The organism is Polynucleobacter bastaniensis (assembly GCF_018882205.1).
Lineage (GTDB): Bacteria > Pseudomonadota > Gammaproteobacteria > Burkholderiales > Burkholderiaceae > Polynucleobacter > Polynucleobacter bastaniensis.
The window spans coordinates 57,672-112,840 of sequence record NZ_JACVOU010000002.1 but is presented as its reverse complement, the minus strand read 5'-3'; the positions used below and the strand labels follow the sequence as shown (position 1 = coordinate 112,840).

The window sequence follows — 55,169 nt, the reverse complement described above, 5'->3', positions numbered from 1 at the left end:
ATTTACCCAGCTCAACCAGAACGGGGTGCTCCTCACGGCAAGCAACACACCAAGAAGCCCAGACATTCAATATCCAAGGCTTGCCTTTCATACTCTCTGGTGAAAAGATTTTTTGAGGATCTGCCAGCTGAGGCAATTCAAAGGCGGGTGCCTGCTTACCAATTAGTGGGGAAGGTATTTCCTGTGGGTCACGATTTAAACCTACCGCTAAAAATCCAACCAAAATGACAAACAAAATCAGTGGGATTAAAAACTTGGCTTTCATGCTGCTGCCTTCTTCAACTTCATGCGATAGCGCTTATCGGACATCGCCAGCAAACCACCTAGAGCCATCAATACACAACCGCCCCAAATCCAGTCAACAAAAGGCTTGTAATACACTCGGACTGCCCAGGCTTTATCGTCCAGTTCTTCGCCCAATGAAACATAAATATCTCTAGTAAGACTCGCATCAATCGCCGCCTCAGTCATAGGCATCGTCGATGAAAAATAATTACGCTTTTCTGGGTACATCGTCGCTTCCAGATTCCCATTACGAGTCAATAAGAAAGTACCTTGCATCGCTTTATAGTTCGGACCAGGAACAGGTCTTACACCCTGAAGCTGAATGTCATAGCCGCCGACACTAACGCTTTCACCGGCAAGCATACGCACATCTTTTTCCTCTTGATAGGCTCCGACCATGGTGACGCCAATCGTAAAGACTGCGATCCCCAAATGCGCTACCTGCATACCAATAAATGAACGCGTTGGCTTGCCTGCTTTTGCTTGGCGAATAATTTGTAGTACGCCAGAAGTAATCACCCAGAAAGCCAATAAGAAACCAAGGCTACTGAGCCAAGTAAATTCACCCATCGCAAACGGAATTAAGGCTGCCGCAATCACTGCGACTAGGGCTGCAATCCATAAGCGCTTGATCACATCGAAGAGATTGGAGTTCTTCCAACTTGTCCAAGGCCCAATTCCCATCAGCACCAACAAAGGAATCATGATGGGCACGAAAACGCTATTGAAATATGGAGGCCCTACTGAGATCTTGCCTAAATGCAGAGCATCAATCAATAAAGGATAAAGAGTGCCCAAGAGTACCGATGCAGCAGACACCACCAAGAAAACGTTGCCAAGCAAGATAAAGGTTTCACGCGATGTTAAGCTGAACTTACCGCCAAGAGTGCTTTTGGGAGCCCGCCAAGCGTAAAGCGTTAAAGAAGAACCCACCACCAGCACCAAGAAAATCAAAATAAAGACACCACGTGTAGGGTCAGTTGCGAATGCATGCACTGAAGTTAGCACTCCAGAGCGAACCAAGAAGGTTCCCAAAAGCGATAGTGAGAAAGCGGTAATTGCTAACAATACTGTCCAACTCTTAAAGCCCCCGCGCTTTTCGGTGACCGCAAGCGAATGGAGCAAGGCCGTACCAACCAGCCAAGGGATGAATGATGCGTTCTCCACGGGATCCCAGAACCACCAGCCACCCCAACCGAGTTCGTAATAAGCCCACCAAGAACCCAGCGCAATACCAAGCGTGAGAAATACCCAAGCAGCCGTTGTCCAGGGACGCGACCAGCGTGCCCAAGCAGCATCTAAACGTCCAGATAACAAAGAGGCAATCGCGAAGGCAAATGCTACTGAGAAACCCACATATCCCATGTACAACATTGGCGGATGAAACACTAAGCCTGGATCTTGCAGGAGTGGATTAAGAGATCGTCCATCCTGAGCGGCTGGCAGCAGTCTCTCAAAAGGATTGGAGGTGGCGATCACAAATAACAGTAGCCCGGTAGTCACCAAGCCCAATACACCAATCACACGCGCCACCATAAATTCATCTAGCGCTTTCGAAAGCAGGGCTACTAAAAATGTCCAGGTCGATAGTAAGAAAACCCAGAGCAATAAGGAGCCTTCGTGACCACCCCATACCGCACCTAAGCGATAAATGACGGGCATTTGTGAATTGGAGTGCTCTGCTACATAAAGAACAGAAAAATCATTTGAGTAAAAGCTCCAGGCCAAAATTACAAATGCAATACCAAGCAATAGGAAAACAGTTTGTGCAGCCGGCCTTGCTAACATAATCCATTCGCGGCGACTTTGATGTGCACCGACCAATGGAAGCGTCCCCTGAATGATGGCAATACATAAGGCCAGTATGAGTGCGTAATGCCCAAATTCAGGAATCATTATTTATTTCCATTTTTTTGAGCCTGCTCTAAAGCATGCTTTGCCTCTGGAGGCATATAGTTCTCATCATGCTTAGCCAATACTTCACTCGCAACGAATTTTCCACTTGGATCAAGGCGACCTTGAATGACTGCGCCCTTACCCTCTTTAAACAAATCCGGAAGAATGCCAGTGTAGGCCACCGGAATATCTTTCACCATATCGGTAATCACAAAGTTCACCGTTAAACCGTCTCGCTTAACCGATCCATCCTTGACCATGCCACCAATACGGAAAACTTGACCCGCTGGCGACTTACCAGCAGCCACCTCACTCGGGGTGACATACAGCGCAATATTGCTGTTGAGGGCATTCAAAATTAATACTGCTGCGATGCTAATGGCAATCAGTGCACCAATAATAATGGCAGCTCGCTTGTGTCTTGGTTTCACTTGCCGCCCTTTTGATCAAACTGCTCCGCTAACACTTCACGTTGCAGTCTGCGTACGATGGTCTTGTGGCGCGCGCGAATAGCCAGGGGTTCTAATAAGAACACCAGAGCACAGGCACCAAAGCTGCACCATACATAGAGGGCATAACCACCCATGGCAAAAAATTCAGCCGAACTATTCCACATTACTGCTTCACCTCATTTAATTGCCTAACCCAATCAGTATGAGCCTCACGCTCCAAAATGATGGCACGCACACGCATTAACCCTACTGCAATTGAGTACATCCATAAGCATAAAGCCATTAACAACATCCCCCAAAGCATGGTCTGGGCCATGGCTGGTGCTTTAGTGAGCGAAACAGAAGCGCCTTGATGCAAGGTATTCCACCATTTCACTGAAAAATAAATAATAGGCACATTCACCACGCCTACCAAGGCCAGGATAGCGCCTGCTTTATCGGCACGGCGGACATTATCAATAGAGGCCTGCAGGGCGATAAAACCGAGATACAAGAAAAGTAGGATTAATTCCGAAGTTAAGCGTGCATCCCATACCCACCAAGCACCCCACATCGGCTTACCCCAAAATGCACCAGTCCACAGAGATAAGAAAGCCATCCAGGCTCCAATCGGAGCTAGGGCTTGAGCCATCATGGCTGATAGGCGAGTATTAAATATCAGACCTAATCCCGCCCATGCAGCCATCACCACATAGATGAACATGGACATCCAAGATACGGGTACGTGAACAAAAATAATGCGGTATCCCTGACCTTGCACTGCATCGACTGGCGCCACAAAGAAACTCACCCACAAGCCGGCAACTCCAAAAATAATGGTGAGCGCCCAAAACCAAGGAATCATTTTTCCAGCCAGCGGATAAAAAGCACTCGGACTCGAGAATTTGAACCAGTTTGTCACTTGACCAGAAGATAAATTATTTACATTACTCATTCGATAGCAATCTTTACAGCGCTCGCACTGACCCAAGGTACAAATGCTAATGCCAAAATCAATAAAGCGCCTAACAGTGAAAAATACCCCGTGATTTCGAGCCCTACACTGCTAGCGTATACGGCACCTGCCCCAAAAATTAACACCGGAATATAGAGCGGCAAGATCAACAAACTCATCAATACGCTACCACCCCTTACCCCAAGAGTGAGGGCCGCCCCAACTGAGCCCAGCAATGATAAAACAGGTGTTCCGAGCAATAAGGCTGCCATCAGCACCTTTAAAGACTGGGCATCTAAGTCAAACTGAATGCCGATCACCGGCGCTAATAAAACTAAGGGCAGTCCACACACCAGCCAATGGGCGACGATCTTGCCAAAGACTAAGGCGGTAAATGAATTCGGGGACAAGACCAGTTGCTCTAGGGTGCCGTCTGCGTAATCCGCTGCAAACATCCGCTGCAAACCCAGCAAGGTTGAGAGTAAAGCCGCAACCCAAATCACGCCAGGTGCAATCTTTCTTAGCAAGGCAGTATCAGCACCAATTCCCAATGGAAATAAGCTCGTCACAATGACAAAGAAGAACAAGGCAGTAAGGACCTCGCTCTTGCGACGCATTACTAGCAACAGATCGCGATGGACGATGGCGATAAAAGCGTTCATAGATCCAATACTCGTAGACCGGGAATAGCCAAGGGCTGATGACTTGTCAGTACGACCAAGCCATTGCCCTGAAGATGCTCAACGATCAGATCTTGTAACTCCCCCACGGCATGGCTGTCTAAGGCGTTAAAGGGTTCATCCAAAATCCAAACCTGCGCCCGTCGCGTTAGCATGCGCGCCATCAAAACACGTTTCTTCTGTCCGGCTGATAAATAATTGACAGGCAAATCTTCGCGCCCCTTCAGGCCAAATCGCCATAAGCTAGCAAACGCATCTTGCTCAGAGAGCGCAATGCCATCGATCGCCGCATACATACTCAAATTTTCAATCGCACTGAGGTCTTCTTTTAGTGCATCGCGGTGACCCAAAAATAATAGTTTGCTGTGATACTCCGATGCCTGTTCTTTAATGGGATGACCACACCAAAGCACCTCTCCAGACTCAGGAGAAGCCAAACCGGTGAGTAAGCGCAAGAGGCTTGTTTTACCAACGCCATTTTCGCCGCGAACATGGAGGCAATGCCCAGCAAATAACTGAAGATTAAGGCCTGAGAAAAGTTCCCTATCACCGCGCACACAAGTAATTTCCCGAGCCTCGAGGGCTGCGCTTACAGATGCTGGGAAGGAGGAAATGGTCGTTGTCATTGGAAGCAATGGCTTGAATCAAACCACCTCAGGCATTGTCTAAGACCCACTTGGGGCTGTCAAACTACCTAAAACAGGGTTTAAAGAATAAATTTCTTTTAATTCAAGCGCTTAGACAATTATATGCGGAATGAGGGGAAGCGCCCCTCACTTGAATCAGGATGCTATTCAGGCTTAATACCAGCACTTTTAATAATCTTGCCCCAGCGGACTGATTCCTTCTTCTGAAACGCTCCAAAAGCTTCGGGTGACATAGCGTAATACTTTGCCCCTTCTGACTCCAGCTTTTTCTGCACGGCTGGCTGTTGCATAATTTTTCCCACTTCCGCATTGAGCTTCTTCACAATTACAGGAGGAGTGCCCGCAGGGGCAAATAAGCCAATCCAATTTTTGACATCGAATCCAGGTAGCGTCTCACTCATACTCGGCAAATCTGGCATTGAAGGATCTCTAGTGGCGCCTGTTACCGCTAGGCCACGTAATTTATCGCTCTTTACATAAGGCAGAATGGTAGGCATCGTGGCGAACATTAATTGAGTTTGGCCGCCAATCAAATCCGTAATCGCCAATGCATTTCCTTTGTAAGGAATGTGGGTCATATCCACCTTTGCGGTGAGAATAAAAAGCTCTCCCGCCAAATGACTAGCGGTACCGATACCACCCGACCCGTAAGATACTTTTCCTGGGTTAGCTTTGATGTAGCTAATGAGCTCACTGACATTTTTTACCGGGACGCTAGGATTCACCGCCAACAAACCTTCGGCATCGAGCACAAAAGCTACTGGCACAAAATCCTTGAAGGGGTCATAGGGCATGCTCTTCACTAGGTAAGGATTTACTGCATGAGTACCAATACTACCCATGATCAAGGTGTAGCCATCTGGCGGTGATTTAGCCACAAAATCAGCCCCGATATTACCTCCACCACCCGTTTTGTTTTCTACTATCACTGGCTGCCCAAAAGCCTCGCTTAATCCCTGGGCAATGATTCGTGAAAACCCATCAGCGATACCACCGGTAGCAAATGGAGAGATGATTTTAATTTGATGATTTGGATAAGTAGCTACTTGAGCAATCGCAGCTTGAGTAAATAAACTTGAGCCCAAAATGAGAGCCAGGAAAAAATTTTGCATATTATTTTTCTGAAGATATTTAAGGAAGTGGTGCAACTGATAGGCCTTGCACCTGATATTGACGAATGAGATCAGCCACCAAACCAGATCTAATGAATTCTTCTACACAAGCATTCAAAAACTCAATCGACTCTAGGTGAGTTTTTTGTGTGGCAATCGCCTGCTGTATTCCAGTAAATTGGCCATCCAGAATTCTGGAGCCAGGAATATCTTGAGCAGCAGCAACTAGGCCAGTCTTCAAGCCTGCCAAAGCATCTAATTTCTGACTGACAAACAATTCATTACTGGCTTTCACACTATCAGCATGTACTAAGCTGGCATGCTTGAGATTACGCTGCAGCCACAGGTCGTATGCACTTTTGTAAAAAGATGCAATCCTCACTCCTGGCTGATCTACCTGTGACAACTCAGTAATAAGGGAGTTAGCGGGAACCAAATAGCAAGCCTCTAGCTCGACATAAGCAGGAGTAAAAGTGACCTTCTGAGCGCGCGCGGGGTCAGAGCCTAATAAGGAGATGCCACATCTGCCGCTGACCGCGGCCTCGACGACCTCGTCTTGCGTGTTGAAGCCCAGCAAGCTTATTTCGACACCTAAACTTTTTGCAATCGCTCGGCAGATATCAGGCGCAATCCCAGTAGGCTCGCCAGAAGACGACCGACCGGTAACCAATAAGAAGTTACCTAAATACACCGCAGCAGATAGAACGCCATTAGGCGCGAGTTGCATCCTGACTTCAGGTGAAACAGAATTCATAAAAATCCTATTGAACAGTGCATTCTATTAATTAGAACTGAACTGTCTGCCCTTCAGTCATGGGAATGATCTTAATTGCACTGCCCTTCATGGCCTCTTGAAATTCAGCCAAGGTACCCTTAGTCAATGGATTGGAGTTGTAATGCATTGGTATCACCATTTTTGGTTTTACCCAGGTACGTAAGGCATAAGCAGCATCATCTGGTGCCATAGTGAAATTACCACCAATAGGGATCATGACTAAATCTGGCTTGTAATGTTCGCCAATAAATTTCATATCACCAAAAAGTCCTGTATCACCCATGTGCCAAATTTTGAAGCCATTCTCAAGCTCAATGATGTAGGCCATCGCTTCACCCGCTGCGTGCGACTCCATCTTTTCAGTTGCCGGATTCTTCCATACCAGCAAGGAGGAGTGCTCAGCCTTCACTGCCGTCACCTTAATGCCAGGTAATGGTGTGACACGACCAGTTTTGTTAAAGCGATAACCAAGATCAGCTGGCAATACTCCCAGAGTAATTAATGGGGTCACCATATCTGCAGGTCCGTATAACTTAGTGTTATTCATTTTTGCAAGCGCGGGTGCATCGCCAATATGGTCGACGTGGGCATGCGTCACCAATAACAAATCAATTGGGCCGATAGCATTTAAATCGTTCTTATAAATGGCGGGGGTTTTAGGACCGCCAGTAATCCATGGGTCGATCAAGATGGCCTTGCCACCAGGACTTTTAATACGAAATCCAGCCTGTCCTAACCACAGAACTTCTGTTACGGGCTGTGCACTAGATTTACCAGGCGCTTGAGCTTGGGCAGATACTGGGGAAGCCAGTAAGAATGCAGCAGCAATCCCAGCTAAAAAAGAGTCCGACAAAATATATTTACGCATTACTGCCTCCAAGTTTTTATGACTTATCTAGTCAAACTATAGCGGAGAAAGTGGAATTGAGTTTTTGAAACGGAGTTTATATGGCACTGCATCAATTTATAGATATTGCATGTCTCCAATAAAAAACCCCGCCGTAGCGGGGTTCTCATAACTCAGCATTTCGTTTACGGGGTAATGACGATCGCGCCCGAAACTTTTCTGCCTTCTGCAGCTTTATGAGCTTCAACAGCCTGCTCGAGCTTAAACTTGGCGCCAATCTGCACTTTCACACGACCTTGTGCAATCGCATCAAATACTGCGCGAGCATTTTCTTGTAGCAACTCGGGAGTGGCGTTGTGCGGGAATACGGAGGGTCTAGTTAAGAAGAGGCAACCTTTCTTATTCAGAATCTCTGGCTGAATCTCAGGAGCAGGTCCAGAGGCGGCGCCAAATAAAGCCACCATGCCAAATGGTGCGGCACAATCAAGTGATCCCAAGAAAGTAGTCTTGGCAACCGAGTCATAAACCACATTCGCTTTACGACCGCCTGTTGCCTTCATAAACTCTTCGACCCAATTGGGTTTTGAGTAGTCCACTACAGCATCACAGCCTGCTTCTTTTGCTGCAGCAAACTTGGCTTCAGATCCTACGGTACCCACTACAAAGGCACCCAAAGATTTTGCCCATCCCGATAGAATTTGACCAACACCGCCGGCGGCAGCATGAACTAAGACGACATCCCCAGATTTCACCTTATAGGTTTTTTGAACTAAATATTGGGCAGTCATGGCCTTGAAAAACACAGCAGCAGCAGTTTCATCAGATACATTGTCTGGCACTGAAACCAACTTATCGACTGCAACATTGCGCGCACTGGCATAAGCACCAATACCAGCATTCATGTAGGCCACACGATCGCCTAGCTTGAATCGAGTAACACCTTCACCAAGCGCCTCAACCACACCCACTGCCTCATGACCCAAGCCAGTTGGTAATTCCAAAGGATAATAACCAGAGCGCTGGTACACATCAATAAAGTTAAAACCAATAGCAGTTTGACGAAGTTGCACTTCGCCTTTACCTGGAGCTGGAAGCTCTTTATCGATTAATTGAATCACATCGGCGTTGCCGAGTTCTGAAAGACTAACAATTCGAGCAGTTGTCACAAGTCACCTTATTATTTTTATAAAAAAATTATCTTACTGCAACAGAGGAAGAGACAGTCTCTTCCTCCTCAACGATAGCCCAGGTACTATCCCCAAGCTTTTTGACAGCCATCGAATAAGTCCAGGCATCCGGAATACCGCAACTCCATTGATCAGGTCCATTCTGAATCAATACATTTGTGCCAATGCGGCTATCAAAGTAGAGATGGTAGGTTTTTCCATGGAGGGGATTAAAACTAAATTTGGCACTATGAACCATTTCTGTGGCATCCAAACGAGCCTGAAGAGACCGCGCCTGCTTCATTAATACTTCAGCTTGCTCCATGATGCGATCGTACTCAAGCTTTGCGTTCTGGCGTGCGACATTGACTGCCTTGTCTTTTTCTTCCAAGACCTTAATCGGTGCAAATACAGGCGCACCCACTTCCATGGGATATTCAATGCCAGCGTGTCGCGCTGGATCAGTATCTTCAATTCTCATAACTTTTTAACCTGCTGATTTATATGGTTAAAGTGTGACACAAATTCACAAAATGCGTTTTTTCCAGCTATAAATAGGGCAAGACTCTTACAGGGAGTTTAAATCCCCTAAAAGGCCTTTGGCATGGAGCATGATTGCCTGCTGATCGGTATCGCTAATACGGGATAGGTTGGCAGTCATCAGCCGAGTACGCGGGCTTGCCTCAAATTGGGTGCGATGCTTAATGAGGAAGTTCCAATAGAGGGTAGTCATCGGGCAGGCGCCCTCCCCAAATCGAATATCAGGCTTGTATTGGCAGGAGCCGCAATAGTTACTCATTCTCTTAATATAGGCGCCACTGGCAATGTAAGGTTTGCTAGTAAAGCGGCCGCCACTGGCAAATAAGGCCATGCCCGCTGTATTGGGCAACTCCACCCACTCAATCGCATCAATATAGACGGCCAAATACCAATCACAAACCTCTTTTGGCAAGATTTCTGCGAGCAATGCAAAGTTGCCAGTCACCATCAAGCGTTGAATATGGTGGGCATATCCATACTCCAACGTTTGGCCTATCGCCTGCTGCATACACTTCATCTTGGTGTTGCCAGTCCAATACCAGGAAGGCAATGCATTTTGATGATCATAAAAATTATCTAAAGCCATTTGAGGCATATCAAGGTAGTACATGCCTCGTACGAATTCTCGCCAACCTAGGATTTGACGAATAAATCCCTCTACAGTAGCAAGATCTAAATCGTCTTTCTTCCATGCCTTGAGGACAGCAGCAATCACCTCTCTAGGATTGAGCAGCTTTAAGTTCATCGAGCTGGAGAGTAAGGAGTGCCAACCAAAAGGTGTATCCGTCCACATCGCATCTTCATGAATACCAAAAGTCACTAAGCGATGCTCCACAAAGCCTTTAAGTGCCTGCAAAGCTTGTGCGCGTGTGACTGGCCACTGAAAGTGTTCCAAAGATCCAGGATGTTCGGGGAAATTTTTCTCAACCAGCGCAATGACTTCTTGAGTAATGTCATCGGGCTCAAATAACTCCGGCGGCGGAATTAAGCCTGGTCCTTTTTTCGGAAACGGCTTGCGATTGTCTCGATCGAAATTCCACTGACCACCTTCCGGATTACCCTCTTTATCAACCAAGATATTGTGAGTCTTACGCATCAGTCGGTAGAAATACTCCAAACGCAATTCTTTCTTGCCAGCAACCCAATTCTCAAACTCATGGCGTGAGCAATAGAAATGGGGATCTTCTTGCATTTCTAATTCGATGCTTAATTCAGTTGTCAAATTCTCTATTTCGCACTTGAGTCGATACTCTCCCGGCTCAAGACATAGCAAGTGTGTAAATTTTTTCTTGGAAATCAACTCTCGTAGCGTATCGCCAATTGACTTTGGAGACTGCTGAATGTAGATCAGCGGTACACCCTGCTCTTCCAGTTGCCCAGCAAAATGCCGCATCGCCGATAAGAACAAAACGATTTTGGCCTTATGCGACCAAACATACTGAGCCTCATCGATAGACTCAATCATGACGACTTGCTCAGTCTTGGGATTCAGGTTTTTTAATATCGGGCTATCGATATCAAGTTGGTCACCCAGAATGAGAACAAGCTTTTTCAATTCAAATCTTTCAAAGAGATGCTCAATATTAGGAGAGGAGTTAGCGCTTATAAAAACTGAGAGTCACTTCACCCAGATTAATACCAAATTTGCTCATTTGCGCCTTATTAATCATTACCTTAGGTGTGACTAAGTACATCCAGTCATTAAATTGCACATGGTAGATGGAGTTATCCACGGGCAGCGCCAAGGTGTAAGCCCAGTTCAATGCATTACCAGCGGATTCTCCTAAAGCCTCGCCAATGACATCATCTGCAGTACCTATGTATTTGCCTGGAGCTGTTTCAACCAAAGTCCAAATGCGCTTTTGCTTTGTACCATCGGAGTACTCAAAGCTCTCATCCAAAATACCCGTCTTTTTACCATTCACAACTGACCACTTAGCAACCAATAAAACAGTAAAGCGTTTTTTAACTTCACCATTACGATCGGTAAAGATGCCATACGCATCAATCGTGCCGTTGAAGTACTCACTTAGATCAAGCTTGGGTGTTTCTTGTGCGTATTGATTGACTGAGGGTGAGGAGCAACCTGATAGGCCAAATACAATCAAACAAATTGCTAGATACTTTTTAACGAAATAGGTTTTAGACATTAACAGGCTCCAGTGATTAGTGGGGGTGGGCATCCGTTGCCCAATAATTCAGATCTCAGCTTAGGTACGCTCGTTTTGGAATCAAGCCAAATCCCAAAGAATGCCTTTGAAAAATCTGCCCCCGGAAATTGAGCAATTTTCTTACCGTCATAAAAAAAAGTAGTGCCTTGTTTTGGTGAGTAGACTCCAGTGAGCGTTTGTCCGGGCTCTATATTGGGCAAAACTGCAGCAAGCTCTTTTCCCCAAATAGCGGACTGCGCTTCAGGCACACCAATCTGCTTCATTTCATCAGCAGTACGGCTTGCGATGGTCGCCCCAGAAAATGATTTTTGATATTTAATATCCAAGGCAAATTCGGCAGAATCCTTGCCCGCAGGGCGATACAGAGTCGCGTCATAAACATGAAAACCCCAAAAGTTCAGGCGGCCAGTACCCTGAGGCTGCACTTGATTAATGACGCCCTCAATATGTGCCAAGCCCTTAGCCGATACAGTACTACTCAGCAGGGCTAAAGACAGCCATAGGGCGGTACTAGTTTGTAGAATTATTTTCATCATCGCCCCTTTATTTATGTTTACGAGTTACATTCACCAACCATAAAGCGGATGGTCCAAATAGACTTGAAATAGCATGTCGGTTCTTGGCAAAAAAACGGTAAGCCCAGGTCAACGTAGGGCGCAGGCTTGGTCGAGAAAACAACCAAGCTAACTTCGGTAAATTCGCTCTCGCATAGGCGGCCGAGAAAACCTCCACACCATTAATCAGTTCACCATCGTCATACTGAGCGTACATTGAATCTAAGGCCTGTTGGCAAGATATGCCAAGCTCATCAGCGTTGTAACGATTTGAGTTGACATCTACAAAGCTGAGTAAACCTGCTTGATTGCGGTCAGACAAAAACAAAATCTCCGCCTGACAAAGAGGACAAAGGCCATCGTAGAACATAGTGAGTTTCTTCATGGCTGTTACTTCTGCTTGTATTGCATCGAGCAATAGGCGCGGGTTACCAACTTGCTTCTTAAGGCGACATGCTTGGTTGCCCTACCAGTTACCCGCTGACGCCATAGATTAAATGAGCCCCTCTTGAGCTCTTTGCGCATCAGCGCAATCACTTGTGGCTCGGATAGTCCAAAATGTTGCTCAATCGCATCAAATGGCGTGCGATCTTCCCATGCCATCTCGATCACGCGCGAGAGATCAGCAGCAGAGAGTGCTTGAGTTATCTTGGTTCCCATCAAGCAAGTTTAAGACTTATTCAATAAACTAGCTGAGCCCGCTTTCACCCGACACTTGAGCCTCTTTATTTATGCCACTAGTTCCGCAACCCTTTCGTGCTTTGATTATTGGATCCTCTGGAAGCATTGGAGCGGCATTTATGGAGTTATTAGAAGCCTCCCCTAATTGTGAGCTTGTTTGCGGCCTAAATCGCAACTCGGCGCAGCCAATCAATTACCAAGATCTCGCTACGATTGAAGCTGCTGCTGCAAGTCTTATTCAGAGGGGTCCTTTTCAGCTCATCATCAATACGATTGGTGTACTACATTCTGAGCACTGGATGCCTGAAAAGAAATTGGATGATCTCAACGCCGAACAGTTACAGATATTGATGCAGACCAATGCCATTGGCCCTGGACTAACAATCAAGCATTTCTCCAAATTACTCGACCCAGCGGGATCCGTAATGGCAACCCTCTCCGCTAAAGTAGGTAGCATTGAGGACAATCGTTTGGGGGGCTGGTTTAGCTATCGCGCTTCTAAGGCGGCCCTGAATATGCTGATCAAAACAGCCTCCATTGAATTTGCCAGAACCAAACCCAATACGGCCTTAGTGGCCCTGCATCCGGGAACAGTAAACTCCCGTTTATCTAAGCCCTTTAAGGGCGAGCAGATAGGTAGACCTGCTTTAGATGCGGCAAGCGATATGCTTACGGTATTGCTCTCACTTCAAAAAACTGATTCAGGTAGTTTCCTGAGTTACTCCGGAGAAAAGTTACCTTGGTAACCCAATCATGATGATCAAACTTTTACCCCCATTACTTGCTGTAATAGCGACCCTCATTGGAGCTCAAGGTAGCGCTCTCGCCCAAACCGAGTTGGCCAGCGCAATGCAAGATGGTCAGCACGTCTTACTCATGCGGCATGCCGATGCACCAGGGTATGGAGACCCTAGAGGCTATCAATTAAATCAGTGTTCCACCCAACGCAATCTGGGTGAAGCAGGCAAGCGCCAGGCTCAGCTGACTGGCGAGTGGCTAGCCAAGCAGGGCATTAGCAAAGCGCAGGTCTATAGCAGTCCTTGGTGTCGTTGCTTTGATACGGCAATTCTTCTGAATAAGGGTGCCGTTACCAAAGAGGCAGCATTGGGTTCTTTTTTCGACGATATGAGTCAGGCCAAAAAACAAACTGATGATTTAGCCAAGCTAATTCAGGATGAGCGTATCAAATATCCTAAAGCGCCAATCATCATGGTGACCCACCATGTCAATATCCAATCCTTTACCGGCAAGGTTGTTAATTCAGGGGATATGGTTTTGGTAAAAGTAAATTCATCTGGTCAAGCTTTGTCCCATAAGCTCTACCCTAGCCCGTAGCTTGATGCATCAATCAATCCATCACTCGTCAATACATCACCACTTAAAGAACATTCATGTCTACTGAACTACCCCTCAATGTTTTAGGTCAACCCCTGGTTGCCTGCTCATTTGAACCGCTCACTGGATTTTTTAGAGATGGTTGCTGCAAAACCAATGAACAAGATCTTGGTAGTCACTTAGTCTGCGCGATTGTGAGCAATGACTTTCTGCAATTTAGCCTCAAACGTGGCAACGATCTCATTACCCCACGTCCTGAATATCAGTTCCCAGGACTGATTGCTGGAGATCAGTGGTGCCTTTGTTTGAACCGCTGGATTGAGGCTTTAGAAGCCAACTGTGCACCTAGGATTAAGTTAGAGAGCACGCACATCAAAGCTTTAGAGAAAGTCTCGCTAGAGGTACTAGAACAATATGCGGCAGTAGAGCAGTTATAAAACCCTATTGGGGTGAGAGCCAAAGTTTGCGGTAGATTTCTTTTGGATCATGGTCTTGAGTTTGCTTGGCTACATTAAAAGGTCTACCACCCCTAGGATCCGTTCCGCGCCCGGCAATATAAAGCCAATTTCCTTGATTGCTATAGACGTCATAATCAATTAGCTGAGACTCAAACCACGCTGCGCCTGCACGCCAATCACCTTTCATATCGTATATCCAATAACTAGCCACAATCTGGCGCATACGGTTCGAGAGATAACCACTCTGCTGCAACTCGCGCATACCTGCATCAACTAAAGCAGTGCCCGTGGTGCCCGTGCGCCATTGTTCAAAGCTGGGTACATAAGATGGTTTTACGGGTACCTCAGTTAAACCACTGGCGCGATACAACTTCTGACCATACTTGAAATGAATAAAACGGAAGTAGTCACGCCAAAGTAATTCAAACCAAAGCCAATAGGTCCCATCATTGGCGCCAAAGTGGTTTTCATACTCATTGATTTGCGCTGCGATATCTCTTGCTGAAATACAACCCAAAGCCAACCATGCTGAAAACTTGCTGGAGTAATCTCTACCAATAAGTTGATTCCGAGTCTCCTTATAACTATCAGGAAGGCGTCGCTCTAGATATTGACTGAGGTGTGCTTGTGCGGCAGTAGCGCCTCCTAAAAAGAAAGGATGGCCCTCAGATTGAGAACTACAGGAGGATGCTGAGCTCTGAGCTAAGGCTGCCGGCAACATCGGAATCTGCTGAGGCGCATTGATGGGCTGAGCGAACTTGAGTTGTGCCCGCTCTACTTCACGACGAAATGCCGTAAATACATCGGGCATTTTTTCCAAGGCGAATGGAAAGTCTTGTGGATCCAACATACTCGATTGCCAAAACTCTTCAACATCAACACCCTGTTCTTGCATTATTCGGACTTGTTCAATTTCTTCAGGAGCTTCGATTTGCTCGCAATAGATTGCTGTTGCAGCAGTATCTTTCACTAGCTGCGGTAATACTTCTACTGACTTGCCGGATAGCTCCAATAGATCTGAACCTTGAGCTTGAAGCTGAGCCTTTAAATCATCTAAGGATGCCCTTAAAAAAGTCTGCCGATACGATCCCTGTCGCTCAAAGCCATAAACCTTCTCCTGCTCTTTTGAATCGTGCACATAAACCGGCAAGAGCTTGTCAGCTTTTAAGCATGCTTGAGTAAAGGCAGGATTATCTGCCAAACGCAAATCATTTCGAAACCAATAGACGATGACTGTCACTTATTCTTTCCACTAGTGCTGGCTGCGGTGTTTGTAGTTTTTTTAGAGCGGCAAGCATCAGAGCAGTACTTCACCTCATCCCAGTTTTTAGCCCAGGACTTACGCCAAGTCATTTCTTTGCCGCAGACCACACAAGTCTTACTAGGCAGAAATGATTTGTTTCCTTTAAAACCCAATTTTTCAGCTCGAGCCATACTTACCTATTCGAAAACGAATAGACTATTCAACACATTCAAGAACCAAGAAAAAGACTAGATCGCATTGAAAGCCTTTTATACCGACCACTATGTTTTACCACTTCCGCCGGGACACCGCTTTCCGATGGAAAAGTACAGCCGGCTTCGTGATTTAGTGAGCAAGCTAATAGGGCTAGAGCTAGTAGAGGCTCCCGCCATCTCTGATACTCAGATTCTGTATGCACATGATCCTAGCTATCTCATCAAAATCCTCTCAGGTAATTTGAGCCCTCAAGAGCAGCAAGAGATTGGCTTTCCTTGGAGTGAGCTCATGGTGGAGCGCTCACGTCGCTCTGCTGGTGCCACCCTTGCCGCTGCGAAGGCGGCACTTAATGAGGGCCTAGCAGCCAATCTCGCCGGCGGTACGCATCATGCTTACCGCGATAAAGGGAGCGGTTTCTGCGTCTTTAATGACTCTGCTATTGCCGCTCGATCACTCCAGAAAGAAATTAATCCACACCTGAAGATTGCAATCATTGATCTGGACGTTCATCAAGGCAATGGCACAGCCTCTATCCTAGAAAATGATTCCTCTATCTTTACCCTCTCAATCCACGGGGAAAATAACTTCCCCTTTACCAAAGAGCGTAGCGATCTTGATGTTGGTCTACCAGACGAAACAGGAGACGCTGCCTATTTAGAAACGCTTCATCAAAGCCTAGAAATAGTAGATACGCGCTTTAAGCCCAACTGCATTATTTACTTAGCTGGAGCTGATCCCCACGAGGGGGATCGCTTAGGCAAACTCAGCCTGACTCAAGAGGGAATACGGCAGCGAGATGAGGCTGTTTTTCAGTATGGCTTAGATCGCCAAATTCCAATTGCCTTTAGCATGGCGGGCGGATATGGCAAAGAAATTCAGTCAACTGTGGACATTCATTTTCAGACCATCCAAACTGCACTTCAGTTTCAACAGCAATACGGTTGAATGACCCTCATAGAAAAACTATATGCCGGTGGGCCACTTAGAGGTCTAGACAATCAACGCTCGATAACGATCAATTATCTTCAGATCCATCTTTCCTACTTGCCAAGTATTGAACGCCATTACTTCCATAGCGCTCAGTATGAACTTGATTTGCTGACAGGTGAAACACATCCCCAGAAACATATACTGTTCTCACGCCATCAACCACTAAGTCAATTTGCCCAGAAACCACTAAGGCCTTGACCTCGAAGGGATGCGTATGATCATCCAGAAATCCGTCCGCCTCTCGCTCTACAAGGGTTGGCTCCGGAAATCCCTCCAAAACTAGCATGCTCAGAAATTGCTCTTTAGTCATATTAGAAGGCTCAAATAAGTTCACTGATTTCAATGAGATTTTGATCGGGGTCGCGCACATATACCGAGTTAATCTTTGAGGTAGCACCAGTCCGGATGATTGGCCCCTCAATAATGGGCCAACCTTCTTGATTCAGCTTTTCAATTACTTGCACTAGAGATCTATCAGCAATAAAACATAAATCCAATGAACCTGGCGTCGGAATATCTGCCTTAGGCTCAAATTCCTTGCCCTTGATGTGTAAATTAATCTTCTGATTGCCAAACTTAAATGCCTTGCGTTCAACTGGTGGCGTTCCACCAATAAAGCTCTCTAATTTCATTCCTAAAACTCGGGTATAAAAGTCCACGCATGCACTCTCATTGGCAGTAGTTAATACGAGGTGGTCTAAATGATCGATCATCTAATTCAAGCCTATCAATCAGCTTCAATTCTGGCGGTCTTAACCACCGAAGTCCATCTGATATTTTCAGTCTTAATAAACTCATCTAACTGCTTGGGGTTCATATAAACAGCCTCAGCACCCATCTCCAATGCTTTTTGTTTGAATGCCGGCTCAGCCATTACCTTAGCGATTTCAGTTGTCAGTTGATTCACAATAGATGCGGGCGTATTGATTGGGGCAAAAACTGCGAACCATGATGTCGCATCTAGTTTTGGTAATCCTGCTTCAACAGCTGTAGGAACATCAGGCAAACTCTGCAAACGCTTCTTGCCAGTTGTTGCTAATGCACGTAGCTTACCAGTTTGAATGTGAGGAATAAATGGCGGAGGCGTTCCAAATGTCAAATCAACCTGGCCACCCAATAAATCAGCTAATGCTGGCCCGGTACCTTTGTAAGGAATATGAGTCATTTTGATGCCGGCCTGCTGCTCTAACATCGCACCAGTAACATGCTGCAAGGAGCCATTGCCTGAGGATGCATAATTCAACTTTCCAGGATTAGCTTTTGCATAGGCGATTAACTCATTCATCGTCTTAAATGGCAGGTCTGCACGCACCACCACAATTTGTGGTGCTGAGATCACATTTGCTACAGGCTTAAAATCTTTGAGCTCCCATGGCAATGGATTTTTGCTAACCAATGGGGTAATCACGTGATAGCCAGAATACTGAACTAATAAAGTGTAGCCGTCAGGATCGGCCTTCTTAACAGCAGCAGCAATCGCACCAGATGCTCCCGCTTTGTTTTCAACCACAATCGTTTGGCCAAAAGCAGTCCCAAGAGGTAAAGCCAGCACTCTGGCCGTGAAATCTGTCGTACCACCTGGAGCAGAAGAGGCAATAAATGTAATCGGACGATTCGGATACTTACCAGAATCCTGGCCGTAACTAGAAACAGCTGCTTGACTTAACAAAATCAAGGCCAAATATTTGATCCAGGAAGAATAGATATGCATTGAACTAACTTTCAATTTAAGTAAATCAATTAATGTAAATCTTCTACATAAGCTGGGGCTGGATGTAAAGTGCAGCTACTACCAGCCTTGGCAACTTGTCCCGGCACAGGATGTCCAACAATCAAGGGAAGCTCACGAGCCAGACTTATTAGTTTAGGGATATTGATACCCGTATCGTATCCCATGGCATCGAGCATATGAATAGCGTCTTCACTGGAGATATTGCCGCTAGCTCCTGGTGCATAAGGACAACCTCCCAATCCACCTAAGGAACCATCAAACCGAGTGATGCCGGACTGCACTGCAGCAAGCACATTTGCCAAGCCCATTCCACGGGTATTGTGAAAATGAAAGGTTAACTGCAAGTTGCCAAACTGTTTTTGCAAATCCTCTGCCATTTTTGCAACCTGAGCAGGATGTGCCATTCCAGTGGTGTCGCAAATAGTGACGCCACGTACACCTAGGTCTGCAAATCGTTGAACAAAACCTTCTACTACGCTTTGCGGTACATCGCCCTCCATGGGGCAACCAAAAGCAGTTGAAAGCGAAACATTGATGGGAGTTCTGCCATCTACATACCGGATCACTTCAGTCAATCCAGCAAAGCTTTTTTCTCGGCCCATTCGCAAATTAGCTAAGTTATGGGTTTCAGAAGTCGACATGACCAGATTAAATTCATCTGCGCGAGATTCAAAAGCACGCTCGGCACCACGTAGATTGGGAACTAGGACTGTGTATTCAACACCGGGTACACGCTTAATTTTGCCCATAACCTCTTCTGCATCGCGCAGCATTGGAATCGCTTTAGGCGAGGTAAATGAGGTCACTTCAATCTTGGCAAATCCACATTGGCTTAGTGCATCTACCAACTTAACCTTGTCATCCGTAGGAATGAAATTGGGCTCAATCTGAAATCCATCCCTAGTAACAACATCATTGAAATAAATTCTAGTCATAAGATTAGTTCGTTTGCTTAAGTGGTTGATTATTTAGTAAAGGCAATACCGCGCTCTTTTAAGGATGCTACCTGAGCCTCTGTTAAACCAATACTTTGTAAAATTTCATCGGTATTTTCTCCAATATCTGGAGCTAGAGTTTTAATTGATCCTGGGGTACGCGAAAGCTTCGGTAGCACGCTTGGAACCTCTAATTTAGTCCCATCATGCATCTGAATACTCTCGATATTGCCACGGGCTTTGTAATGGGGGTCGCTGACGATATCAGCGACGGTATATATTTTCCCCGCAGGAACGGCCACCGTATTGAGCAGATCTAGAGCTTGGTCAGTCGTCATTGTTTGGGCCCAATCACCAATCACTTCATCCAATTGCGCAACCCGCGCTACCCTACCGTCATTATTTTCAAGTGTTGGATCATTTGCTAAATCTGCTCGACCAATCAGATTCATCAGGCGCTTAAAGATGCTATCGCCGTTACCAGCAACCAACACATAGCCGCCGTCAGCACAAAGATAGGCGTTGCTTGGGGCAATGCCAGGCAAGGCACTTCCACCAGCTTGCCGCACCTCTCCAAAAGCACTGTATTCAGGCACCAAGCTTTCCATACAATTGAAGACCGCCTCATATAAAGCAATGTCAATGATTTGGCCTTTGCCACTCTGGTGACGCTCTTGAAGCGCTAATAAGATTCCGATCACACCATGTAATGATGCCAAGGTATCACCAATGCTAATACCAACGCGAACAGGCACCCGTCCAGGTTCCGCAGTTAAATGTCGCAAGCCACCCATTGCCTCGGCAACCACACCAAATCCTGGCTTATCTCGATAAGGTCCAGTTTGGCCATAACCACTAATTCTCAACACAATCAGCTTAGGATTGAGCTCAAGTAATTTCTCTGGATCCAGCCCCCAACCTTCTAGAGTGCCTGGTCGAAAATTTTCGATCAGCACGTCTGCTTCTTTGACTAGGGTGCGAACAATTTCTTGAGCTTCTGCCTGCTTTAAATCCAATGATAGAGAGCGTTTATTGCGCGACTGAACCTGCCACCAGACTGAGGTACCCTCTTTGAGCAAACGCCATTTACGTAGAGCATCACCAACTTTTGGCGGCTCAATCTTGATGACATCAGCACCAAAATCTCCCAGCGTTTTAGCGGCAAATGGTCCAGCGATTAACTGGCCCATTTCAATTACTTTTAATTTAGCTAATGGCTCCATATTTATCTTTAAAAAAATGATTCTCTATCTTATAGTGTTATTTTAATAAATAGAGTTCAGCATCTTGGAAGTTAACGCCGCTCTAATTTGCTGGACATCCATTAGCTAATTGCTTTCCAGCAATACGATCTTTAATCCAAGTCAGATACATAGGAGCTGAGACACCGGGAGTGCTAAAGTGGGTTTGCTCTCCTGGCAACTGGACTCTCTGTATGTTTGCACCCATAGCGCACATCTGCTTTTGATACAGCTCATGCTCAATTGGGGGAACTGCAGTGTCTTTAGTGCCCCAGTAAATAACAACTGGTACAACAGGCTTAACTGGCTGCACACTGCCATCAATTAAGGCTTTTACCCAGGCTAAGGAGTTGCTAGCCTGAGGCTTCAACAAAGACTTGTACTTGTCTCCATAGGCGTAATTAAAAGAATCCGCCATTACATGGACGCACTTATTGCTAGCTAATTTATCCACAAACTGTGCGCCCTCATCAGTCAGGATATCTGTCAACTTGAGATGTGGGTATGCGGCTTGAGCACCCCAAAGACCCATCACATAGTGAGCGAATAAAAATACATTCGGGACATTGGCCTGAGTAAATTCATTCATCAACTTATTCGCGCCAAGCTCATCAGTCGGTGGGTTACGGAGCATAGCTGCTTGATCATCTGGTGCCAAGCCAACAAACCCAAGATATTGAAGATTGTCTGCGGCAGTGCCTTGAAGGGCTTGGTAATCAAGCAAACTTGCAGCTGCCAGAATTGCTCCGCCACCCTGTGACCAACCATAAGCAATCGCCTTCTTACCAGCGCCAGGCTCTTTCATTGAGCTTGCTGCTCTTACAGAATTAATAACATCTCTGCCATTGGTCCCCGCAATCGCATATTGATGTTTACCGCCGCCGCCTAGCCCTTGATAATCTGTGGCAACAATCACATAACCTTCCTTAATGAATTGCTCAACATTCGGAATGCCGTAGTCGGTCCAAGAGTTGCCATCCGCCAAGAAATATTCATTCAAAGGCGAGGTTGGATCAACAACCTGGGATGGGCCACAATTTTGAGCCGAGCCTGTGGTGCCGTGCGCCCAGGCCAAAATAGGTCTTCCTTCTTTTGGGGCAGCTCCCAGAGGAGCAATAATGACCCCCGTAGTAATAGTCTTGCGCTCAGCTACATCAGATGAAATGTAAGCAATTCTCCATGCTTGCGCGCCCTTCACTGATGTTTTAATTTTCTCTTGCTTTACGATTTGCCCTAATTTTCCTGCGGGGCTCATTTTTGTGACAGCTTCATAAAAAGGCGGAAGTGGTGGAGCCGCTTGAACGCACAAGGGAGTTAAACCAATAAAAAATAGGGCTGATAAAAATACCTTAAATACATTTTTCATAAAAAATCCCGTAAATACAATTAATCTAATAAATGCCCAGTCTTAACAAATATAGTGCATCCTTCTTTACTGAAAGGCTGATGGAAGCTTAGATGAGGGCTTCTGATCCATGAGCCAGCCGGATAGCGCCCATGCTCATCCTCAAATACACCATCCACCACAAAGATTTCTTCACCACCATAGTGCTTATGTGGGTTGAAATAGGTTTGGGGAGCCCATCGAACCAAAGTGGAGCCATTGCCCTGCCGCATGAGAGGCATTACATGAAGACCAGGAACCATCCCTTGATGCCAAGGCGCTGATTTTGTATCAACGAGCTCTCGCTCCACCTGCTCAACTCCAAGATGTCGTAGTTTCACAAAAAGAGTGCAACCCATTTGACTATAAGGGGCATGAGAGGATCCAGGGGGATTCATGATGTAGGTGCCAGCCGGATAGTCTCCAGTTTCATCGCTCAATACCCCATCAAGCACTAATATCTCCTCACCAAATTCATGAGTGTGCGTTGGAAAATGAGCATTAGGTAAATAACGAACGATCGAGCTTGCCTTTGCAATTTCATCGCCAACACGATCCAGCATGCGTCTCTCAATACCCGCCTCAGGGCTAGGAACCCAAGGTAAATCATGATGATTAATCACGACTCTCTTGCTGTAATCAGAGTTGATATTCATTTATTACATTCAGATATTTCAAATGATATAAAGCATAGCAAGCAATTGAATCTGACGCTGAGTAAACTCAATTTAATCTATCCATAGTTTTTCTTGCAACATCCTTTACCCAGGGTTGCTCATTCCAGTGCTCTTGGGCAAAGGCATCAATTTCTTTTTTGTGCTTTAAGGTAAGGCCAATCACATCCAAACCTTCCAAGAACATACGGCGATGCCTTGCTGACATGACAAATGTGAACTCATGATGGGTAGTGCGAACCTTTAGGTTCTCAATATCAATATCTAGGCTTATTGGTACACCCTTATCATCAGCCTCTTTCATTAAGGCTTGCACTTGTTTTTCAGGTAGAACAACCAACAATAAGCCGTTACCCATTGCATTGGAGTAGAAAATCTCCGCAAAGCTAGAGGCAATGACCGCTTTAAATCCAAACTGCTGCATCCCCCAAACAGCATGTTCACGACTAGAGCCACAGCCATAGTTTGAGCCTGCGATCAAAACATCCGTTTTTGCATAAGCAGGCTGGTTTAAAAAGAAGTTTTGCTTTGGCTCTCCATGCTCATCAAAACGCAGATCATAAAATAAGCCCTGTGCTAAGCCAGACTTATCGATACCACGCAAAAACTGCTTTGGCATCACCTGATCAGTATCAAAATTAGCAATATGCAAGGCGGCGGCGTGCCCATGAATTTTAGATAGCTTATGCATTTGCAGCTCCTTGTAACTTACGTACATCCGTAATCTTGCCCGTAACTGCGGCAGCAGCTGCCATCGCAGGACTCATCAAGTGGGTAATTGCACCTCTACCTTGACGACCTTCAAAGTTACGATTAGTTGTGGAGGCGCAGCGTGTGCCAGAAGTTAAAACATCATCATTCATGGCAAGACACATAGAGCAACCAGGCTTACGCCATTCAAAACCAGCGGCAATAAGCTTATCGGCAATTCCCTCTTGTTCCGCTTGAGCTTTGACAGCGCCAGAGCCAGGCACCACCATCGCTCGAACACCGGGGGCTACTTTTCGATCACCGATTGCGGTAAGCACGTTCCGTAAGTCCTCGATACGCCCATTGGTGCAAGAGCCTATAAAGACGTGGTCAATTGGTGTGCCCTCTAGTGCTTGACCATCAGATAGCTTGGTATATCTCAATGCTTGTTCAAGACTCAATTTATCAATTGGATCTTGAATGGAATCCTTTGTTGGAATAGCGGCGTTAATAGCAATCGCTTGATCTGGGCTAGTTCCCCAAGTGACAAAGGGCGCCATATCGCTTGCATCGAATTCATATGCTTTTTCAAACTGTGCATCTGCGTCTGAATATAAACTTGCCCAATGCACTAATGCACGGTCTTTAATCTCACCAGTAATATCAGGGCATCTTGCTAATACGTAATCAATGGCTGTTTTATCTGGTGCAATTAAAGCTCCTCGGGCACCTGCCTCCACTGCCATATTGCATAAAGTAAAGCGCGCCTCTGTACTCAAATCTATTAGTGCGGATCCACTGAACTCCACTACGTAGCCAATTGCACCCTTAGCACCAATCTGACTAATGATGTTCAATATCATGTCTTTAGAGGTGGTGCCAACTGGCAATGTGCCATTGATCTTGATATGCATATTTTTAGCTAAGCGATATACCAAAGTTTGGGTAGCTAGAACATGCTCAACTTCGGATGTGCCAATACCAAAACCTAAGGCTCCTAAGGCTCCGTAGGTAGTGGTGTGACTATCACCACAAATGATCACCATACCTGGACGCACCATGCCATGCTCTGGCGATACGACATGCTCAATACCTTGTAATGGATGATTGGTATCAAATAAAGGAATATTGTGCTTCACACAATTTTTCTTCAGGTTGAGGGCCTGCAATGAAGAGGCTGGATCAGCAATCTTTCTAGGCATTTCATGATGGGTAGGAATGATATGGCTCACAACAGCGATATTCTGCCCCGGCATAAGCACTTCACGATCTTTTTCATCCAGACCTGAAAATGCTTGTGGACTAGTGTATTCATTCATCAGATGTAAATCGCAGAAGAGCAGCACGTTCTCCTCATCTAACTTCAATACCGTATGAGAATCCACTAATTTTTGATACAGAGTTCTAGTACTCATCAACTATCTCGATTTAAAAATGTTGTGACTTTTTCCAGCAAAATCTCTGGTGCCTCCTCTGGAAGATAGTGCCCGCAAGGCAAGGTCTCACCAACCACACTTTGACATATTGCCTGCCACTCTTGGAGGGGCTTGAAGCATTTATCAACCACTCCGTCTGCACCCCAAAGCACCATTGTTGGCATCTCCAACTTCCTGCCAGCTGCAATATCCTCACGATCGTGAATTAGATCAATTCCAGCTGCAGCACGGTAATCCTCACACATCCCATGTGCTGCTCCAGGCAAGGCAATGCAGCGCATGTATTCGGCCAAAGCTCTAGGGTCAAAGGGTTTTAGTCCGGCATGACGCCTACCCATTAAATCTCGAATATAAGCCGCAGGATCCGCTTCAATGAGCCGCTCTGGCAGAGGCGAAGGCTGTATTAAAAAGAACCAATGCCAATAGGCTTTTGCAAACGCATCATTGGTTTTTTCATACATAGAGAGAGTAGGCGCAATATCGAGCATGATCAAGCTTCCAACTGAGGCGGCATGATCCATCGCTAAACGATGTGCGACTCGCGCACCGCGATCATGCGCCAGCACACCAAAACGATTAAATCCAAGCTGCTGCATGACTTCCACCTGATCCTGCGCCATCACCCTCTTTGAATAATTACTATGGTCACTTGTACCCTCTGGTTTAGAAGAGTCCCCGTAACCCCGCAGGTCCGTCATGACTAATGTGTGCTTTTTCATGAGCTCTGGCGCAACCTTATGCCAAATGGCATGGGTTTGGGGATGTCCATGCAGGAGCAATAGCGGTGAGCCAGTCCCACCTACATGGCCAGCAATTTGAATCCCATTGACTTCAAAAACACGCGCCTGAAAGCCAGGAAATAATGCATCTGATGACATAAGTACCATTCGTATATTGATTTGATCTACAGTAATACTAAGCTGATTTGTGTGGGCTTTTAATTTAATGTAATACAAAAAAGCCAACCCTTAAGTCAGCATTAATGTTACAAGTGAGGCCACTAGGGGGCAACTCTAGCACCACAGTCAAAAGTGAATATTTCAATCGCAATAACTTGGCTTCTGTAGAATAAAGCGCATGAAGCCAACAATCAAAATTGATTTTGTATCCGATGTTGCTTGCCCTTGGTGTGCCGTAGGCTTAGGCAATCTCAATCAGGCAATTGCCCAATTAAGTGACAAAGCAAATTTTGAGGTTCATTTTCGACCCTTTGAGCTCAACCCTAAGATGCCCTTGGGTGGCCAGGATGCCATTGAGCATCTCACCGAAAAATATGGTTTAACTGTAGAACAGGTCCAAGCCAACCAAGCAAATATTCGGGCCAAGGCGCTAGAGGCAGGCTTTGAGTTTCATCCAGAAGGTCGGAAAAGGGTTTACAACACCTTTGATGCTCATCGTCTTTTATATTGGGCTAGCAAAGAATATGACCTACAAAAACAGGCTAAGCTCAAAAAAGAATTACTCAATACTTACTTTTGCCTCGCAGTGAATTTAGATAAGCAAGAAAATTTAATAGATGCAGTACTACGTTCTGGACTTGATAAAGATAGAGCCCAAGAGATACTCAATGGCAAAGAGTTTACAAACGAAGTGCGAGAAGAGGAAGCAACTTACACAGGCGCTGGTATCAGCTCAGTCCCATCCATCATTCTTAATGGGGAATACCTCTTGCAAGGAGCCCAAGCTCCTGAGTCATTCGTAAATGCATTTGAGCAAATCCTTCAAAAGGAATAAAAAAACAAAACCCCCACCATTGCTGATGAGGGTTTGCTTTTCTGGTGGGCCCACCAGGACTTGAACCTGGGACCAAAGGATTATGAGAGCAGACATCCAAAGAAAACCACTAGGATTTCAAGAGGTTACAGCGTCTCATTATCGGTGTGTGAGTATTTGTGTGACTAGATTAACTAGATCACAACAAATACTCGCCCTCTCTTTGGTTTTCAAAACCACATGATTTTTGGAGCAACCATCTAACACTTCGTTGCTCCAAAGAATTTTTTGGTGAATGAGCGTTACTTTAAGTAACGCTTACGCTGCCCGTGTATTAACGTAATGAATTTTCGCTGTAGTTAATTATCGCCTGGAGAACAAGCAGATTCTCCCCTACTGCAGGTGTCGCATTTAGAGAAATATCTGAAAACTCAATCCGACATTCTTCCAAAATTCTAGGGAAGTCATTACGCAAGTGGCTCCCTTGTCCAAAAAATACTGGGATAACAGTAATGTCTTTAATACCTTGTGCAACAATTTTTTGAATAGCACCAGATAAAGAAGGCTGCATCAACTCTAAGAAAGCGAGCTCTACAGGAGTATTAGGATTCTGCACTTGCCACAAGGCAGCAAGACGATCAAAAGGCTCGCGCCAACGTAAATCACGTGCACCATGCCCGAAAAAAATGATAGCTTTCATATCAAACCTGATTGCTTTTCTCAAGAGTTGCTAATTTTTCTTTGAGCTTACGCTCTTCTTGAAATCGCTCTGTTTCATCTCGTATGATCGCTGCAATAGCAATAGGCTGATTCTGATTATCAAAAATCATCGTGACTGAAAAAGCAATTGAAACAGATCTGCCATCCTTATGAATTGCTGGAACTCGTAGCAAAGTATTGCCATACTTCGTTTTACCAGTCTCCATCGTATGAAAGTAGCCCTTAGAATGGCGCTCCCTAAAACGCTCAGGAGTAATAATGCTGAGTGTTTTTCCAAGGGCCTCATTTGGGGTATAGCCAAAAATACGCTCAGCAGATGCATTCCAGAACAAGATATTTTCATCTCGATCAGAAATAATCACTGCTTCACCAATGTGACTTATGAGCGCTTTAAAATCGATGGGAATCAGCATTAGTTATTTCCTGGTTAAGTGACTTACATCTAAGAATAACGCAAGAAAAACTACCTCAACACAATCACTTTTTAGATAAGACTCAGTCTGTACATTTATTGAGAGCTCGATAGCACTAATAATGCCATGACTAAACTCCTCGTTCTTCAGTTCTTGTAAGAAATAATTTGCAACTAGGCCATTTTCTTATCAGTCAAATTTTTCTATTAAATTATTACGTAACAGGTGTATCTATACCTGGCAATATGATAAGCGGCTTATAACCATCTAATTTACCCTGAGCACCTTTTATCTGTAAATCCTTTGAGCGATTGACTAAAAAATCAACTAGGTGATTTCGCATGGGGTAATACATTGGGTCATGATGTAAATTAGCTCGCTTTCTTCCTTTGGGTAAGGTATTGATTACGATTTCTGCAATACGAGCATTCGGACCATTACTCATCAACATGATTTTGTCTGAGAGCAGGATTGCCTCATCTACATCATGCGTAATCATGAAGACAGTTTGCTTAGTTTTGCTACAAATTTTGAGCAGCTCATCCTGAATCACTCCACGTGTGAGAGCATCTAATGCGCCAAATGGCTCATCTAACAAAAGCATTTTTGGCTCAATAGCAAATGCTCGTGCAATACCTACCCTCTGCTTCATGCCACCAGATAATTCTGAAGGCTTCTTATTTTCAGCGTTGACCAAACCTACCATCTCTAGATATTTTTTAGAGTGCTCAGTGATTTGTACTTTTGACCAGTCGGGATACTTTGACTTGACAGCGAAAGCAACGTTTTGAAGAGCTGTCATCCAAGGCATTAATGCGTGCCCTTGGAAAACAACGCCACGCTCTAAACCAGGGCCTTGAATGCGCTTTCCAAGCATGATTGAATCGCCAGTAGTTGCCTCTTCAAGACCTGCTAATACATTCAGGATAGTAGTTTTGCCACAGCCTGAATGGCCGATGATGCAAACAAACTCTCCGCGCTCAATTTCAAAATCGATACCCTCAAATACTGGCGGTGCGTCAGCTTTATATGACTTACCAAGGTTTGAGACTTTGAGAAAAGTATTTTTAGTCATCACACAAAAGATGGCGCAGAGTATGAAATAGGAGGTATGAATTCATTTGTAGCTCCTATCAAACAATTAAGATGCTAATTGCAATAAATTTAAAGGATTTTGTGACTCAATTAACGGGGTGAGCGTCTGAAGTTTTTTTCTATAAACTTCTCCGACCATCACCACAACAGGTTGCTTATCTAAAAAATGATGATGTACATCACCAAAGCGCAATTCATCTAAGGTGCAGCCAAAGCTGCGCTGGGTTGGAAGGCTGACTGACTCCATCAAGCATACAGCGGTATCTACTGAATAGCCTTGAGCAATCAAGTTTGCGGCAACCTCAGATAACTGGTCGCGTGCCATGTAGTAGATTGCCGTTTTATGATCTTCATGTGCGCAACGACCAGGCAAAGTAGTCAACGTTAGGGTTCGACTTAACTCCCTGGTAGTTGGAGGCTGCTTTAATTCTGCTGAAGCTGCCAAAGCGGTAGTAATTCCTGGAACAATTTCATAGCGTACATTTGCCTTTTCAAGAGCGTCAATTTCCTCCTGTGCGCGACCAAAAATCAGTGGGTCCCCGCCCTTGAGGCGCACCACAACTGAATACTTGCTAGCAGCGTCCACCAATTGCTTGTTAATAAAGTGCTGAGAGCTTGAATGTGACCCACATCTTTTACCAACTTGCACCAATTTAGTGCTAGAACACCAATCCAACATAGAAAGATCAATGAGTGCGTCATAGAAAACGATGTCTGCCTGAGCCAAAATTCTCGAGCCGCGAACAGTAATGAGGTCGGCAGCTCCAGGCCCAGCACCAATGAGGTAAACGCCGGGCACAAGCCCATCTAATTTAAGGGCTTTAACTCTTGATGGTGAAATTTGTTCCATGCATCATTTTTAACAGTCGGGAATCCCTCTAAAACTTATGAATGAACCAAAAGGGTTCATGCATTATTTTGGTGCACCATTTCAGAGCATTCAGAAAATTCCCAGAAATCAAAATTCCTTATTGTTAGTTATCGACCAAAGGAGCCCAGCATGAAAAAAAACATTAAAGCTAGACTGATAACACCAGAAACTGTTATTTCAACAACTTCGGATACCAACCCTGCGCGACGCAAACTCATTCAAGGCATTGGATCTGCCAGCATCCTATCCTTAATAGATCCCCTAGTTAAAGCTGGCGCATGGGCTGCAGGCTCTGATGCTCCAGAAAAAACTGATGTAAAGGTCAGTTTTATTGCCCTAACTGACTGCTCATCAGTGATTATGGCAAACCATCTTGGTCTGGATAAAAAATATGGCGTCAAGATTATCCCAACCAAAGAGGCATCATGGGCTGCCATTCGTGACAAGCTTGTCAACGGTGAGAACGATATTTCTCATATTTTGTATGGCTTGATGTACGGACTGCAAATGGGTATCGGCGGCCAACAAAAAGATATGTCTCTACTGATGTCGCTCAATAATAACGGACAGGCAATAACCTTGTCTAAAGCGCTCAATAAAAAAGGAGTGACAGATGGCGCCAGTCTAAAGTCACTGATGGATAAAGAAAAGCGTGATTACACTTTTGCGCAAACTTTCCCAACTGGAACGCATGCTATGTGGCTCTATTACTGGCTTGCAAACTACGGCATTAACCCATTCAAAGACGCTAAGATCATCACTGTTCCACCTCCACAAATGGTAGCCAATATGCGTAGCGGTAATATGGATGGCTATTGTGTAGGTGAACCCTGGAATGCCCGTGCAATCTTTGATGACGTTGGCTTTACAGCAATCACTACTCAAGCCATTTGGCAAGATCATCCAGAAAAAGCCTTAGGCACAACTTCTGATTTTGCTAAGAAATTTCCAAACACCTGTCGAGCGGTTACAGCAGCTATTCTAGAAGCCGGAAAATATATTGACTCATCCACAAGTAATAAACATAAAACTGCTGAAGTAGTGTCTGCACCATCTTTTGTTAATACTGACATCAACGTCATTCAGGATCGCATGCTAGGTCGCTATAACAACGGTATTGGCAAAACTTGGGATGACCCTCATGCTATGAAGTTTTATAACGATGGTTTAGCAACCTTCCCTTACTTATCTGATGGTATGTGGTTTATGACTCAACATAAGCGCTGGGGCCTTTTGAAAGAGCATCCTGATTATTTAGCGGTCGCCAAAAAAGTGAACAATATCGCCATCTATAAAGATGCTGCTACAGCCTCAAAAACACCATTACCTAAAAGTGATATGCGTTCGAGCAAACTATTTGATGGGGTCGTATGGAATGGCTCTAACCCAGCAGCCTATGCAGATAGCTTCAAGATCAAAGCATGAAAAAACAAAAACTTGTCATGATTGGTAATGGGATGGCCGGTGTTCGGACCATCGAAGAATTATTAAAGCTCGATCCAGAGCTTTATGACATCACTATCTTTGGTGCCGAACCGCATCCCAATTACAACCGCATTCTGCTTTCTCCAGTATTAGCCGGGGAACAGACTCTTGAGCAAATTGTTTTAAATGACCTAGATTGGTACAAGAGCAATGGTATTCATCTTCATCTCAGTAAAACCATTACAAAGATCGATCGTAAGGAGCGAACGGTTACTGCCGATGATGGCACAGTTGAAAAATATGACCGATTGCTTTTAGCTACCGGTTCACTCCCTTTCATTCTTCCTGTACCGGGAAATGATTTGCCTGGTGTTATTGCCTACCGCGATATCAAAGACACCAATGAGATGATTGATGTAGCCACCCGCTACAAAAATGCAGTTGTTATTGGTGGCGGCCTACTTGGTCTAGAGGCAGCAAATGGTCTAGCTCTCAGAGGCATGAGTGTGACCGTGGTCCATCTTGCAGACTGGCTGATGGAAAGGCAGTTAGATAAAACAGCGGCCGACTTGCTACAAAAATCCCTGGAAGAAAAAGGTCTCAAGTTTTTACTCAAGACCTCTACTGAAGCAATCAGCCCTAATGCTGCTGGTGATCGCGTAGGCTCTATTCGCTTTAAAGGCGGCCTAGAAATACCTGCTGATTTAGTTGTTATGGCAGCAGGCATTAAACCTAATACCGCTTTAGCTGAATCGGCAGGACTCCATTGTCAACGCGGCATCGTCGTAAATGACACGATGCAGACTTTTGATCCAAGAGTCTATGCTGTTGGAGAATGCGCAAGTCACCGCGGCACAGCCTATGGTTTAGTTGCCCCCTTATTTGAGCAAGCTAAAGTTTGTGCCAATCATCTAGCTGAATACGGCATCGGTCGTTATGAAGGCTCTGTAACCTCAACAAAACTAAAAGTAACTGGTGTTGATCTCTTCTCTGCTGGGAACTTTATGGGTGGTGAAGGTACCGAGGAGATTACCCTAGCCGACCCTATTGGTGGCGTATATAAAAAATTAGTTCTGAAAGATGACCGTTTGATTGGCGCTTGTATGTTTGGCGATACCGCAGATAGCACTTGGTATTTCAAACTGATGCGTGACGCACAAAGTGTTGCTGAAATTCGTGATACATTGATGTTTGGTGAATCCAATATTGGCGATGTAGGCCATCAAGGTCACAATAAAGCTGCTGGCATGACGGATGCAGATGAAATCTGTGGATGCAATGGGGTTACCAAGGGAACTATTGTTAAGGCTATTCGGGAACAAGGTCTCTTTACATTAGATGAAGTAAAGAAGTGCACTAAGGCGAGTAGCTCCTGTGGTTCATGTACGGGTCTTGTTGAGCAAGTACTAATGAATGTTCTGGGTACAGATTACTCAGCTACCCCCAGAAAGAAATCTATCTGCGGATGCTCTGATCTTTCCCATGATGAAATCCGTCAAGCTATACGCTCAGGCCACTTAATTTCTCAAGAACAAGTTCGTGCTGAACTAAGCTGGAGAACGCCTAATGGTTGCGCGACTTGTCGCCCTGCCCTGAACTACTATCTGATTTCTACTTGGCCACATGAAGCAAAAGATGATCCACAGTCTCGCTTTATTAATGAACGTGCTCATGCCAATATTCAAAAAGACGGCACCTACTCAGTAATACCAAGGATGTTTGGTGGATTGACGACGCCGGCAGAATTACGCCGCATCGCTGACGTTGCCGAAAAATACCAAGTTCCTACAGTTAAAGTCACCGGTGGTCAACGTATCGACTTACTTGGTATCAAGAAGGATGATCTTCCAGCAGTCTGGAAGGAGTTGGATATGCCCTCAGGTCATGCCTACGGTAAATCGATTCGAACAGTAAAGACCTGCGTTGGTGATGAGCATTGTCGCTTTGGTACCCAGTCTTCTATGAAAATGGGTGTAGAGCTAGAACGTATGCTCTTTGGTATGTATGCCCCTCATAAAGTCAAACTTGCGGTTTCAGGTTGCCCTAGAAACTGTGCTGAAGCCGGCATTAAAGACGTTGGCATCATCGGCGTTGAATCTGGCTGGGAGCTTTATATTGGCGGAAATGGCGGTATTAAAACTGAAGTTGCTGAATTCCTCTGCAAAGTCAAAACAGATGAAGAAGTGCGAGAGTACTCAGGTGCATTCTTACAGCTATATCGTGAAGAAGCCTGGTATCTTGATCGTACCGTCCATTACCTTGCTCGAGTTGGCATGGAATACATCAAGCAAAAAATTGTTGAGGATTCTGAAAGCCGCAAAGCCCTTTACGAACGACTGCTCTTTGACTTGAAGGATGCTCCAGACCCCTGGAAGGATTTCGAAAGAGCCGGGGTGGATATTCGTCAATTCAAAACTATTCCGATTGTCGAGGTTGGAAATGTCTAGTACCGCCCAACTTGATCAGTGGCAGAAAATCACAACGGTTGATGAGATTCCTGTTCTGGGATCTCGGGTTATCCAAGCACCAGCTGGACAAATTGCTATTTTTAGAAATTCAGAAGATGAAGTATTTGCCGTATTAGATAAGTGCCCACATAAGGGTGGCCCTCTCTCACAGGGGATTGTCCACGGTAAATCTGTAACCTGTCCACTGCACTCTTGGAATATAGATCTTTCTACTGGCTGCGCCGTTGCTCCGGATGAGGGCTGTGCCAAATCCTTTGCAGTCAAAGTAGAGTCTAGTGTAGTTTGGTTAAGCCGCGAGGAATTATTAGCTACTCATGGCTGAAGTTAAAAGCACCTGTTGCTATTGTGGTGTTGGCTGTGGCGTCATTATTGAAACTACACCCAATAGCAATGGAAAACTAGAAGTAACCGGGGTTCGTGGTGACCCTGACCACCCCGCAAACTTTGGTAGACTCTGTAGTAAAGGCTCCACCCTCCATCTCACCGCAAACCCAAGCCTTCAAATGCAAGCGCGGTTGGGCTCACCCGCTATTCGCAAAACAAGAGGCGAAGACCCGATAGATATTTCTTGGCCCGAAGCAATACAAACAGTTGCCCAAAAATTTGCCGACATCATTAAAGAACATGGTCCAGAGTCTGTAGGCATTTATGTCTCTGGTCAATTACTAACAGAAGACTACTACATCTTTAATAAGTTAATGAAGGGCTTAATTGGTTCGAACAATATTGATACTAATTCACGCCTATGTATGTCTAGCGCGGTAGCTGGCTACAAGCAAACCTTGGGGATGGATGCTCCGCCTTGCTGCTATGAAGACATTGATTTAGCATCGACCATTTTTATAACAGGATCAAATACCGCTTTTGCCCATCCTATTTTGTATAGACGCCTTGAGGATGCCCGTAAAAATAATCCAGATCTCAAAGTCATTGTTGTTGACCCCAGAAAAACAGATACCGCTAAAGAAGCTGATCTTTACCTACAGATACAGCCTGGTACTGATGTCGCCCTCTACCACGGCATGCTTTACATCATGCTTTGGGAGAACTGGATTGATGAGTCTTATATCTACTCATACACGGAAGATTTTGATGCTCTACGTAATCTAGTAAGGGACTTCACGCCGAAAGCAGTGAGCCAGATATGCGGCATTAAGGAAAAAGACTTATTCCAAGCAGCGCAATGGTTTGCGACCTCTCCTGCAACGCTATCCATGTACTGCCAAGGATTAAATCAATCAGCGTCAGGTGCCGCCAAGAATGCTTCTTTAGTAAATCTACATTTGGCCACCGGTCAGATTGGTAAAGCTGGTGCAGGTCCATTCTCTTTAACTGGGCAACCTAATGCAATGGGTGGCCGAGAGGTTGGCGGCTTAGCTAATTTGCTATCTGCCCATCGTGATCTTGCTAATCCAGAGCATCGCGCTGAAGTCGCTAACTTGTGGGGCGTCCACTCCGTTCCTGAAAAACCAGGTCTTAGCGCTATTCCTATGTTTGAAGCATTGCGCACTGAAAAGCTTAAGGCTATTTGGATCGTCTGCACAAACCCCGCACAATCCATGCCCGATCTCAATGCTGTTCATGAGGGATTGAGCAATGCAGAATTTGTTGTTGTTCAGGAGGCATATGCACATACAGCAACGACCCTGTATGCAGATGTTTTGTTACCCGCTACTACCTGGGCAGAGAAGGTAGGAACAGTCACTAATTCAGAGCGTCGCATCTCTAAAGTCAATCCCGCCATTAATCCCTTTCAGTCTGCAAAACATGATTGGCAGATTGCTCTAGAGGTTGGGCGAGCTCTAGAGGCACTATTACCAGGCAATAGAAAAGAAGGAATTTCTACCCTCTTTACCTATGATGGTCCGGAAGATATTTGGAATGAGCATCGTGAGAGTACGACCGGTCGTGATCTGGATATCACTGGTCTGAGCTATCAAATTCTCGAAGAGCGTGGACCACAGCAATGGCCAATGCCAAAAGGATCTTACTTTGGCAAAAAGCGACTTTATGAAAATGGTGTCTTCCCCACTAAAGATCAGAAAGCACACTTTATCGCTGCACCTTATAAGGCAACCGCAGAATCAGTGGATGCACGATATCCATTTGCATTAAATACTGGACGCCTGCGAGATCAATGGCACGGTATGAGTAGAACCGGCACGATTGGAACACTCTATGGGCACTCACCCGAGCCTTGTGTGGAGATGTCGCCTAAAGATGCTGGCAGAATGAATCTAGAAAATGGTGATTTAGTTCATGTTACTAGTCGCAGAGGTAGCGAAATCTTTCCAATTAAAGTTTCGGATGATATTGCCTCCTCGCAAGCCTTTATTGCGATGCACTGGGGTTCTGAGTTTATTTCAGGCGCTGCTGGTAAAACACCAGGCCGCGGAGTCAACGGACTAACCTGTAACATGATTGACCCTGTATCAGGTCAGCCAGAGTTAAAGCATGCAGCTGTGAAGATCTTGCCAGCAAATCTTCCATGGCAACTCGTTGCCTTCGGCCTATTCCCGAAAGAGGAAGTCTTTTCTGTTCAGAACAGTTTGCGCAGTATCTTGCCTCACTTTGACTCAGCCCAATGCGTCTTATTTGGCAGAGAGCAAGATGGCGACCTTATTGGAGTTTCATTCAAAGCCGCCCACCACGATGATCCTCTTGAAGAATCTGAATCTCTTGCCGCACAAGCCTTGAAGCAAGTGATGCAAAAATTTAAATTGGATGAGGGATCTGGTGAGCCGGTAATGCGCTATAGCGATAAGCGCAGAGGCATAGTGCGGCTCGTACGTGCTCAAGAGAAAGTTTTATCTGCAATGCTCACTGGTTCCGTAGATAGTCTAGCTAGTACTAACTGGCTAAGAGAGTACCTAGAAAGCGGCTTGGATGCAAAAATGCTCGGTCGATCTCTATTGATGCCCGTCAGCAAACCTCCTGTGGAAATAAAGCCTAAGGGTAAAGCAATTTGTAACTGCTTTAATGTCTCTGCAGACACAATGACGCAATGCTTAAGCAAAATGCCAGCAGGAACCTCCCCCGATCAAGCTATGAACTCGCTTCAATCTGAAACTCAATGTGGAACGAATTGTGGCTCTTGCAAACCCGAAGTCAAGCAAATTATTGCGAACTTTCTCAAGCAAGTAGAAGTAGCTGCATAATCTTGTAATGAGCATCACATCATTCCTAAAGGTCATCGGCCGAGGTAGTAAAGGCGCTGGCGATCTTGATCGTCATCAAGCAAAAGAAGTATTTGCTCAAATTCTAGAGGGCAACGTAAGCGATCTTGAGTTAGGTGCTTTTTGTATTGCTATGCGCATCAAGGGTGAATCCGTATCTGAGCTCATGGGCTTTATGGATGCTCTACAACCACATCTAAATTTACTCAACCTAGGCTCACGTCCAGCTATAGTCTTACCAAGCTATAACGGGGCTAGAAAGCAAGCAAATCTCACGCCGCTTCTTGCTAGCATGCTTTCTAGTTATGGTTTTACTGTTCTTATTCAGGGAATAGAAAAAGATCAAACTAGGGTAACGAGCCATGAAATTTTTAAATCGCTTGGCTGGCCAATTCTAAACACTAAGGAGGAATTTGGTACCCTCCTAACCTCCAATAAGCCAATCTTTTGCCCTCTCAAAGTCATTTCCCCAGCACTTCAAAAATTATTGGATGTCAGAGAGAGAATAGGCTTACGCAATACTGGTCATGTCCTTGCAAAACTCATAAATCCAACGCTGCAGAACCCTTGGCAAGTCTCTAACTACACCCATCCAGAATACCCAGAAAAATTACGGGAGTTTTTTCAACTACGTTCAGTCAATTCAATTTTGATGAGAGGAAGCGAGGGTGAACCAACTGCTTCCCTGCAACGATTACCTGAAATGCATTTTTTATTTCCTAATGGAAATGAACTTACCAGCCCAGAAGAGCGATTCGAGGATCCCACTCCATTTAGAGAAATTGATGCCATATCAACAGCGTCTATTACCCAGCAAATTCTTTCTGGACAAGTCGGATGTCCGAACTCAATCCTAAGACAAGCTAACCAAATATCGACTATGGCTGGATTACACTAAGTCATGATCAGAATTGTTAAACGTTTGGTATGGATTTCATTGGGAGCAATCGTTGCGCTTGGCTTGGCCCTGCTGGCTACTAAACCACCAACAACGCCATTACTACTTGCTTCCCTAGGCGGTTCAACGATATTTTTATTTGGCTTAACCGGTACTCCTGCGGCACAACCACGAGCTTTGTTTGGTGGTCACGCAATCAGCGCTCTCATTGGAGTAATTTGCTATCAACTTTTTGACGATGCATTGTGGGTTTACTTGCTTGCAGAAGTAATTACTTTATGCATCCTATTATTGACCCGAACGGTACATCCTCCAGCTGGAGCTAATCCACTGATTATGATTCAGGCGCATGCTGGCTTTAGCCATCTAATAGTAGTTGTTTTGGTAAGCGTTACGATTCTTGCAGTAGTAGCTGCTATCTGGAGTCGTTTAACGCCTGGTAAAGCGCTGCATTACCCAGTGAAATGGAATGAGCCTTCCCCGCAATCAAAAGATTGGAGCGTTTGGGGGTAGTTAGGATCAAATATTTAAAATTGAATAGAGAGAGCCATGGAACAAAAAGCACCATTACCCCCTTTTAATAATGAAACTGCTATTCAGAAGATTCGGATGGCTGAGGATGCTTGGAATACACGAGATCCTGAAAAAGTCTCTTTGGTCTACACCGAAGACACCATTTGGAGAAATCGAGCTGAATTTCCCAAGGGTCGAGAACAAGTAAAAGAGTTTCTCCATCGTAAATGGGCAAAAGAGCTTGATTACCGATTGATTAAAGAATTATGGGCGTTTACTGATAACCGCATTGCAGTTCGCTTCGCGTATGAGTGCCATGATGATTCTGGCAACTGGAGCCGCAGCTTTGGTAATGAGAATTGGGAATTCAATGAAAACGGTTTCATGATGAGGCGCTTTGCCAGCATCAATGATTTACCCATTAAAGAATCAGACCGGAAATTCTTTTGGCCTCTTGGTAGAAGACCCGATGATCACCCAGGATTGAGTCATTTTGGCTTCTAGCAATTTAGATTCGCTTGGTGGCCTTGCTAATGCGCTAATACATAGCCGTCAACATGTTTCACCCAAAAGACTTATTGCGCCCGGCCCCAACCTATCCCAGAAATTAGAAATTCTTAATGCGGCAGGAGCAGCTCCCGATCATGGAAAAATAACTCCCTGGCACTTTTATGAAGTTACTCCTAAAAGTCGCAATCTATTGGGTGACTTGTTTGCAAATGCTCTCATTGAAAGAGATCCCACTGCAACGCTAGCTCAGGTTGAGGAGGCCAAACAAAAAGCATTTCGGGGTCCCCTCCTTTTATTGGCAACCGTTAATCTTAACAATGAGCAAGATGAAATTCCCGAACAAGAAAAAATTATTTCTGCGGGATGTGCAATCCAGAATATTTTATTAATGGCTAATGCTTTAGGATTTGGATCTGGACTTTCGAGCGGCAAAGCTCTTTATAGCCAAAAAATGAGAGAGTTATTTTTATTCAAGGATAAAGAGCAGCCCTTATGTTTCATCACTATCGGAACCATCTCCACCCATAAGCCCAATAAAATTAGGCCAGATGTCAGCTCTTATACATCTACATTCTAAATAGAATAGCCTAGTTAATATACATGTCAAAAAATGAATTCTTTTACAAATTTCGCCATGCGAAAACTAAATTAAATCGCTCAAATTAGTGACTATCTACTATTAAATAATTACTTTATAGATTAATGAATAAATTAAAAGCATGGTGTCATAAGCTTTATGAGGCACTCAAGCCACCTCCTTCCGAATTTTCTCTTACGCAGCAATTTATCATTACCTTAGGTGTCACCACTACTATCTGCCTTTTATCTCTGGTTAACCATCTCTTAGATAAAGAAAATTTATTGCTGCTTGCGCCATTCATTGCCAGCGCTTTAATGATATTTACAATGCCAAACAAGATAATGACTTCTGCGAGCGTAATTTTTCAGTCTTATCTTCTATGTTCACTCATTGGCTTTGCATTTGTATATGTATTTGACTATGCTCAATGGGTAATGATTGCTGCCTTTGTAATCAGCTTCTTTCTTATGCTGGTGCTTGAATGCTTGCACCCTCCCGCAATAATGTTACCTATTATGATTATTAGCGAGAGATTGAGAGACTACACCCTAGCCTTTAATCCAATTGCCATTGATGTTCTTATATTGCTTATTGCAGTTTATTTTTTCAATAAAACCCTTAAAAATTTTCCGCTTGTTAAAAAATGAATTTATAAGCTTGGATTGGTATACCTAGTCTTGCCAATAGGTAGACTGTGTGAAAATAGCCTGCATACTTTTCTAATCTCACAAGCGTCACTTAAAGTAACCCTTAAAGAACTACCCGATGGTGGTTTTGATGTTTCTTGGCGACCTAGGGCAGAATCGATTTCCTATAGCGAAAAACTCTTACAGCACAATAAAAAAGTTAAGCTGACTCTTCTACTGAGCGCATGATTTCTAATAACTCATGATCATGACTGGGTAAGCCATCTAGCACTTTGCCAAGTTGGGGCATATATTTGGCAATGAGATTACCTTGATAAAACCGTAATACCCAGTTAGGGTAGCGTCTTTGATTGGATGGTGAGCAGTTTAATTTCCGCAAAATATGATGGCGATCGTCCTGCTCAATCTTTGCCCAAACTTCCATCACATTGTCCTCGGTGCCCTCTAGGATTTGAGAGAACATCCCATTCTCATAAAATAGCACGCCGGTGATTTGATGATCCTGATTCCACTTGTACGAAATATCAAACAAATAGACCAAATCCATTAAGTTCATTGGTCTTGATGCCTTGCTAACGTAGCTAAGCTCGATCAATTGACTTGATCTTTTTAATAACACCTTACCCCCTTTGACACTTGATAGCGCCTATATTTACAGGACATTTTATAGGTTGATTTTTGTAAGTTTGAATAGGAAAAACCCTGATATTGACCAACGAAAGGATAAAAATCCCTATAGATAACTTGTCCTTTAAAAGGAACATTTCTAGTAAAAGAGAATTTGAGATATCCAGAGGAAATGGTATCAACCTGCGAATAGCAATAGAGATTCGATAGACCACGTCCAATGCTCGGAGAATTCTTGGTGGCCCGGGGCGGAATCGACCACGACTGAGGATGCCGAACCGTATTTTCTATTGGCCCCATAAGTTCAAGCGTATTTTGAGAGAATGCTCACTCTAACTTGTTTTGGAATTAGCTAATTGCGTGATAACCACACCCATTATCAGCAATCCTACTCCCAGTAATCGCAACATGCTAACTGGCCGAATAGTGGCGCCAAATAATCCGAAGTGATCAATGACAACTGACATAAAAATTTGAGCCACAACAATAAACACTATGAAATTAACAACGCCGATTCTAGGTGAAATAATCGTTGCACTAATTAAGTAAAAACCCAAAATGAGCCCGCCAAATAACTCTATGGGCTTTGCTTCTGAAACTTTACCCAGATCTGGTAAGGATTGAGTTAATACCAAACTAATTAGAAAGCAAAAAAGTAAGCAGATACATGATGCGATCACTGGCGCATGAAGAGTAATCTCCATCGTTCTTCCAAGTCTGCCATTAATAATTCCTAAAATTGGAATGAGACTGCCTGAAAGTAGGGCCCACAACGCATACTTCAAATAATCCATCTTTAGATTCCCTTCGCTTTTGTTTTAGCCTTCAAATAGATCATAACATTAACTTGCAATTTACAAGTTAATTTGTATACTTGTGAAATGCAAGTTATTAATCTACGCCTAAGGAGCATTTCATGGAAAAGGTTTTAGTTACAGGAATTACTGGTTATATTGGGGAACATTGTGCCGCCGCACTACTTCGCGAAGGATATGAAGTGGTTGGAACAGTTCGCTCCCTAGCAAAGGCAGATGCAACTCGCAAAGCCATCAGTAAAGTTGCCCAAACTGATAATTTATCCTTTGTTGAAGCCGATCTTTTATCAGACAAAGGCTGGGACGATGCAATGCAGGGTTGTTCCTATGTTCTCCATGTTGCATCCCCCTTCTTTTTGAAAGAACCTCAAAATGAAAATGAGCTCATTGCCCCTGCAGTAGACGGGACGCTTCGAGTGATTAAAGCGGCTAAAAGTGCTGAAGTAAAAAGGCTGGTTCTAACATCTTCCACTTTTGCCATCATTGCTGGAAAAGAAACTGGAAAATATGGGCCTCAAGACTGGTCAGACACTAATAAGAATATCGGTGCATACGCAAAAAGTAAGACCTTGGCTGAGCGTGCGGCATGGGCGGAAGTTAAAGGCAGCAACCTAGAGCTTGCTGTGATTAATCCTGGCGCTGTATTTGGCCCCCCAATTGGTTCAAAAGATGGGGCTCAAAATGTAGCAATGATGGCAGACATGATTGCAGGAAAAATGCCAATGATTCCTGATATGGCTATGGGCATGGTTGATGTTCGGGATGTAGCAAAACTTCATATCGCCGCCATGACTAAAAGCGGTGCCTCAGGCAAGCGTTTCATCGCTTGCACAGCAGAACCGATAGAAATGTCGACCGTAACTCAAGTTTTAAGGGATGCTGGCTACAGCAAGGCTCCCGCTCGAAAGGCGCCAACTTTTCTTTTAAAGTTCATGGGTATTTTTGACAAGCAGGTAAAAGGCATGCTCCCGTTTATAGGCAAAAAAGCGTCGTATGATAATAGTGAGACTTTTGAAATTTTAGAATGGAAGCCCACACCGATGTCGCAGTCCTTTAAAGAAATGGCCTCAGCTATTACCTAATATGAAAAAGATGGATGAAAAAATTGATTGGCGCTCAATCTGCCCAATTAGCTCAGCACTTGATGTGATTGGTGATAAATGGTCTTTATTAATTATTCGTGACCTGATCATTCATGAGGCTTTGACCTATAGTCAATTTCTAGAGTCCCCTGAGCAAATTTCAACCAATATCTTAGCGACAAGACTTGATCTTTTGACTCGGCTAAAACTAATCGAGCGAGTCCACCCTGAATTAGCATCACGAAATAACGCCTACAAACTCACAAAGAGTGGTAAGGCATTAGAGCCTGTGATCAAAAGTCTTGGTAAGTGGGCTGGAAAATATCTATCTGAATATCATTCAAAAATAGTTCGACTCTAAATCTCATACTCTAGAGGCTTCAATTATGCGTCTATTAAATCGACGCATAATTGAGAGGGTCCATAAAAAAGTTTGTCGTTTTAAACGACATTGACTGACGCAGGGATGTACGATTGATTTGTCCTTTTAAAGGACAGTTCATGCTTGGGATACACGCGACTAATGGCGCCTAACCCTACCAAGCCTTAAAAAGAAAATAGCCCAACAAGTGGGCTATCGAGATTCTTGGTGGCCCGGGGCGGAATCGAACCAGGGCCGAGGATGTCTAGTCTTTAAATATAATAAGTCCTCTTGTTGAGGAATCTTCCTATGATTAATAAAGAAAGAATGTGTTCCCACTTAGATGGTGAGTTTGTGGTCTTTTTAATTGGAATGCGATTTAACCAATGGTGGAAAATACATAAATGGTTACCAGTGTTTTTAGCTATGCCTAAAATGCTAAAAGAGCTTTATACAAAACCTGAGCTGGGTTTTCTTCATCACGAAATGTGGTTTTCGAGGACGATCATCATTGTTCAGTATTGGCGCTCGATGGATCAATTAATGGCCTATGCCAAAAGCAAAGACGCTGAACATCTCCCAGCTTGGAAAAACTTTAATCGATCTGTTGGTAATGATGGATCAGTAGGCATTTGGCACGAAACTTACTCGGTTGCTCCAGGCACTTATGAAAATGTCTATGCCAATATGCCACCGTTTGGCTTAGGTAAGGCAGGCATTTTGGAAAAGGCTCACGAAAAGCGTGAGTCTGCTCGAGGCTGATTACAGGATGGCATCTAGCCCAGCCAAGCCCCAAAAGAAAATAGCCCAACAAGTGGGCTATTGAGATTCTTGGTGGCCCGGGGCGGAATCGAACCACCGACACAAGGATTTTCAATCCCCTACTCTACCGAACGCTATTGGCCGTTTTCTGCATCATCCAAATACCGCCAATCACCCAAATTGAACGTCCGCAAGCCACCCTATCTGAACCAGCCTGACCGTCACTTAACCGGACACTCGATAGTCGGGTCGAACCGACACCCGATCATCAGGGTCAAAAATTTCGACTGAGTCGCGCATAGTTCTCAGCATCCGCCACGCAAGACCCAAGGCCACACTTACGCTAACCAAGCTTATCTATGATCAGACCATAGTTAATCCAATGAAACAGCCTGAAACAATATTAAATAGTGAGGCCTTTGGCCTGCCCAGCACGATTCGAACGTGCGACCTAGGCCTTAATAATGGTTGTAGTTTTTTTAACAGGCTCTAGATAGATACCTAACAGGGAATATTACACCCATCATTACTGATGGGTGCCTTAATTTCTTCACGTTAATACTTCTGCCCATGAATACCCTGCAACTCCCCGTTTAATGCGATTTCGGAATGTGCCGCCATCACAGTCCATTGCTATTGCCCCTTCCTTAATCGTTGAAAATATACCTTCTGGGCAAACTACGGATCGAGCTCTTCCATTGTCCCCAAGTAAACCAATCTTTCCTTTGCGTGCTTTACTAACAGCTAGTCGAAGTGCCTCACTTTTTGGCTTACCTTTTTGAGCCCTACTTCTAGCTTCAAATGAAGTGTAATTCCTACCCTTTTGCGCAAGACTAATCTTTTGCCGGATGCTATCGGGCATTTTCAGCCCCTTATTGTAGGGAGTGAACTTTTTAGGTTGACGGACAAAAAACTTATTTGAGAATTGGTATGGGGTTAATACCAACATCTCTTCAAGTGATATTAACTTTTTCATTACGCAGCCTCCAAGAAGCGGCGAGCTTGACGCTGCCAATTATTAGGCTTTGCTTTCATGGTGCGAGCAATGTGCTGTGGCAAGCGCAGATCAAGTCGACGAGGTATGTCCAAGTTTTCTAATAAAAACTTCAGTAGCTCAATTTTCTGCTCATCAGATAACAAAGTGTCAGAATCAGTGCTCAAGTAATCTTTATCAACAATCATATGAAAGATCTGGGCATACTGATCTTCACGACTATCAAGAGCTAAAGAGAATGGCGCGGATCGACTACGTAGTGCATCCATGTGATTGGCAATACGGCCGCGTCCAGAAGCAAGGCGAACATTGGTACAAATAATGACCGTACCATTAAAGTCAAACTGACTTGGAATCGGTTTTCCAGTAAGGGGATTGCGAATTTCTTGAGTAGATGCCCACCCAACCTGACGATAAGTAGGGTCAGTTGCGCCTTTCAGTAAATTTAGCCCAGTTTCGTTGGCAATAATTCCATCGCAATCATCGAGAATGATGTACTTACCTGCCTTGCGCATGAGATGCAGCAGTATATACAGCATGCCCGGTGTAGCATGACTGCGCGCTACAACATAATCTTTATTCTCCTGCAAACCAGTAGACTTAAGCGCTTCAACTACTGCATGTGTCTTGCCCATTCCTGGAGGGCCATAGATAATAGCTGCACGATGAGCTCCAGCTACTACATCACGTAAAAACTCTTGAGCATCTTCGTTGTATTCACGTACCTCATCAATACGCTTACGAAGGCTTGGCTTAAAGATGGGATCTTGAAGAATGGATGACACAGCGGGATTAGTAATCATCATTACAGCAGAGCTAACGGGGTAATGAGACTCAAACTTCACGGCTGCTTCTGGAACTGTATTCATGGTAGTACTCCTTGTAAATGGAATAAAAGATAGGCAACTAGATGGATTAACCCTAAAGTTGCTCAATTAAAAAAATGCTAGATTATTTGTGCTGCGACACGATCTTGGCAATACTTTTGAAAGTACGAATCCATCGTTAATGAATCAACCCAACTCATATCGACCTTACTTCCAAAACCATACGTCTTCATTAGGTGCTGTTCCCATGCATCCAGGTCAGATCTGCCACTACCAAAGTACCACTTACAGCTATGTCCAAGCTCTGATAACGACTGCTTACCCGTTACCTCTTTAAATAAGCTCCAATTGCTGGCGGTACTTATTTTGATTAAGTCAGCAATATCCCTACTATGTTGAGCGCAATACTTAATAACTCTTTTAAAAAATTTCTGATCTAGAAAAGATTCAGCATTTTTTTCATACTTACTTAATGGAATTTTTAAATCAAAGAATTCTTGTGTATTTCCAAATTCATCAGACGTATCGAAGGTCAAGATGACATTTACATCAAGATATTGTCTAGAAGACTTTGGTTTTATTACAGCTGATTTTATAGATCTTGAAACTTGATTTACTAATGTAGGCATTGTATTTCTCCTGCTTTTTATATTAATTGGATTCATCATTTCCTCGCTTATTTTTAAACGGCTGGATTTGATTAAATTGCTTGCTCAACATTCAAAATTTCTTGTGGTGAGGCCAAAGCTAGTCGACGTAAGGCAATATTTTTAAAGTGATCTAAATAAACTCTAAATAGACCATCTTGAGCCTCTAAAGAAAAAGTAAACCCTTGGCGATTGAAGTAATACTGATTCTCCTCATAGCGCTCAGGTTCTAGCAGAATCGATTTGACATGGCAGCATCGCGAAACATAATGAATGAGTCTTGATGAAATGCCCTTACTTCGGTATACAGGCTTGACATATATTTCTGCAATATTCCAAACCTCACCGTCATAGACTTCCTCAAACCTATCTGTGTAATTTGTAATTCGTATAAAACCAATCTCTTTATTACCTAACTTAGCAACAAACATACGTGAGATTTCTGGATCGTATAACTTAATTTTCAGATCCTTAATTTCTCCGCTGTAGGCTTTTTTAAAACATTGCATCCATTTTTGTTTGTTAGCTAATTTGGTAACTTCTTGTATTTCCGGCTCAACAAAGGCTGTCCCTTTTGAAAAACCAAGTTTTGCATCAGGTGCTGACTGCTGACGCAGCTTATTAAAGCCGGCGTGCCATTCAGAAGTACGTAAGAGCGTGTTATTAGGGGTGACTTCAAGGTAATTAAATTGATCTAAAGATATTGCGTGATTGACTGCGTTTAGTTGTACTGCAGGATTTTTTGTAAGCATGGTATTTCTCCTGTTCAAGTTAAAAAATTAATAAGGCTTAGACAGCTGTGCGCTTTGAAATGGCACGGGCTGTTTACAGACTGAATTTTTAATGAGCTAACTATCACGCACTTGAGCGCTTTAAAAGCGGCTGCAGCGATGACAAAAAATGAGTTGTTTTGCCATACCTTCACTATAAATTTTTGTTGACTGTTTTAAAATTGAATGAAATAATTTAAATATATTCAGTCAACATAAATCGACCAAAAAATGGCTCTAAACCCGTTTTCCCTACGAAGATCAGATTTACAAAAGAATGGGAAATTTGTAGAGGCGCATCGCCTCTATCGTTTTTGGTTTGAGTTTTTAGCCCTCAGTCCAAGCTATGAGTTGGCACGGCGCTTTAGGCAAAGCAAGGGGAAATTAACGGCTGCGGACAAAGCCCGAATGCCGAGCGATTTTGCGCAAGTCTTACAGATTTACGATGCGTTTGGCGATGTACAAACCGCGCTATTTAAAACCTGGTGGCAAGCACGTGGGGTGGAGTTATTTGGGATCGCCGGTGAGCCGAGTGCAGTCGCCCCGATATACAAAATAGCTAATAACCTACAGCCAGACCTCAAAAAACTGCAGCACTCCCTTAACCGCTATTTGGCAAGCACCTGGCCAGCACAACATAAACCGGGCGCAATCATTCTTGCAATACCGCTTAACTCCACACGTCAAAAAGTTCTAAAAACTATTAAGCAGTTACTTGATGATCATATTCAGGCACCAGCACCGCAAGCCAAACCCATGTTTTCATTGGCCACAAAAGACCTGCATATTAAAAATGTAATTGATGCAATGGGTGTTTTATGGATACGGTCAGCAAAACCTGAATGGGCACTTTGGAAAATTGGTGTAGAGGCGAATATTAGTAAGCTTTATAGCAAGAAATTTGATGCATTTAAAAGTAAGCGAACTACTGCTAACTACGATGAATTTCGTACTTTAGAACAAATGACTTCACGAAAATTTAAGATCGCAGTCAATATTGCTGAAAATGCAGCCCGTGGTATCTTCCCCAGCCAAAAGCCCTGTCCCCACTCAGTGAAGTTTGATGCTGCAGAATTTAATCACATTCTCTCTGCCAAAACCGCCTGGATTAAGCAGGAAAAAGCCCGCATCCTAGCAAGTAGTGCACAGCTTAAATAAGCTCTACCGCATTGCGCAGAATATCGGGCCTTGTATCAATATAGCGCTGCGTGGTGTACATCTGACTGTGGCCCGCTAACTGCATCATCACTCTTACTGAAACACCCTTCTCACTGAGTCGTGTCAAAAAGCCACGGCGACCGCTATGACTGGTAGCGCCATTAAGTCCTGCCTGGCGATACAGCCCGTTAACCACGTGGGTGAGCGTATTAGGTGTAAATCCATAAGCCCTTTGTGTGGGAAACAATGGACGATTCATCTCTTTTGGTGGATGCGCTGCGATATAGATGGCAAGTTCTTGTTGCATCCGTTCTGATAACAGCACTACCCTGCTTTTAGAACCCTTAGTTTGATTGGCCGCTAAGTGAATCTCACTTAATACCTGTTTATCAGCGTTTAAAACGTCGCTGTAGCGTACGCTAGCAACTTCACCTATACGCATACCCGCCCAGTGCGTTAACAGCAGTATTGCGCGATTACGCACTGCTGCTTTGGTGCTTGCTGCGTAATCTAAAGCTCGCTGTAATTCTGTATCACTTAATGTTTTTGCTTGTGCCATGGTCTCTCCTTGTATTGCCATCTATGTACTTATATTTTGTAGTCAAAACTGCCATATTCCTACCAAAAATGGCCACAAATACACTCAGATTGATGGGTTTTTCAAGTGAAAATGACTGAAAAATTACCGCTTGATTTTCAAACGGTTACAAGCACTCAACATCAAATGTATATTTTGTGTTGAGTGAAAAAACCATGGAATTTGATGGCGATTCGTGGCATTTGAGCCACAACTAGATACTTTGAATTTAATTCTCGTAATTTAAAATCTACAGTTGTTTGGTGTATTGGGCAACATAGGGAAATTGAGTGGATAAATCTTTAGAGGCTTCAAGATTTAATCTATCTTGAATATCCCACAAATCTTCCCAAGTTATTTGACCTTCTTCTAATTCACTCTCGTCATATACCACCTCAGAATGTATTTCCTCTCGTCGATGTGCCGTAAATATTTTTCCGTTGGAAACAACTTTATACCTAACGCCTATAAAGCTTCCTGATTCGCTGTCATATTTGTTACGAAGAACAACATGTGGATCAATCTTTGAATAAAACCACACAAGATGATTTTCTAACTTTTCAGGAATTAGGCATGAGCTTTTAAAACATAGTTGATCTTCATCACCAAACTCAGCAGTACTAGCTGGAATTACCCAATCAGATCCAGTTAATTTTAAGATATCAGCATCTGAGCTTCTATCTAGGCCATAAAAAACATTTGGAATTGCATCGTCAAGAGGTAACTGACTCAACCTTAAATTTACCTCCTTATTCAACTGAGAAATATTCTGACTCCCAAACATATTAATAAAGTTTCTACCATAATCACTCATATACATCCTATCTATAAATATTAGCTTTAATCAATAATGCATATAGTAATTTCTAAGGCTACTTTAAATCTACTATTTTTAAATAAACTTTCTGACTTAATAGTGAGCTAAAGCTCACTAGCTCTTCGCTTGCGCTCATCGCATTTTTCTTCTTTTTATCATAATTTTTATAGTGATAATTGGAATTATTGAATTTCAAGATCTTTTACTAGGAAACATAAGCCATGCCCTGCTACGGGCATAGCTTTTTACTGTCCTTTTACTGAGGATTCCTAACTGATACCGCACAACTCAATTACTTGAGATAAGGTAGGTTTTGCGATCACCTTTTATATGCGAGCCTTTTACGCTGCGAGCCTTGTGCTGTATCAGTAGCAGCAAGGGGCATGTGGGTTTATTTCAATGGCGTTTCCCACTCACTTTCAGCCTATACGAATTTCTTCGAAATTTAGCCTACATTCACGTATTACTACGCTACCAACAGATACAACACCGCAAACGGTACTGCCACACAGGGGCGTCGTTTAAAGCATCTAGCCATAACAGCTAGGTAGTGCGATGAGGCCAGATAGTAAGAGATCTGAATTGCTTACCGTCACACATCAGAACGGGTTTCGCAGCACTATTGCCTTCGGCGTGCCAACCTTTATGCCTTACTTTTATCAATTTATTTAGCTTGAACACAAATATCGGTAAAAAAAGTACTTATGTGTTCTAAGGCCTAAAAACGGTCTTTTTTCGGTTGTCCAAAGGGGTTTTCTGATCATATTGTTGTGTTGTCCTAATAACTTATGGAGAACACGATGGCAACACTAGAGAGCCTGAATACCCTTAAATTGACCGATGCAAAACGGCCTAAAAACCAACCCCCTATAGTGCAACGTAGAAACAAGCTGATTAGCAAGTTATGGGAACAGCTGGAATTAGCAAAAGCAAGACATAGCGGTAAAGACTTTGTGATTAAGCGCTATAAAAACGTCAAAGATCTAGAAGGCAATATCAAAAGCATCGAAAAGCCTAAGCGCATTAAACCTTGGTGGTTTACCAGCAGCTCAGGAGCACTCTGTATCAACGTGTTTTATGGCAGCAAGGTTTTAGAACTAGCTAAAGGCAAAACCGCTGTAGAGGCCGCTAATTTAGAGAATGTCATTGAAGTACTGGGGCTCTTAAAGCGCGAAGCTGAGATCGGTACGTTTGATGCGGCAATAGAGGCAGCCAGCCTACAACTGCGCAGTCGCTTTGAATTGAAAATCCCGAAAACGAGTCAAAAGAGCAAGGTTCTGACTGATTCCATTGTGCAAACCCAATTCATAAATAAATGATGATGAGACATAGCAAAAATGAATCTATCTAAAACCCAGCTTTTGAATCATTTGGAGCAATTTTATGGAACGCAGTACTACTACCCCCTCTGGCCCAAAGTCTTTCTAACGGATGGTGTACAGTTTTTGGCGCAAGAAGCGGCCTGCTATTGGCTCATGGATGCCATTACCAGTCATATCCTGCATTTACCTAAAAACGAAGTATTTGTCAGCTGTAAGTTAAGAGTAGAAAACGGTAAGGCTGAACTAGTATTCGATGATGGCAATGGCAACGTACTAGCCACACAGAAAATAGCCTATACGACCTTCCCACTGGACTCAATCGCTTTATACGCCTGCTGGGATAGTGAACGCTGGATCTTAATGCTACCTACTGAGTATTAATCAGTAAAACCCAGCAGCTAAATATCTGTATGAGATTTTATGAATTCCAATCCTCGCCAACTAAACCTCTAACCCCAGCACAGGCAAGAATCAAAGCCCTTAAAGATCAAGCCAAACGAGCACAAGCAGCAGTCAAAGCCGAGCGAGCTAGGCAAAAGATTCAAGCTGCACAAACCACTCTCAATCAATTAGAAAGTCACTCAATGTCAAAAACCTTTAGAGCATTACATAAATCCAATAATCCCTATTCCGCTTGGATAGGCATCGGAACTTATGGATCATTTAATGATGCGCTTGCAGCAGTGCTGAGAAAGAAGAAACAAGGCTCTATTGCAGTCCAGATTCAAGATAACGCTAAGATGGTAGTTTACTCATCCTAATAACCGGTAGCTAATGACTCGAGAGGATATTGATCACTGTCTATTAAGGGCTTTAGGGGGTTAAACTAATAAGTAGTCCATCAGAGCCAATCATGACTGACTTTACCCATCTATCTAGTCGAAATACCTTCTATAAGAAGGTAAAGATCATCGTAGCTAATGGCGCCGAATTTGAATCACTCGAATTATCAAGAGAAGAAAAAAATAAAGCATCAAATGTTCTGTATCTTCACGTACACAGAGAAACTAAGCAGTGCTACATTGGAATTACCGAACAAGAAGCTGGTAAACGCTGGTTCTCAGGCATTGCATATACCAATAATCGACGATTTGGAAATGCCATCCGAAAGTATGGATGGGATCAATTCGATTCTTATATCCTCGCTTTTGCTGAAGATCGTGAGGCCTTAAATCAAGCCGAAATAGAGGCAATCGTCCAGGCCGGTGGGCATAAATCCAAATATACCTATAACCTTTCTCCTGGTGGAGATATGGTTGCCGAAAATGACAAGCCAATAGTTGGTGTCTTTTTAGAAACCGGTGAAACTCGTAATTTCAAATCCGGCTCTGCTGCTGCTCGACTACTGGGTATGAAAAATACAGATATGCCCATGGCTGTTGCGAGAGGCGAACGATCATCAGTACAAGGTTGGTGGTTCAGGCTAGAGGAAGATCCCCACAAAGAACCACCTAAAGTTTGGGGTGATGAATTGCGAGTACAGGCCGTGCGAGCTGTTCAATCCAAAAACATTATTGCCATTCATTACGAAACCAAGGAAGAGAGGCGGTACGCAGCTCTTGAAGATGCGGCAACAGATTTGGGCGTTACCAAGGGTTTAATTTCTATGGTTGCTAGGGGTGATAGTTCCTCAGCTAATGGATGGTGGCTTAAGTATGAAGGTAGCAAAAGAACAATGCCGAAATCTTATGGGTCTTCGCTAAGAAGAGAAAAGCGTGATGAAACTGTCTATGCATTTAATCTAGAATCGGGCGAACGAAGAGAATTTAGAAATTGCACAGTTGCCGATACTGAACTCAACATATATAAAGGTGCAGCTGCATCAGTAGCCTCTAAAGAGCGAACCTCTGCAGCTGGATGGTGGTTTAGTCTTGATAAAAATGAAAGTCCACCAACTAAGTTTAAAGGTGCACTGGTAGCTGAAGCAAGATCAAAACCCATTATTGCTATAGAGTTAGCGACCGGAAAAGAAACTCGCTTTGCAAGCGCAAAAGAAGCAGAGGAAAGCCTCAAAGTTCACCGCTCCACTATTAGCAACATCATCAAAGGTAAAGCAAAGCCCAGCAAGGGATTTACCTTTAAGTTTGCTTAAGCCGCCCGTAGTTCTTGCTCAGCCCGCTTCTTACTCGGATAGTTATCAGCAGCTTTACTATCCGCTTCTATAAGCTTCCTGGTATTCGTCCCACGCAACTGCTCAATTGCCTGTATTACCTGTAAGTGGCTATAGTGGCGCTCAATCATTAAGACGCTAGTACCCATTTGTTTAGCTAGAGTGTGAATAGGCACCATATCGTGAGTAAGTGCTAACGTGGCATAGGTATGGCGTAGGCTATAAAACACCCGCTTTTGATTGGTCTTAGGATCAATCAATAAACCATGGTCGGCTAGGAAGCCATCAAACATATGGTTTAAGACGTCACTTAAATCTCTACCTTCTTTGGTTCTAAATATGTAGTCATCGTTAGTGGGTTTAATGAGTTCGGCTAATGGGTCTTTAATAGTGCTCTTTACGCCATAGTTACGCATAGCTATACGTTCAAGCACCCTGACACTCGGCAAGCGTCCAATAATCTGTCTTTGTCCTGTTTTACCTTTCACCGTCATCTCGCAGCTACGGTTTAGGCTATGGACTTCAATGACCTCACCGTCTTCATCCAATTGATCTGTGACTGTACTAATAGGGTTCATCATGAAACGGATCTGCTTCCATTTCATGTTTAACAGTTCCGTGCCTGGTCTCGCCCCTGTATCCACCAGCATCTCAACATAGTCTCTAAGGATCTCACGACGTTCGCGCACATCCTTAGTTCGACCTGATTCTATGTAGGGACCTAGAAGTTTTAATAAAGCTCTAAGCTCATGAAGCTCAAATGCTGGGCGACGCACGCTCTCTTTAGTCTTGCCATCCAACTTGGGGCGATTACTCTCAGTTAAGTAACCCCGAACAATCGCTTCATCAAAGACTCTATTAAAAGCGGCATTTTGAGTCTTGCGATTGCTATTGGATATTGCTAAGCCATACCTAGCTTCACGGTCGTCGTAGTATTGCTGCAGGGCATCGTAATCAATATTGTTAATGAGCCTTTGCCCAAGACTGGGTATGAAATGCTCATTAATAATACGGATGTAGTCTTTGTAGATTGACTTGCCTAAGCCGCCTTTTAAGTCTCGCTCCATCCTATCAATTGCCAGCATAGCGATATCTTTAAAACGTTTAGTTACCAATGGAATACCAGAGCGTTTACGAATCTCCGCCTCTACCAATAGCTCTTTAGCTTTATTAATTGCCAAATCAAGTTGAGTCTCTTTGGTAGTTGCCCGTATCCACTTGTTATCCACCTTATAGCGGCATTGCCAAATGGTACTATGCTCGCGTTGGTAGAGGGTTAGGTTACGGTGTATGAGTTGATGTGTACTTTCTTTTTTAGTTGCCATACATATACTTTAGCTTCTGACACTAGGCTAGAGCAACCAAATTGGCTGAAAAATAGAGGTCAATTTAGCCAAAAGAATTAATGGCTAATTGTGGTGATTTATGGAGAGTTTATGGAGGTGAATGGGAAGGTAAGCGTTACTTAAAGTAACGCTTGATCTATATAGTTAAACCCAAATATGGACTTAATTTTTCTGCCAATAATGTCGGCTGAGATTCCAGCCACTTATAAAGATCTCCATACTTCTTTTCTATCTCAGATCTATCTTCAGTAGCTTTATTAAGGCTACCCTCAATTATCTTTAGCTTGTATATTTGATCTGCTAGCTCATTTAAATAATCAAAAACATCAACTGGAAATAGAAATTTAGCGCTAAGGATTTTTACTTTTAAGTTTTTGAATGCATCCAATCTTTCAGAGCTAGAGCCATTAATTGAAGTTGCTATAGCATCATGAGCCGCAGCATAAATTAGCCACCTTCTCTCAAAAAGATCGTGCTTTAACTTGTACTGACCCAATTGCCATTGCTTATAACTAATGTAAGCGCCAAAAAAAGCAATCGCAGGGGCGGATATGCCTAAGACTATTTGCAGCCAGAGTGGAATCATAGGATCTCCCAAGGTTATTCGAGAATTACAAAATCTTTAGTATTTGAATAAGTTGAGTACTCAATCAAAGTTAATTCAATTTCATGTTCCCCATCCTCTACTTTCCACCTCAGAAAATTAGGCCCATAACCATTGTTATTTGAAATTTCACATGGCCCCTTAGGAACGGCCACCCTTTGATTCAATGCATTTAGGTATGAAACAGTTCCTGAAACTCTAGCCTTTTTATATGTATTGTCGGGATTTGACATATTCATCTCCAATA

Annotated in this window: 67 protein-coding genes (1 of these 67 only partly in view); 22 read left to right on the top strand and 45 right to left on the bottom strand. The window is 43.9% G+C overall.

The genetic code is table 11. The features are described 5' to 3' along the window. The 17 genes from ICN22_RS03660 to ICN22_RS03580 all read right to left on the bottom strand — a co-directional run. A protein-coding gene (locus tag ICN22_RS03660) for a DsbE family thiol:disulfide interchange protein (RefSeq protein ID WP_216168943.1) crosses the window boundary here: on the bottom strand, positions 1–265 show its 5' portion. It extends 260 nt beyond the left edge of the window; the window shows 265 of its 525 coding nt (coding positions 1–265); its start codon is at positions 263–265; its stop codon lies off the left edge, out of view. Next, entirely contained in the window at positions 262–2,181 is a 1,920-nt protein-coding gene (locus ICN22_RS03655) for a heme lyase CcmF/NrfE family subunit (RefSeq protein ID WP_216168942.1), read from the bottom strand. Before ICN22_RS03655 ends, ICN22_RS03660 begins: the two co-directional genes overlap by 4 nt. Beyond that, on the bottom strand, positions 2,181–2,612 hold the full coding sequence (gene ccmE / locus ICN22_RS03650; protein WP_216168941.1) for a cytochrome c maturation protein CcmE: 432 nt from the start codon (positions 2,610–2,612) through the stop codon (positions 2,181–2,183). The genes ICN22_RS03655 and ccmE overlap by 1 nt, the downstream gene beginning before the upstream one ends. Continuing rightward, positions 2,609–2,797 carry a heme exporter protein CcmD gene (gene ccmD, locus ICN22_RS03645; protein ID WP_216168940.1) on the bottom strand — a complete coding sequence of 63 codons (189 nt, stop codon included), beginning with the start codon at positions 2,795–2,797 and terminating at the stop codon, positions 2,609–2,611. Before ccmD ends, ccmE begins: the two co-directional genes overlap by 4 nt. Next, a complete protein-coding gene (gene ccmC / locus ICN22_RS03640) occupies positions 2,797–3,567 on the bottom strand; it encodes a heme ABC transporter permease CcmC (RefSeq protein WP_216168939.1) in 771 nt (256 codons plus the stop codon). Before ccmC ends, ccmD begins: the two co-directional genes overlap by 1 nt. After that, the gene (ccmB, locus tag ICN22_RS03635) at positions 3,564–4,229 is read right to left on the bottom strand and encodes a heme exporter protein CcmB (protein WP_216168938.1); all 666 of its coding nucleotides are present in this window, start codon (positions 4,227–4,229) and stop codon (positions 3,564–3,566) included. The genes ccmC and ccmB overlap by 4 nt, the downstream gene beginning before the upstream one ends. Then, on the bottom strand, positions 4,226–4,873 hold the full coding sequence (gene ccmA / locus ICN22_RS03630; protein ID WP_216168937.1) for a cytochrome c biogenesis heme-transporting ATPase CcmA: 648 nt from the start codon (positions 4,871–4,873) through the stop codon (positions 4,226–4,228). The genes ccmB and ccmA overlap by 4 nt, the downstream gene beginning before the upstream one ends. Positions 4,874–5,037: 164 nt before the next feature. After that, complete coding sequence (locus ICN22_RS03625; RefSeq protein ID WP_216168936.1) at positions 5,038–6,006, bottom strand: Bug family tripartite tricarboxylate transporter substrate binding protein; 969 nt, start codon at positions 6,004–6,006, stop codon at positions 5,038–5,040. 19 nt (positions 6,007–6,025) lie between these two features. Beyond that, a complete protein-coding gene (locus tag ICN22_RS03620) occupies positions 6,026–6,760 on the bottom strand; it encodes a transporter substrate-binding domain-containing protein (RefSeq protein ID WP_216168935.1) in 735 nt (244 codons plus the stop codon). A 31-nt stretch (positions 6,761–6,791) separates the two neighbouring features. Then, on the bottom strand, positions 6,792–7,649 hold the full coding sequence (locus tag ICN22_RS03615; protein WP_216168934.1) for a metal-dependent hydrolase: 858 nt from the start codon (positions 7,647–7,649) through the stop codon (positions 6,792–6,794). Positions 7,650–7,813: 164 nt separating this feature from the next. Then, entirely contained in the window at positions 7,814–8,794 is a 981-nt protein-coding gene (locus tag ICN22_RS03610) for a quinone oxidoreductase family protein (RefSeq protein ID WP_216168933.1), read from the bottom strand. A 28-nt stretch (positions 8,795–8,822) separates the two neighbouring features. After that, positions 8,823–9,275: a DUF2452 domain-containing protein gene (locus ICN22_RS03605; protein WP_216168932.1), complete on the bottom strand. Its 453-nt coding sequence runs from the start codon at positions 9,273–9,275 to the stop codon at positions 8,823–8,825. Between the two features lie 87 nt (positions 9,276–9,362). Continuing rightward, on the bottom strand, positions 9,363–10,889 hold the full coding sequence (locus ICN22_RS03600) for a cryptochrome/photolyase family protein (RefSeq protein WP_216168931.1): 1,527 nt from the start codon (positions 10,887–10,889) through the stop codon (positions 9,363–9,365). Between the two features lie 40 nt (positions 10,890–10,929). Continuing rightward, the gene (locus tag ICN22_RS03595) at positions 10,930–11,484 is read right to left on the bottom strand and encodes a DUF3833 domain-containing protein (protein WP_216168930.1); all 555 of its coding nucleotides are present in this window, start codon (positions 11,482–11,484) and stop codon (positions 10,930–10,932) included. Continuing rightward, positions 11,484–12,041 (bottom strand): chalcone isomerase family protein, encoded by a 558-nt coding sequence (locus tag ICN22_RS03590; RefSeq protein ID WP_255533823.1) that lies wholly within the window; start codon positions 12,039–12,041, stop codon positions 11,484–11,486. Before ICN22_RS03590 ends, ICN22_RS03595 begins: the two co-directional genes overlap by 1 nt. Positions 12,042–12,048: 7 nt before the next feature. Then, positions 12,049–12,444, bottom strand: a complete 396-nt coding sequence (locus tag ICN22_RS03585; protein WP_216168929.1) for a thiol-disulfide oxidoreductase DCC family protein — start codon at positions 12,442–12,444, stop codon at positions 12,049–12,051. Between the two features lie 5 nt (positions 12,445–12,449). Continuing rightward, positions 12,450–12,719 carry a TIGR03643 family protein gene (locus ICN22_RS03580; protein ID WP_215305008.1) on the bottom strand — a complete coding sequence of 90 codons (270 nt, stop codon included), beginning with the start codon at positions 12,717–12,719 and terminating at the stop codon, positions 12,450–12,452. A 71-nt stretch (positions 12,720–12,790) separates the two neighbouring features. Here ICN22_RS03580 and ICN22_RS03575 point away from each other — a divergent pair, with 71 nt between their 5' ends. The 3 genes from ICN22_RS03575 to ICN22_RS03565 are packed head-to-tail and all read left to right on the top strand — an operon-like array spanning position 12,791 to position 14,512. Further along, positions 12,791–13,486, top strand: a complete 696-nt coding sequence (locus tag ICN22_RS03575; protein ID WP_216168928.1) for an SDR family NAD(P)-dependent oxidoreductase — start codon at positions 12,791–12,793, stop codon at positions 13,484–13,486. A gap of 7 nt (positions 13,487–13,493) precedes the next feature. Beyond that, positions 13,494–14,075 carry a histidine phosphatase family protein gene (locus ICN22_RS03570; RefSeq protein ID WP_216863475.1) on the top strand — a complete coding sequence of 194 codons (582 nt, stop codon included), beginning with the start codon at positions 13,494–13,496 and terminating at the stop codon, positions 14,073–14,075. Between the two features lie 56 nt (positions 14,076–14,131). Next, positions 14,132–14,512, top strand: coding sequence for a DUF2237 family protein (locus ICN22_RS03565; protein WP_216168927.1), 381 nt, complete (start codon positions 14,132–14,134; stop codon positions 14,510–14,512). Between the two features lie 4 nt (positions 14,513–14,516). On the opposite strand, the gene ICN22_RS03560 is transcribed toward ICN22_RS03565, so the two are convergent. Continuing rightward, a complete protein-coding gene (locus ICN22_RS03560) occupies positions 14,517–15,773 on the bottom strand; it encodes a DASH family cryptochrome (RefSeq protein WP_216168926.1) in 1,257 nt (418 codons plus the stop codon). Beyond that, on the bottom strand, positions 15,770–15,967 hold the full coding sequence (locus ICN22_RS03555) for a DUF2256 domain-containing protein (RefSeq protein WP_216168925.1): 198 nt from the start codon (positions 15,965–15,967) through the stop codon (positions 15,770–15,772). The genes ICN22_RS03560 and ICN22_RS03555 overlap by 4 nt, the downstream gene beginning before the upstream one ends. A gap of 61 nt (positions 15,968–16,028) precedes the next feature. On the opposite strand from ICN22_RS03555, the gene ICN22_RS03550 reads away from it, so the two are divergent. After that, on the top strand, positions 16,029–16,937 hold the full coding sequence (locus ICN22_RS03550; RefSeq protein WP_216169332.1) for a histone deacetylase family protein: 909 nt from the start codon (positions 16,029–16,031) through the stop codon (positions 16,935–16,937). Positions 16,938–17,007: 70 nt separating this feature from the next. Here ICN22_RS03550 and ICN22_RS03545 read toward each other — a convergent pair whose 3' ends face one another. From ICN22_RS03545 to ICN22_RS03500, 10 genes are all read right to left on the bottom strand, one after another. After that, complete coding sequence (locus tag ICN22_RS03545; protein WP_216168924.1) at positions 17,008–17,292, bottom strand: cupin domain-containing protein; 285 nt, start codon at positions 17,290–17,292, stop codon at positions 17,008–17,010. 10 nt (positions 17,293–17,302) lie between these two features. Beyond that, complete coding sequence (locus tag ICN22_RS03540; RefSeq protein WP_216168923.1) at positions 17,303–17,695, bottom strand: VOC family protein; 393 nt, start codon at positions 17,693–17,695, stop codon at positions 17,303–17,305. Positions 17,696–17,709: 14 nt separating this feature from the next. Then, entirely contained in the window at positions 17,710–18,693 is a 984-nt protein-coding gene (locus tag ICN22_RS03535; RefSeq protein ID WP_216168922.1) for a Bug family tripartite tricarboxylate transporter substrate binding protein, read from the bottom strand. 29 nt (positions 18,694–18,722) lie between these two features. Further along, positions 18,723–19,649, bottom strand: coding sequence for a hydroxymethylglutaryl-CoA lyase (locus tag ICN22_RS03530; RefSeq protein WP_216168921.1), 927 nt, complete (start codon positions 19,647–19,649; stop codon positions 18,723–18,725). A 29-nt stretch (positions 19,650–19,678) separates the two neighbouring features. Continuing rightward, the gene (locus ICN22_RS03525) at positions 19,679–20,872 is read right to left on the bottom strand and encodes a CaiB/BaiF CoA transferase family protein (RefSeq protein ID WP_216168920.1); all 1,194 of its coding nucleotides are present in this window, start codon (positions 20,870–20,872) and stop codon (positions 19,679–19,681) included. Positions 20,873–20,954: 82 nt separating this feature from the next. Next, a complete protein-coding gene (locus tag ICN22_RS03520) occupies positions 20,955–22,256 on the bottom strand; it encodes a lipase family protein (RefSeq protein WP_216168919.1) in 1,302 nt (433 codons plus the stop codon). Positions 22,257–22,276: 20 nt separating this feature from the next. Then, on the bottom strand, positions 22,277–22,930 hold the full coding sequence (locus ICN22_RS03515; RefSeq protein ID WP_216168918.1) for a cupin domain-containing protein: 654 nt from the start codon (positions 22,928–22,930) through the stop codon (positions 22,277–22,279). A 67-nt stretch (positions 22,931–22,997) separates the two neighbouring features. Then, the gene (leuD, locus tag ICN22_RS03510) at positions 22,998–23,639 is read right to left on the bottom strand and encodes a 3-isopropylmalate dehydratase small subunit (protein WP_216168917.1); all 642 of its coding nucleotides are present in this window, start codon (positions 23,637–23,639) and stop codon (positions 22,998–23,000) included. Continuing rightward, positions 23,632–25,053, bottom strand: coding sequence for a 3-isopropylmalate dehydratase large subunit (leuC, locus tag ICN22_RS03505; protein ID WP_216168916.1), 1,422 nt, complete (start codon positions 25,051–25,053; stop codon positions 23,632–23,634). Before leuC ends, leuD begins: the two co-directional genes overlap by 8 nt. Next, a complete protein-coding gene (locus tag ICN22_RS03500) occupies positions 25,053–25,952 on the bottom strand; it encodes an alpha/beta fold hydrolase (protein ID WP_216168915.1) in 900 nt (299 codons plus the stop codon). The genes leuC and ICN22_RS03500 overlap by 1 nt, the downstream gene beginning before the upstream one ends. Before the next feature lie 199 nt (positions 25,953–26,151). Between ICN22_RS03500 and ICN22_RS03495 the strand changes: the two genes are divergently transcribed. After that, a complete protein-coding gene (locus tag ICN22_RS03495; protein ID WP_216168914.1) occupies positions 26,152–26,808 on the top strand; it encodes a DsbA family oxidoreductase in 657 nt (218 codons plus the stop codon). A 313-nt stretch (positions 26,809–27,121) separates the two neighbouring features. Here the strand turns inward: ICN22_RS03495 and ICN22_RS03490 are convergent, their stop codons facing one another. The 5 genes from ICN22_RS03490 to cobA all read right to left on the bottom strand — a co-directional run bounded on the left by ICN22_RS03490 (position 27,122) and on the right by cobA (position 29,865). Next, complete coding sequence (locus tag ICN22_RS03490) at positions 27,122–27,487, bottom strand: sirohydrochlorin chelatase (protein ID WP_216168913.1); 366 nt, start codon at positions 27,485–27,487, stop codon at positions 27,122–27,124. Position 27,488: 1 nt separating this feature from the next. Next, positions 27,489–27,920: a PAS domain-containing protein gene (locus ICN22_RS03485; protein ID WP_216168912.1), complete on the bottom strand. Its 432-nt coding sequence runs from the start codon at positions 27,918–27,920 to the stop codon at positions 27,489–27,491. Between the two features lie 3 nt (positions 27,921–27,923). After that, positions 27,924–28,070, bottom strand: coding sequence for a cyanase (locus ICN22_RS11180; RefSeq protein WP_216169331.1), 147 nt, complete (start codon positions 28,068–28,070; stop codon positions 27,924–27,926). A 64-nt stretch (positions 28,071–28,134) separates the two neighbouring features. Then, on the bottom strand, positions 28,135–28,995 hold the full coding sequence (locus ICN22_RS03475) for an ABC transporter ATP-binding protein (RefSeq protein WP_216168911.1): 861 nt from the start codon (positions 28,993–28,995) through the stop codon (positions 28,135–28,137). Between the two features lie 66 nt (positions 28,996–29,061). Continuing rightward, positions 29,062–29,865: a uroporphyrinogen-III C-methyltransferase gene (gene cobA / locus ICN22_RS03470; protein WP_216863474.1), complete on the bottom strand. Its 804-nt coding sequence runs from the start codon at positions 29,863–29,865 to the stop codon at positions 29,062–29,064. Between the two features lie 150 nt (positions 29,866–30,015). On the opposite strand from cobA, the gene ICN22_RS03465 reads away from it, so the two are divergent. The 9 genes from ICN22_RS03465 to ICN22_RS03425 all read left to right on the top strand — a co-directional run bounded on the left by ICN22_RS03465 (position 30,016) and on the right by ICN22_RS03425 (position 40,103). Next, positions 30,016–31,311 carry a CmpA/NrtA family ABC transporter substrate-binding protein gene (locus ICN22_RS03465; protein WP_216168910.1) on the top strand — a complete coding sequence of 432 codons (1,296 nt, stop codon included), beginning with the start codon at positions 30,016–30,018 and terminating at the stop codon, positions 31,309–31,311. After that, complete coding sequence (nirB, locus tag ICN22_RS03460; RefSeq protein ID WP_216168909.1) at positions 31,308–33,758, top strand: nitrite reductase large subunit NirB; 2,451 nt, start codon at positions 31,308–31,310, stop codon at positions 33,756–33,758. The genes ICN22_RS03465 and nirB overlap by 4 nt, the downstream gene beginning before the upstream one ends. Further along, positions 33,751–34,101 carry a nitrite reductase small subunit NirD gene (gene nirD, locus ICN22_RS03455; protein ID WP_216168908.1) on the top strand — a complete coding sequence of 117 codons (351 nt, stop codon included), beginning with the start codon at positions 33,751–33,753 and terminating at the stop codon, positions 34,099–34,101. Before nirB ends, nirD begins: the two co-directional genes overlap by 8 nt. Continuing rightward, positions 34,094–36,937 (top strand): nitrate reductase, encoded by a 2,844-nt coding sequence (locus tag ICN22_RS03450; protein ID WP_216168907.1) that lies wholly within the window; start codon positions 34,094–34,096, stop codon positions 36,935–36,937. Before nirD ends, ICN22_RS03450 begins: the two co-directional genes overlap by 8 nt. A 7-nt stretch (positions 36,938–36,944) precedes the next feature. Continuing rightward, positions 36,945–37,853 (top strand): DNA-binding protein YbiB, encoded by a 909-nt coding sequence (gene ybiB, locus ICN22_RS03445; RefSeq protein WP_216168906.1) that lies wholly within the window; start codon positions 36,945–36,947, stop codon positions 37,851–37,853. Between the two features lie 3 nt (positions 37,854–37,856). Beyond that, positions 37,857–38,366 (top strand): HPP family protein, encoded by a 510-nt coding sequence (locus ICN22_RS03440; protein ID WP_216168905.1) that lies wholly within the window; start codon positions 37,857–37,859, stop codon positions 38,364–38,366. 36 nt (positions 38,367–38,402) lie between these two features. After that, complete coding sequence (locus tag ICN22_RS03435) at positions 38,403–38,870, top strand: nuclear transport factor 2 family protein (protein WP_216168904.1); 468 nt, start codon at positions 38,403–38,405, stop codon at positions 38,868–38,870. Next, complete coding sequence (locus ICN22_RS03430; RefSeq protein ID WP_216863473.1) at positions 38,860–39,453, top strand: nitroreductase family protein; 594 nt, start codon at positions 38,860–38,862, stop codon at positions 39,451–39,453. The genes ICN22_RS03435 and ICN22_RS03430 overlap by 11 nt, the downstream gene beginning before the upstream one ends. A 125-nt stretch (positions 39,454–39,578) precedes the next feature. Then, a complete protein-coding gene (locus ICN22_RS03425; protein ID WP_216168903.1) occupies positions 39,579–40,103 on the top strand; it encodes an HPP family protein in 525 nt (174 codons plus the stop codon). A gap of 199 nt (positions 40,104–40,302) precedes the next feature. On the opposite strand, the gene ICN22_RS03420 is transcribed toward ICN22_RS03425, so the two are convergent. Together ICN22_RS03420 and ICN22_RS03415 are read right to left on the bottom strand one after the other, a co-directional pair. Beyond that, positions 40,303–40,722 carry a BLUF domain-containing protein gene (locus ICN22_RS03420; protein WP_369411561.1) on the bottom strand — a complete coding sequence of 140 codons (420 nt, stop codon included), beginning with the start codon at positions 40,720–40,722 and terminating at the stop codon, positions 40,303–40,305. A gap of 340 nt (positions 40,723–41,062) precedes the next feature. Further along, positions 41,063–41,524 (bottom strand): DMT family transporter, encoded by a 462-nt coding sequence (locus tag ICN22_RS03415; RefSeq protein ID WP_216168901.1) that lies wholly within the window; start codon positions 41,522–41,524, stop codon positions 41,063–41,065. 122 nt (positions 41,525–41,646) lie between these two features. Here ICN22_RS03415 and ICN22_RS03410 point away from each other — a divergent pair, with 122 nt between their 5' ends. The 3 genes from ICN22_RS03410 to ICN22_RS03400 all read left to right on the top strand — a co-directional run bounded on the left by ICN22_RS03410 (position 41,647) and on the right by ICN22_RS03400 (position 43,750). Continuing rightward, positions 41,647–42,627 (top strand): SDR family oxidoreductase, encoded by a 981-nt coding sequence (locus ICN22_RS03410; RefSeq protein ID WP_216168900.1) that lies wholly within the window; start codon positions 41,647–41,649, stop codon positions 42,625–42,627. A gap of 10 nt (positions 42,628–42,637) precedes the next feature. Next, positions 42,638–42,988 carry a winged helix-turn-helix transcriptional regulator gene (locus ICN22_RS03405; protein ID WP_216168899.1) on the top strand — a complete coding sequence of 117 codons (351 nt, stop codon included), beginning with the start codon at positions 42,638–42,640 and terminating at the stop codon, positions 42,986–42,988. A gap of 309 nt (positions 42,989–43,297) precedes the next feature. Beyond that, a complete protein-coding gene (locus ICN22_RS03400) occupies positions 43,298–43,750 on the top strand; it encodes a DUF4188 domain-containing protein (protein WP_216168898.1) in 453 nt (150 codons plus the stop codon). 550 nt (positions 43,751–44,300) lie between these two features. Here ICN22_RS03400 and ICN22_RS03395 read toward each other — a convergent pair. From ICN22_RS03395 to ICN22_RS03380, 4 genes are all read right to left on the bottom strand, one after another. Beyond that, positions 44,301–44,726 carry a hypothetical protein gene (locus ICN22_RS03395; protein ID WP_216168897.1) on the bottom strand — a complete coding sequence of 142 codons (426 nt, stop codon included), beginning with the start codon at positions 44,724–44,726 and terminating at the stop codon, positions 44,301–44,303. Beyond that, entirely contained in the window at positions 44,726–45,613 is an 888-nt protein-coding gene (locus ICN22_RS03390) for an ATP-binding protein (protein WP_216168896.1), read from the bottom strand. Before ICN22_RS03390 ends, ICN22_RS03395 begins: the two co-directional genes overlap by 1 nt. A 77-nt stretch (positions 45,614–45,690) precedes the next feature. Beyond that, a complete protein-coding gene (locus ICN22_RS03385) occupies positions 45,691–46,200 on the bottom strand; it encodes a hypothetical protein (protein WP_216168895.1) in 510 nt (169 codons plus the stop codon). A gap of 71 nt (positions 46,201–46,271) precedes the next feature. Further along, positions 46,272–46,970, bottom strand: a complete 699-nt coding sequence (locus ICN22_RS03380; protein ID WP_216168894.1) for a GNAT family N-acetyltransferase — start codon at positions 46,968–46,970, stop codon at positions 46,272–46,274. Between the two features lie 249 nt (positions 46,971–47,219). On the opposite strand from ICN22_RS03380, the gene ICN22_RS03375 reads away from it, so the two are divergent. Beyond that, complete coding sequence (locus ICN22_RS03375; protein ID WP_216168893.1) at positions 47,220–48,146, top strand: exocyst complex component Sec10; 927 nt, start codon at positions 47,220–47,222, stop codon at positions 48,144–48,146. On the opposite strand, the gene ICN22_RS03370 is transcribed toward ICN22_RS03375, so the two are convergent. Both ICN22_RS03370 and ICN22_RS03365 read right to left on the bottom strand, forming a co-directional pair. Beyond that, entirely contained in the window at positions 48,139–48,705 is a 567-nt protein-coding gene (locus tag ICN22_RS03370; protein WP_216168892.1) for a tyrosine-type recombinase/integrase, read from the bottom strand. The two genes, ICN22_RS03375 and ICN22_RS03370, sit on opposite strands and share 8 nt — an antisense overlap. A 268-nt stretch (positions 48,706–48,973) precedes the next feature. After that, positions 48,974–49,537: a hypothetical protein gene (locus ICN22_RS03365; protein WP_216168891.1), complete on the bottom strand. Its 564-nt coding sequence runs from the start codon at positions 49,535–49,537 to the stop codon at positions 48,974–48,976. An 803-nt stretch (positions 49,538–50,340) separates the two neighbouring features. On the opposite strand from ICN22_RS03365, the gene ICN22_RS03360 reads away from it, so the two are divergent. The 4 genes from ICN22_RS03360 (at position 50,341) to ICN22_RS03345 (ending at position 52,954) form a co-directional block, all read left to right on the top strand. Next, positions 50,341–50,859, top strand: a complete 519-nt coding sequence (locus ICN22_RS03360) for a DUF6641 family protein (RefSeq protein WP_216168890.1) — start codon at positions 50,341–50,343, stop codon at positions 50,857–50,859. Between the two features lie 18 nt (positions 50,860–50,877). Further along, positions 50,878–51,243: a DUF6876 family protein gene (locus ICN22_RS03355; RefSeq protein WP_216168889.1), complete on the top strand. Its 366-nt coding sequence runs from the start codon at positions 50,878–50,880 to the stop codon at positions 51,241–51,243. 29 nt (positions 51,244–51,272) lie between these two features. Further along, positions 51,273–51,623, top strand: a complete 351-nt coding sequence (locus ICN22_RS03350) for a hypothetical protein (protein ID WP_216168888.1) — start codon at positions 51,273–51,275, stop codon at positions 51,621–51,623. A gap of 92 nt (positions 51,624–51,715) precedes the next feature. Further along, the gene (locus ICN22_RS03345) at positions 51,716–52,954 is read left to right on the top strand and encodes a hypothetical protein (protein WP_216168887.1); all 1,239 of its coding nucleotides are present in this window, start codon (positions 51,716–51,718) and stop codon (positions 52,952–52,954) included. On the opposite strand, the gene ICN22_RS03340 is transcribed toward ICN22_RS03345, so the two are convergent. The 3 genes from ICN22_RS03340 to ICN22_RS03330 all read right to left on the bottom strand — a co-directional run bounded on the left by ICN22_RS03340 (position 52,951) and on the right by ICN22_RS03330 (position 55,155). Beyond that, positions 52,951–54,297, bottom strand: a complete 1,347-nt coding sequence (locus ICN22_RS03340) for a tyrosine-type recombinase/integrase (protein ID WP_216168886.1) — start codon at positions 54,295–54,297, stop codon at positions 52,951–52,953. The genes ICN22_RS03345 and ICN22_RS03340 overlap by 4 nt on opposite strands. Before the next feature lie 157 nt (positions 54,298–54,454). After that, positions 54,455–54,904, bottom strand: coding sequence for a hypothetical protein (locus ICN22_RS03335; RefSeq protein ID WP_216168885.1), 450 nt, complete (start codon positions 54,902–54,904; stop codon positions 54,455–54,457). A 14-nt stretch (positions 54,905–54,918) separates the two neighbouring features. After that, the gene (locus ICN22_RS03330; protein WP_216168884.1) at positions 54,919–55,155 is read right to left on the bottom strand and encodes a hypothetical protein; all 237 of its coding nucleotides are present in this window, start codon (positions 55,153–55,155) and stop codon (positions 54,919–54,921) included. Between the last annotated feature and the right edge of the window lie 14 nt (positions 55,156–55,169).

Excerpts from the sequence above, each read along its gene's own strand:
- ybiB (WP_216168906.1), top strand. The coding sequence starts at position 36,945 with ATGAGCATCACATCATTCCTAAAGGTCATCGGCCGAGGTAGTAAAGGC.
- ICN22_RS03530 (WP_216168921.1), bottom strand. The coding sequence starts at position 19,649 with ATGACTAGAATTTATTTCAATGATGTTGTTACTAGGGATGGATTTCAG.
- ICN22_RS03605 (WP_216168932.1), bottom strand. The coding sequence starts at position 9,275 with ATGAGAATTGAAGATACTGATCCAGCGCGACACGCTGGCATTGAATAT.
- ICN22_RS03405 (WP_216168899.1), top strand. The coding sequence starts at position 42,638 with ATGGATGAAAAAATTGATTGGCGCTCAATCTGCCCAATTAGCTCAGCA.
- ICN22_RS03425 (WP_216168903.1), top strand. The coding sequence starts at position 39,579 with ATGAATAAATTAAAAGCATGGTGTCATAAGCTTTATGAGGCACTCAAG.
- ICN22_RS03655 (WP_216168942.1), bottom strand. The coding sequence starts at position 2,181 with ATGATTCCTGAATTTGGGCATTACGCACTCATACTGGCCTTATGTATT.
- ICN22_RS03410 (WP_216168900.1), top strand. The coding sequence starts at position 41,647 with ATGGAAAAGGTTTTAGTTACAGGAATTACTGGTTATATTGGGGAACAT.
- ICN22_RS03485 (WP_216168912.1), bottom strand. The coding sequence starts at position 27,920 with ATGCTGATTCCCATCGATTTTAAAGCGCTCATAAGTCACATTGGTGAA.
- ICN22_RS03385 (WP_216168895.1), bottom strand. The coding sequence starts at position 46,200 with ATGCCTACATTAGTAAATCAAGTTTCAAGATCTATAAAATCAGCTGTA.
- ICN22_RS03575 (WP_216168928.1), top strand. The coding sequence starts at position 12,791 with ATGCCACTAGTTCCGCAACCCTTTCGTGCTTTGATTATTGGATCCTCT.
- ICN22_RS03350 (WP_216168888.1), top strand. The coding sequence starts at position 51,273 with ATGAGATTTTATGAATTCCAATCCTCGCCAACTAAACCTCTAACCCCA.
- nirD (WP_216168908.1), top strand. The coding sequence starts at position 33,751 with ATGTCTAGTACCGCCCAACTTGATCAGTGGCAGAAAATCACAACGGTT.
- ICN22_RS03555 (WP_216168925.1), bottom strand. The coding sequence starts at position 15,967 with ATGGCTCGAGCTGAAAAATTGGGTTTTAAAGGAAACAAATCATTTCTG.
- ccmB (WP_216168938.1), bottom strand. The coding sequence starts at position 4,229 with ATGAACGCTTTTATCGCCATCGTCCATCGCGATCTGTTGCTAGTAATG.
- ICN22_RS03580 (WP_215305008.1), bottom strand. The coding sequence starts at position 12,719 with ATGGGAACCAAGATAACTCAAGCACTCTCTGCTGCTGATCTCTCGCGC.
- ICN22_RS03355 (WP_216168889.1), top strand. The coding sequence starts at position 50,878 with ATGAATCTATCTAAAACCCAGCTTTTGAATCATTTGGAGCAATTTTAT.
- ICN22_RS03565 (WP_216168927.1), top strand. The coding sequence starts at position 14,132 with ATGTCTACTGAACTACCCCTCAATGTTTTAGGTCAACCCCTGGTTGCC.
- ICN22_RS03380 (WP_216168894.1), bottom strand. The coding sequence starts at position 46,970 with ATGCTTACAAAAAATCCTGCAGTACAACTAAACGCAGTCAATCACGCA.
- ICN22_RS03400 (WP_216168898.1), top strand. The coding sequence starts at position 43,298 with ATGATTAATAAAGAAAGAATGTGTTCCCACTTAGATGGTGAGTTTGTG.
- ICN22_RS03375 (WP_216168893.1), top strand. The coding sequence starts at position 47,220 with ATGGCTCTAAACCCGTTTTCCCTACGAAGATCAGATTTACAAAAGAAT.
- ICN22_RS03475 (WP_216168911.1), bottom strand. The coding sequence starts at position 28,995 with ATGACTAAAAATACTTTTCTCAAAGTCTCAAACCTTGGTAAGTCATAT.
- ICN22_RS03525 (WP_216168920.1), bottom strand. The coding sequence starts at position 20,872 with ATGGAGCCATTAGCTAAATTAAAAGTAATTGAAATGGGCCAGTTAATC.
- ICN22_RS03495 (WP_216168914.1), top strand. The coding sequence starts at position 26,152 with ATGAAGCCAACAATCAAAATTGATTTTGTATCCGATGTTGCTTGCCCT.
- leuD (WP_216168917.1), bottom strand. The coding sequence starts at position 23,639 with ATGCATAAGCTATCTAAAATTCATGGGCACGCCGCCGCCTTGCATATT.
- ICN22_RS03440 (WP_216168905.1), top strand. The coding sequence starts at position 37,857 with ATGATCAGAATTGTTAAACGTTTGGTATGGATTTCATTGGGAGCAATC.
- ICN22_RS03340 (WP_216168886.1), bottom strand. The coding sequence starts at position 54,297 with ATGGCAACTAAAAAAGAAAGTACACATCAACTCATACACCGTAACCTA.
- ICN22_RS03620 (WP_216168935.1), bottom strand. The coding sequence starts at position 6,760 with ATGAATTCTGTTTCACCTGAAGTCAGGATGCAACTCGCGCCTAATGGC.
- ICN22_RS03585 (WP_216168929.1), bottom strand. The coding sequence starts at position 12,444 with ATGAAGAAACTCACTATGTTCTACGATGGCCTTTGTCCTCTTTGTCAG.
- ICN22_RS03545 (WP_216168924.1), bottom strand. The coding sequence starts at position 17,292 with ATGACTAAAGAGCAATTTCTGAGCATGCTAGTTTTGGAGGGATTTCCG.
- ICN22_RS03435 (WP_216168904.1), top strand. The coding sequence starts at position 38,403 with ATGGAACAAAAAGCACCATTACCCCCTTTTAATAATGAAACTGCTATT.
- leuC (WP_216168916.1), bottom strand. The coding sequence starts at position 25,053 with ATGAGTACTAGAACTCTGTATCAAAAATTAGTGGATTCTCATACGGTA.
- ICN22_RS03415 (WP_216168901.1), bottom strand. The coding sequence starts at position 41,524 with ATGGATTATTTGAAGTATGCGTTGTGGGCCCTACTTTCAGGCAGTCTC.
- ICN22_RS03615 (WP_216168934.1), bottom strand. The coding sequence starts at position 7,649 with ATGCGTAAATATATTTTGTCGGACTCTTTTTTAGCTGGGATTGCTGCT.
- ICN22_RS03570 (WP_216863475.1), top strand. The coding sequence starts at position 13,494 with ATGATGATCAAACTTTTACCCCCATTACTTGCTGTAATAGCGACCCTC.
- ICN22_RS03595 (WP_216168930.1), bottom strand. The coding sequence starts at position 11,484 with ATGTCTAAAACCTATTTCGTTAAAAAGTATCTAGCAATTTGTTTGATT.
- ICN22_RS03540 (WP_216168923.1), bottom strand. The coding sequence starts at position 17,695 with ATGATCGATCATTTAGACCACCTCGTATTAACTACTGCCAATGAGAGT.
- ICN22_RS03625 (WP_216168936.1), bottom strand. The coding sequence starts at position 6,006 with ATGCAAAATTTTTTCCTGGCTCTCATTTTGGGCTCAAGTTTATTTACT.
- ICN22_RS03395 (WP_216168897.1), bottom strand. The coding sequence starts at position 44,726 with ATGAAAAAGTTAATATCACTTGAAGAGATGTTGGTATTAACCCCATAC.
- cobA (WP_216863474.1), bottom strand. The coding sequence starts at position 29,865 with ATGGAACAAATTTCACCATCAAGAGTTAAAGCCCTTAAATTAGATGGG.
- ICN22_RS03450 (WP_216168907.1), top strand. The coding sequence starts at position 34,094 with ATGGCTGAAGTTAAAAGCACCTGTTGCTATTGTGGTGTTGGCTGTGGC.
- ICN22_RS03515 (WP_216168918.1), bottom strand. The coding sequence starts at position 22,930 with ATGAATATCAACTCTGATTACAGCAAGAGAGTCGTGATTAATCATCAT.
- ICN22_RS03365 (WP_216168891.1), bottom strand. The coding sequence starts at position 49,537 with ATGAGTGATTATGGTAGAAACTTTATTAATATGTTTGGGAGTCAGAAT.
- ICN22_RS03390 (WP_216168896.1), bottom strand. The coding sequence starts at position 45,613 with ATGAATACAGTTCCAGAAGCAGCCGTGAAGTTTGAGTCTCATTACCCC.
- ICN22_RS03345 (WP_216168887.1), top strand. The coding sequence starts at position 51,716 with ATGACTGACTTTACCCATCTATCTAGTCGAAATACCTTCTATAAGAAG.
- ICN22_RS03335 (WP_216168885.1), bottom strand. The coding sequence starts at position 54,904 with ATGATTCCACTCTGGCTGCAAATAGTCTTAGGCATATCCGCCCCTGCG.
- ICN22_RS03370 (WP_216168892.1), bottom strand. The coding sequence starts at position 48,705 with ATGGCACAAGCAAAAACATTAAGTGATACAGAATTACAGCGAGCTTTA.
- ICN22_RS03520 (WP_216168919.1), bottom strand. The coding sequence starts at position 22,256 with ATGAAAAATGTATTTAAGGTATTTTTATCAGCCCTATTTTTTATTGGT.
- nirB (WP_216168909.1), top strand. The coding sequence starts at position 31,308 with ATGAAAAAACAAAAACTTGTCATGATTGGTAATGGGATGGCCGGTGTT.
- ccmA (WP_216168937.1), bottom strand. The coding sequence starts at position 4,873 with ATGACAACGACCATTTCCTCCTTCCCAGCATCTGTAAGCGCAGCCCTC.
- ICN22_RS03465 (WP_216168910.1), top strand. The coding sequence starts at position 30,016 with ATGAAAAAAAACATTAAAGCTAGACTGATAACACCAGAAACTGTTATT.
- ICN22_RS03360 (WP_216168890.1), top strand. The coding sequence starts at position 50,341 with ATGGCAACACTAGAGAGCCTGAATACCCTTAAATTGACCGATGCAAAA.
- ccmC (WP_216168939.1), bottom strand. The coding sequence starts at position 3,567 with ATGAGTAATGTAAATAATTTATCTTCTGGTCAAGTGACAAACTGGTTC.
- ICN22_RS03590 (WP_255533823.1), bottom strand. The coding sequence starts at position 12,041 with ATGATGAAAATAATTCTACAAACTAGTACCGCCCTATGGCTGTCTTTA.
- ICN22_RS03500 (WP_216168915.1), bottom strand. The coding sequence starts at position 25,952 with ATGTCATCAGATGCATTATTTCCTGGCTTTCAGGCGCGTGTTTTTGAA.
- ccmD (WP_216168940.1), bottom strand. The coding sequence starts at position 2,797 with ATGTGGAATAGTTCGGCTGAATTTTTTGCCATGGGTGGTTATGCCCTC.
- ICN22_RS03535 (WP_216168922.1), bottom strand. The coding sequence starts at position 18,693 with ATGCATATCTATTCTTCCTGGATCAAATATTTGGCCTTGATTTTGTTA.
- ICN22_RS03490 (WP_216168913.1), bottom strand. The coding sequence starts at position 27,487 with ATGAAAGCTATCATTTTTTTCGGGCATGGTGCACGTGATTTACGTTGG.
- ICN22_RS03330 (WP_216168884.1), bottom strand. The coding sequence starts at position 55,155 with ATGTCAAATCCCGACAATACATATAAAAAGGCTAGAGTTTCAGGAACT.